This is a genomic window from Paenibacillus sp. S150 (genome assembly GCF_019352175.1).
Taxonomy (GTDB): Bacteria; Bacillota; Bacilli; order Paenibacillales; family Paenibacillaceae; genus Paenibacillus_AQ.
Genome location: NZ_JACBYI010000038.1, coordinates 1 through 57,671, shown reverse-complemented (window position 1 = coordinate 57,671; position 57,671 = coordinate 1). Strand labels below are relative to the sequence as shown.

Annotated in this window: 42 protein-coding genes and 2 pseudogenes (1 of these 44 running past the window's edge); 7 read left to right on the top strand and 37 right to left on the bottom strand. The window is 48.8% G+C overall.

Annotated features, from left to right (window positions below; translation table 11 throughout):
- The 10 genes and pseudogenes from HYD27_RS24890 to HYD27_RS24850 all read right to left on the bottom strand — a co-directional run.
- A protein-coding gene (locus HYD27_RS24890) for a cache domain-containing sensor histidine kinase (protein ID WP_309242125.1) crosses the window boundary here: on the bottom strand, positions 1-529 show its 5' portion. Its footprint begins 1,349 nt before the window's first position; the window shows 529 of its 1,878 coding nt (coding positions 1-529); it begins with the start codon at positions 527-529; its stop codon lies off the left edge, out of view.
- On the bottom strand, positions 504-2,141 hold the full coding sequence (locus HYD27_RS24885) for a response regulator transcription factor (protein ID WP_219219670.1): 1,638 nt from the start codon (positions 2,139-2,141) through the stop codon (positions 504-506). The genes HYD27_RS24890 and HYD27_RS24885 overlap by 26 nt, the downstream gene beginning before the upstream one ends.
- 25 nt (positions 2,142-2,166) lie before the next feature.
- Entirely contained in the window at positions 2,167-3,417 is a 1,251-nt protein-coding gene (locus tag HYD27_RS24880; RefSeq protein ID WP_228745311.1) for an FAD-dependent oxidoreductase, read from the bottom strand.
- Between the two features lie 66 nt (positions 3,418-3,483).
- Positions 3,484-5,019: an extracellular solute-binding protein gene (locus HYD27_RS24875; RefSeq protein ID WP_219219666.1), complete on the bottom strand. Its 1,536-nt coding sequence runs from the start codon at positions 5,017-5,019 to the stop codon at positions 3,484-3,486.
- A 93-nt stretch (positions 5,020-5,112) separates the two neighbouring features.
- The gene (locus HYD27_RS24870; RefSeq protein ID WP_219219664.1) at positions 5,113-5,985 is read right to left on the bottom strand and encodes a carbohydrate ABC transporter permease; all 873 of its coding nucleotides are present in this window, start codon (positions 5,983-5,985) and stop codon (positions 5,113-5,115) included.
- A 16-nt stretch (positions 5,986-6,001) separates the two neighbouring features.
- Positions 6,002-6,868, bottom strand: a complete 867-nt coding sequence (locus HYD27_RS24865; RefSeq protein ID WP_219219690.1) for an ABC transporter permease — start codon at positions 6,866-6,868, stop codon at positions 6,002-6,004.
- Between the two features lie 179 nt (positions 6,869-7,047).
- Positions 7,048-7,245 carry a hypothetical protein gene (locus HYD27_RS24860; RefSeq protein ID WP_219219662.1) on the bottom strand — a complete coding sequence of 66 codons (198 nt, stop codon included), beginning with the start codon at positions 7,243-7,245 and terminating at the stop codon, positions 7,048-7,050.
- A gap of 73 nt (positions 7,246-7,318) precedes the next feature.
- Positions 7,319-8,332, bottom strand: coding sequence for a glycoside hydrolase family 130 protein (locus HYD27_RS24855; RefSeq protein ID WP_219219660.1), 1,014 nt, complete (start codon positions 8,330-8,332; stop codon positions 7,319-7,321).
- Positions 8,333-8,487: 155 nt separating this feature from the next.
- Positions 8,488-8,776: pseudogene (locus HYD27_RS32185) on the bottom strand (early set domain-containing protein); the annotation flags it as partial.
- A gap of 63 nt (positions 8,777-8,839) precedes the next feature.
- A pseudogene (locus HYD27_RS24850) lies at positions 8,840-13,705 on the bottom strand (carbohydrate binding domain-containing protein); the annotation flags it as partial.
- A gap of 1,729 nt (positions 13,706-15,434) precedes the next feature.
- On the opposite strand from HYD27_RS24850, the gene HYD27_RS24845 reads away from it, so the two are divergent.
- On the top strand, positions 15,435-16,478 hold the full coding sequence (locus HYD27_RS24845) for a substrate-binding domain-containing protein (RefSeq protein WP_219219656.1): 1,044 nt from the start codon (positions 15,435-15,437) through the stop codon (positions 16,476-16,478).
- A 92-nt stretch (positions 16,479-16,570) separates the two neighbouring features.
- Here HYD27_RS24845 and HYD27_RS24840 read toward each other — a convergent pair whose 3' ends face one another.
- From HYD27_RS24840 to HYD27_RS24825, 4 genes are all read right to left on the bottom strand, one after another.
- A complete protein-coding gene (locus tag HYD27_RS24840; RefSeq protein WP_219219654.1) occupies positions 16,571-16,963 on the bottom strand; it encodes a hypothetical protein in 393 nt (130 codons plus the stop codon).
- A 976-nt stretch (positions 16,964-17,939) separates the two neighbouring features.
- A complete protein-coding gene (locus HYD27_RS24835) occupies positions 17,940-19,121 on the bottom strand; it encodes a WD40/YVTN/BNR-like repeat-containing protein (protein ID WP_219219652.1) in 1,182 nt (393 codons plus the stop codon).
- Between the two features lie 417 nt (positions 19,122-19,538).
- Entirely contained in the window at positions 19,539-20,327 is a 789-nt protein-coding gene (locus HYD27_RS24830; RefSeq protein WP_219219650.1) for a class I SAM-dependent methyltransferase, read from the bottom strand.
- 923 nt (positions 20,328-21,250) lie between these two features.
- Positions 21,251-22,354, bottom strand: coding sequence for a hypothetical protein (locus HYD27_RS24825; protein WP_219219648.1), 1,104 nt, complete (start codon positions 22,352-22,354; stop codon positions 21,251-21,253).
- A gap of 287 nt (positions 22,355-22,641) precedes the next feature.
- Here HYD27_RS24825 and HYD27_RS24820 point away from each other — a divergent pair, with 287 nt between their 5' ends.
- Positions 22,642-23,763: an acyltransferase family protein gene (locus HYD27_RS24820; RefSeq protein WP_219219646.1), complete on the top strand. Its 1,122-nt coding sequence runs from the start codon at positions 22,642-22,644 to the stop codon at positions 23,761-23,763.
- 73 nt (positions 23,764-23,836) lie between these two features.
- Positions 23,837-25,051: a flagellin lysine-N-methylase gene (gene fliB / locus HYD27_RS24815; protein ID WP_219219643.1), complete on the top strand. Its 1,215-nt coding sequence runs from the start codon at positions 23,837-23,839 to the stop codon at positions 25,049-25,051.
- A 27-nt stretch (positions 25,052-25,078) separates the two neighbouring features.
- Here the strand turns inward: fliB and HYD27_RS24810 are convergent, their stop codons facing one another.
- From HYD27_RS24810 to lonB, 23 genes are all read right to left on the bottom strand, one after another.
- Positions 25,079-25,735 carry a YdcF family protein gene (locus tag HYD27_RS24810; RefSeq protein ID WP_219219641.1) on the bottom strand — a complete coding sequence of 219 codons (657 nt, stop codon included), beginning with the start codon at positions 25,733-25,735 and terminating at the stop codon, positions 25,079-25,081.
- Positions 25,736-25,738: 3 nt separating this feature from the next.
- Positions 25,739-26,734, bottom strand: coding sequence for a dTDP-glucose 4,6-dehydratase (gene rfbB / locus HYD27_RS24805; RefSeq protein ID WP_219219639.1), 996 nt, complete (start codon positions 26,732-26,734; stop codon positions 25,739-25,741).
- An 88-nt stretch (positions 26,735-26,822) separates the two neighbouring features.
- The gene (gene rfbA, locus HYD27_RS24800) at positions 26,823-27,701 is read right to left on the bottom strand and encodes a glucose-1-phosphate thymidylyltransferase RfbA (RefSeq protein ID WP_219219637.1); all 879 of its coding nucleotides are present in this window, start codon (positions 27,699-27,701) and stop codon (positions 26,823-26,825) included.
- Positions 27,702-27,738: 37 nt separating this feature from the next.
- The gene (locus tag HYD27_RS24795) at positions 27,739-28,767 is read right to left on the bottom strand and encodes a glycosyltransferase family protein (RefSeq protein WP_219219635.1); all 1,029 of its coding nucleotides are present in this window, start codon (positions 28,765-28,767) and stop codon (positions 27,739-27,741) included.
- A gap of 25 nt (positions 28,768-28,792) precedes the next feature.
- Positions 28,793-29,791 carry a glycosyltransferase gene (locus HYD27_RS24790; protein ID WP_219219633.1) on the bottom strand — a complete coding sequence of 333 codons (999 nt, stop codon included), beginning with the start codon at positions 29,789-29,791 and terminating at the stop codon, positions 28,793-28,795.
- Positions 29,788-31,224 (bottom strand): lipopolysaccharide biosynthesis protein, encoded by a 1,437-nt coding sequence (locus tag HYD27_RS24785; RefSeq protein ID WP_219219631.1) that lies wholly within the window; start codon positions 31,222-31,224, stop codon positions 29,788-29,790. Before HYD27_RS24785 ends, HYD27_RS24790 begins: the two co-directional genes overlap by 4 nt.
- Positions 31,225-31,332: 108 nt before the next feature.
- Positions 31,333-32,601, bottom strand: a complete 1,269-nt coding sequence (locus HYD27_RS24780; RefSeq protein WP_219219630.1) for a DUF6337 family protein — start codon at positions 32,599-32,601, stop codon at positions 31,333-31,335.
- 411 nt (positions 32,602-33,012) lie between these two features.
- The gene (locus HYD27_RS24775) at positions 33,013-34,113 is read right to left on the bottom strand and encodes a glycosyltransferase (RefSeq protein ID WP_219219628.1); all 1,101 of its coding nucleotides are present in this window, start codon (positions 34,111-34,113) and stop codon (positions 33,013-33,015) included.
- 38 nt (positions 34,114-34,151) lie between these two features.
- A complete protein-coding gene (locus HYD27_RS24770) occupies positions 34,152-35,318 on the bottom strand; it encodes a nucleotide sugar dehydrogenase (protein WP_219219625.1) in 1,167 nt (388 codons plus the stop codon).
- A gap of 49 nt (positions 35,319-35,367) precedes the next feature.
- Entirely contained in the window at positions 35,368-36,294 is a 927-nt protein-coding gene (locus tag HYD27_RS24765) for a glycosyltransferase family 2 protein (RefSeq protein WP_219219623.1), read from the bottom strand.
- A gap of 11 nt (positions 36,295-36,305) precedes the next feature.
- Positions 36,306-37,112: an NAD-dependent epimerase/dehydratase family protein gene (locus HYD27_RS24760; protein ID WP_219219621.1), complete on the bottom strand. Its 807-nt coding sequence runs from the start codon at positions 37,110-37,112 to the stop codon at positions 36,306-36,308.
- The gene (locus tag HYD27_RS24755) at positions 37,109-37,750 is read right to left on the bottom strand and encodes a sugar transferase (protein WP_219219688.1); all 642 of its coding nucleotides are present in this window, start codon (positions 37,748-37,750) and stop codon (positions 37,109-37,111) included. The genes HYD27_RS24760 and HYD27_RS24755 overlap by 4 nt, the downstream gene beginning before the upstream one ends.
- A 106-nt stretch (positions 37,751-37,856) precedes the next feature.
- Complete coding sequence (locus HYD27_RS24750; RefSeq protein WP_219219618.1) at positions 37,857-38,846, bottom strand: copper amine oxidase N-terminal domain-containing protein; 990 nt, start codon at positions 38,844-38,846, stop codon at positions 37,857-37,859.
- A 2-nt stretch (positions 38,847-38,848) separates the two neighbouring features.
- The gene (locus HYD27_RS24745) at positions 38,849-39,574 is read right to left on the bottom strand and encodes a hypothetical protein (RefSeq protein ID WP_219219616.1); all 726 of its coding nucleotides are present in this window, start codon (positions 39,572-39,574) and stop codon (positions 38,849-38,851) included.
- A 23-nt stretch (positions 39,575-39,597) separates the two neighbouring features.
- Positions 39,598-41,430: a polysaccharide biosynthesis protein gene (locus tag HYD27_RS24740; RefSeq protein ID WP_219219614.1), complete on the bottom strand. Its 1,833-nt coding sequence runs from the start codon at positions 41,428-41,430 to the stop codon at positions 39,598-39,600.
- Positions 41,431-41,469: 39 nt separating this feature from the next.
- Positions 41,470-42,156 (bottom strand): CpsD/CapB family tyrosine-protein kinase, encoded by a 687-nt coding sequence (locus HYD27_RS24735; protein ID WP_219219612.1) that lies wholly within the window; start codon positions 42,154-42,156, stop codon positions 41,470-41,472.
- Positions 42,137-42,913 (bottom strand): YveK family protein, encoded by a 777-nt coding sequence (locus HYD27_RS24730; protein ID WP_219219610.1) that lies wholly within the window; start codon positions 42,911-42,913, stop codon positions 42,137-42,139. The genes HYD27_RS24735 and HYD27_RS24730 overlap by 20 nt, the downstream gene beginning before the upstream one ends.
- 275 nt (positions 42,914-43,188) lie before the next feature.
- On the bottom strand, positions 43,189-45,168 hold the full coding sequence (locus tag HYD27_RS24725) for an S-layer homology domain-containing protein (RefSeq protein WP_219219608.1): 1,980 nt from the start codon (positions 45,166-45,168) through the stop codon (positions 43,189-43,191).
- Between the two features lie 140 nt (positions 45,169-45,308).
- Positions 45,309-46,091: a tyrosine-protein phosphatase gene (locus tag HYD27_RS24720; RefSeq protein WP_219219606.1), complete on the bottom strand. Its 783-nt coding sequence runs from the start codon at positions 46,089-46,091 to the stop codon at positions 45,309-45,311.
- Between the two features lie 104 nt (positions 46,092-46,195).
- Positions 46,196-46,783: a non-ribosomal peptide synthetase module gene (locus tag HYD27_RS24715; protein WP_219219604.1), complete on the bottom strand. Its 588-nt coding sequence runs from the start codon at positions 46,781-46,783 to the stop codon at positions 46,196-46,198.
- A 152-nt stretch (positions 46,784-46,935) separates the two neighbouring features.
- Positions 46,936-47,577 carry a ribosome biogenesis GTP-binding protein YihA/YsxC gene (gene yihA / locus HYD27_RS24710; RefSeq protein WP_219219602.1) on the bottom strand — a complete coding sequence of 214 codons (642 nt, stop codon included), beginning with the start codon at positions 47,575-47,577 and terminating at the stop codon, positions 46,936-46,938.
- A gap of 12 nt (positions 47,578-47,589) precedes the next feature.
- Positions 47,590-49,953 carry an endopeptidase La gene (gene lon, locus HYD27_RS24705; protein WP_219219600.1) on the bottom strand — a complete coding sequence of 788 codons (2,364 nt, stop codon included), beginning with the start codon at positions 49,951-49,953 and terminating at the stop codon, positions 47,590-47,592.
- 1,240 nt (positions 49,954-51,193) lie between these two features.
- Entirely contained in the window at positions 51,194-52,903 is a 1,710-nt protein-coding gene (gene lonB / locus HYD27_RS24700) for an ATP-dependent protease LonB (RefSeq protein ID WP_219219598.1), read from the bottom strand.
- Between the two features lie 168 nt (positions 52,904-53,071).
- On the opposite strand from lonB, the gene HYD27_RS24695 reads away from it, so the two are divergent.
- From HYD27_RS24695 to HYD27_RS24680, 4 genes are read left to right on the top strand one after another with little or no spacing between them, the layout of a single operon-like run.
- On the top strand, positions 53,072-54,535 hold the full coding sequence (locus tag HYD27_RS24695; protein ID WP_375373940.1) for a spore germination protein: 1,464 nt from the start codon (positions 53,072-53,074) through the stop codon (positions 54,533-54,535).
- Between the two features lie 47 nt (positions 54,536-54,582).
- Positions 54,583-55,794: a Ger(x)C family spore germination protein gene (locus HYD27_RS24690; protein WP_219219594.1), complete on the top strand. Its 1,212-nt coding sequence runs from the start codon at positions 54,583-54,585 to the stop codon at positions 55,792-55,794.
- On the top strand, positions 55,791-56,009 hold the full coding sequence (locus tag HYD27_RS24685; protein WP_219219592.1) for a hypothetical protein: 219 nt from the start codon (positions 55,791-55,793) through the stop codon (positions 56,007-56,009). Before HYD27_RS24690 ends, HYD27_RS24685 begins: the two co-directional genes overlap by 4 nt.
- 22 nt (positions 56,010-56,031) lie before the next feature.
- Positions 56,032-57,132, top strand: a complete 1,101-nt coding sequence (locus HYD27_RS24680) for a GerAB/ArcD/ProY family transporter (protein ID WP_219219591.1) — start codon at positions 56,032-56,034, stop codon at positions 57,130-57,132.
- Positions 57,133-57,671: the final 539 nt, after the last annotated feature.

Here is a 57,671-nt window from a genome sequence, read left to right as displayed (position 1 = left end):
CAATGATCCGGGCGTACCAGGGTCTGTCCTTCAGGCTGTCCAGCGGAAAAAAATTGATTTTCTCTCCCGCATACAGCTTGGATTTGTCGACATACAGCCGGACATGGAACACATCGGAATTGGACTGCACGGTATCAACCATAAACCTCAGGTCCTTAATAACCTGCAGCTGTATGGCCACCGACTGGTCATCGGCTCCAACGGAGAGGTAAGAATGGAGATTCTGATTCATAAAAGCCGCGTTGCTGATATCGTAGATATGCTCCAGCCGGTAAGAAAGATTGCTGCCCGTCTGCTTCAGCGCCTGCTGCATGGTACGGAGGACTTCGCTTTTCAGAATGTCAGCCGAACGCTCATAATAGCCGTACAGAAAAATCGCCGCAGGAACGACGATGAGCAGCAGATAGGCGATCAGCCATTGCCGGGGAATCCGCAGCCTGCGGGAAACTCCCCGGACCGGGCCGGATAAGAATGCCAACAGGGACAGAAGGCTTTTGGCCGCTCTACGCATGGCTGTCCCGGTACACACTCGGCGTGACTCCCGTAGCTTTTTTGAACAGCTTGGTGAAGTAGCTCGGATCGGTGTATCCGATGGCATAACAGATATCATAGAATTTGTACTGCGGATTGCGCAGCAGCTCCTTCGCCTTGTCCACCCGGATCTGGGTCAAAAATTCATTGATGGTCTGCCCCGTCTCCTGTTTGAACAGCAGGCTGACATATGTTGGCGTAAGAAACACTTCTTTGCCGATGTCAGCCACGGTCAAGCCCCCGTCTGCATATCTCTGCCTGATGATCCCGCGTACCCGCTCAATCAGATTGGCTACCTTGCCGCTTCTCTTCTCGCGGATACGCCCGCATACCGCAAGCAGATGGTCTTCAATCAGCGTCCGCATCTCGCCGAGCGTCTCTTTCTCGAACAGCGTTTCCCACAGCCGGGATTCGGCCGCTTCCAGCTCGGGGGATTGCGTATTCAGCTCCAGCAGAAGCTGGCCTACCGCGAGGACAATCTGCAGGCACACGTTCCGTCCATATTTCAATCCGTCCCGGCGGCCGCGGTTCAGATCCGCAAACAACCGGTCAAGCACCTCGCGCAATTGCTCCGAATCTGCCGCCTTCAGGACCGAGACAAGTTTTTCATTATAGACGGGATCATACCGGCTGAAGCTGCCGGCCTCCGTATCGGGGCTTTCCAGGCTGTCCATGGTGATGATGCGGTTTTTGCCCAAATACCATTTGTGATCGGCGGCTTCACGGGCTTGCCTGTAGGAATGAAGCAGATCCATAAGGCCGGCCACCCGCTCGCTGATTCCAATCGTGACACTGATCTTAAGCCATTTCTCCACATTAGCCAGGATATCGCCTGCCAGCTCAAGCAGCGCTTCCGCATGGTCCTCCGTGATGCCGCCTTCCGTATTTTCCCGTAAAATGCCCACGAACTCTCCGGTCCGGTGTTCAATGGCATAGCCGGAGAGATGCCGGTCGATAAGCTCCTGGCATATATTGAGCACGGAGTACCACAGCAGCTGCAGATCCGGCTCCGAGCGGCTTCCGGTGACCTCAGCCAGATCATCGACCGAGATGACAAGCACCCAGTACACCCCGTCGGCAGGCAAGCTCAACCCGAGGAACCGGAGCCGTTCACTTAGTCCTTTTTTCGGCGCACCGGTGCTGATCAGGGACAGCAGGAATTTCTCCCGCAGCAGCGGCATGCCTTCCTTCAGCTTGCTCTGCATGTCCACTCTGAACCTTTGCTCGGCCCGCTCCGCGTCCAGACGGCTGACCACCCGCTGGATGACCGTGCTCAGCTCCTCCAGGTTCACCGGCTTGAAAATGTAGTCCACCGCGCTGACTTTAAGCGCCGACTTCAAATAATCGGCATCGTCATGGCCGCTGACAAAAATAATTTTGGCCTGAGGATAAGCGGCATGGATATGCCGCGACAACGAAATGCCGTCCATTCCCGGCATGCGGACATCCGTCAGGATCAGATCCGGCGGGTCCTTCTCGATGATACGGAGGGCCACATCCCCGTCGTCCGCTTCACCCATAATTTCTATACCGTAAGAGGACCAGTTGAAATAGGAGCGCAAGCCGAAGCGTACCGTCGGCTCATCATCCACAATTAGCAGTTTGTACAAAGGCCCGTCCTCCTTCTGTGTCCAGCTAGCGCTTGAACCGCACCCCCTGGCGCTCAAGCTCACCGTGCAGCTTGCCGATGGGAATATCCCGCAGCGTTGCGGCTTCATCGAGTGATATGGCAGCCGCGGCGCCGGCCGCCTGTCCCAGTGCATAGCAGGTCGCCTGCATGCGCATGGAGGACATGGCCACATGGGTAGCGGATACCGGCCGGCCCGCCACCAGCAAATTATCGGGCTTCTCCGGAAGCATGCACCGGTAAGGAATATCATACCCGCTGATTTTGCGCTCATCCGTAGTACGCGCTCCATCGGGACTGTGAATATCGATTTCATAGTTGGTCTGCGCCACCAAATCCGGGAATCGGGTTCCGCTGATCACATCCTGCTCGGTCAAGGTGTATATACCCTCGATCTGATTCGTCTCCCGCGCACCGGTCTGCGGGGCGACATGCGACAAGGCGTAGGTTTCAAACCCTGTCTTCTGCAGATAATAAGCGATGGAGAATACTTGCCGGAGCGCCTCCGTCTCCGCGTAATTCACATCTTCTATTTTAGCCCCGTTCGCCTTGACGCGCGACATATTTACAAGCAGGGTACCGTCGTCATTCTGCTCCCAATAGAGTCTCCGCCCCTGTGGCAGATCGGCAACATCTTTGTACTCGCAGCAGCCTTCCGGCAGGATAGGCGTAACGGGCCTGCCTGTATTCTGCATCGTGAACATCAGGGTCATGGGCTGCGTCAGACCGTCTTCCTCTCTCCCCGAGTGATACGGGACGCCTGCCTCAATCGCAACCCTCGCATCGCCCGTGCAATCAATAAACCGCTCGCCTTCAAACGCCTTCAGCCCTTCCCGCGTCGATACAATGACCGCCCTGATCCGGTCTCCCTCCCGGACCGTTCCGACAAATTCGGAATGGTAGAACACCTGCACCTGCTCTTTTTTCATTTTCTCATTCATATATTGCCGCATCAGGAAAGGGGAATACTGCGGGGCAATGGACTGGTCATGGTCCGGCGGCAGATACTCCGCCAGCATCTCGGCAATGATCTCCCGGTAGATCCCGGTAACATTGCCTATGGGCATAAACACGCTGACATTCGCAAGCGTTCCCATCCCGCCCAGCTGTGCGGATTTTTCCAGCACAACCACCTGTTTGCCGCATCTTGCCGCGCTGATGGCCGCCGCCGTGCCTGCGGGTCCGCCGCCAATGACCACAACCTCCGCATGCAGATAAGTCTGTACCTCGCGCTGAAATGAATAGCTCTGTTTGTTCAAGCCTCTCTCTCCCTCCATGGAAAGGAAGCGGCAAGCTCTCCAAAGGCAAGCTGCCGCTTCTGTAGTTTATTTTTCTAAGGCTGCGTACCAATCATTAATCTCTTTCGCAGTTGCTTCTTCGCCGGCCGCCTTGTATTTGGCCTGGAAGGCCTCCAGCCCGTCCAGCGTTTCCGCTCCGGCCAACAGCTTAATCGTATAATCGCCGACCATGGATTCGAGCGGAAGATTATTTTTCGCATATTCCGGCATGAACGGAGCCAGTCCAAGCACATTCGTGATCATAACATCGTCCGGCTGCTTGTTGTTCAAGGCGTCGAATGCTTCGAACTGAACCGGATTCTTGTGGACCCGGGCTTGCCAGTACAGCGGATAGTTGGCTTCATCGGTAGCGGAAATATAATTGTTCGCCAGGTTGCGCTCATCATTGAAGGCCGGCAGAATCGGAACGTATCCGCCATCCTCCATATTGTAGTGCCTGCCTTCTTCGCCGATGGCCAGATTCTTGAAGGTTTCCGGCTCCAGCGTGGCGTTGATCCATTTCACGGCGTCTTCCGGATGCTTGGAGGCTTTCGGAACAAAGGTCAGACGGTCAAATCCGGCATTTCCGGAGAAGCCGGATTCACCGGACGGTCCTGTCAGGGCCGGGATGAACGCAAACTTTGCATCCGGGGCGTTCTTCGTCAAGGCCTCGGCGATGGAGCCGACATCCGCCCAGTGGACAATGATCGCGCCGGCTTTGCCGCTGGTAAACTTCTCTTTGGCGGTCGCGTCTTTATTGACGACAAATTCCTTGTCCAGCAGACCCTGCTTGTAAAGATCCGATACATAGCCAACATAATCCCTGTAGGCCGGATCAAGCAGGCGGGGAACCAGCTGTCCATCGACATCGTTCCACGTATTCGGCATTCCGAAAGCGCCTACAATATTATCCAGCATCGGAAGGTCGCCCCGGATCGTCAGCGGCACATTCTGATCGCCGTTGCCGCCCGGATCTTTTTCCTGGAACGCCTTGAGTACGGCTGTCAGCTCATCTGTGGTTGCCGGCATCTTGAGGCCCAGCTTATCCAGCCAGTCTGTCCGGATCAGAATGCTGCTGTTGACCTTATAGGTTACCACCACCGGAAGCGCATACAGCTTGCCGCCGATTTTGAGCGCATCCATGGATTGCTGCGAGACCGCTTTTTTGATATTCGGACCGTACTCATCAATGAGCGGGGTCAGGTCAACCAGCGCGCCCTTTTGGGCATAATCGGAATAAAGCGCCATATCGTTGTACGTGGTGACCAGGTCATACGGCTCGCCCGAGGACATAATCAGGTTGAGCTTCTCGGCCCATTTGTCCTGCGGCATCATGTCGTAGGTCACTTTATAACCCGTTTTCTCCTGCAGCATCGAAGCTACCGGATAGGTATTATAATCCTTGTCCTGCCAGACGCTGAGTCTTTTAAGATCCGGCTTGGATTCTGCCGCTGCCGTGCTGCCTGGCGAATCCGGAGCTGTTGCGGCATTGTTGCCGCCGTTGCCGGACGAGCAGGCTGCCAGGGATGATGCGAGCAGCACGGCTGCTCCGGCCAGCGCAAACGATTTGCTGAATTTTCTCATGTTGAGACCCTCCTGAATGGTTTATCTATCATTAATTTTCCAGTAAATCCCATCTACGGGAGATGCCTGAAAGAGTTAATGCCCGGACCCTGATCAGCCCTTGACCGAGCCGATCAGCACACCTTTGATAAAGTATTTTTGCAGAAAAGGATACACCAGCAGAATCGGGACTGTCGAAGCAATGACCGTAGCCGCCCGGATCCCTTCTGCCGTCACGTTCATCATATCATCGGCGCTGCGGTTCACCGATGAGGTATCCGCGTTCATTACAATGTCCTGCAAATACAGCTGCAGCGGTTTTAGGGAAGTGCTGTTGATATACAGCATTGGATTGAAGTAGTCATTCCAGAACGAAACGGCATAGAACAATCCGATCGTCGCCAGCACGGGAGCGCTGAGCGGAAGAATAATCCGGAACAGGATGGTATAATTCCGCGCCCCTTCGAGCTTGGCGGATTCCTCCAGGCTTTCCGGCAGGCTCTCGAAATAGCTTTTGATCACCAGCATGTTGAACACATTGATCAGCGCCGGCAGCACCAGCGAGCCCAGATGATTGATCAGGCCGAGCTGGCGGATCAGCAGGTAGTTCGGAATAATCCCGCCGCTGAACATCATCGTGAAAATAAACATGACGATCAGGGCACTGGAGCCGGGAAGCTCCCTTTTGGACAAAGGGTAAGCCGTCATGGCTGTTACCAGCAGCGACAGCAGCGTTCCGACTAGCGTGACCAGCACCGAAACCAGCAGGGCATGCAGGAATTGGCTGGAGGTAACGACGAATTTCAAGGTATCAAGCTGGAAGCCCACCGGAATAATGCCCACCCTGCCGGATGTGATCGCCCATTCCTCGCTCACCGACTTGGACAGGACGTTGGCGAACGGGAGCAGGGTAATCAATCCCATAGCGATCAGGAAGAGATAAATTCCGGCATCCATGAGAATGTCGCTGATTTTTTTGCTTCGCATATCTATGCTTCACCCCCTACCATATGCTTCGGTTCAGAAATTTCCGGCTGAGCATGTTGCCTGACAGGATCAGCAGGAAGCCGACCAGGGAATTGAACAGGCCTACCGCCGTACTGAAGCTGTAATCCTGCTGTCCCAGCCCCAGACGGTACACATAGGTTCCGATAACATCCCCCGTCTGATAGACGAGAGGATTATACATCGTCAGAATCTGCTCCGTTCCCGCTTCCAGCAGGCTGCCGATGCGCAGGATGAACATAAGCACAACGGTGGGCAGAATGCCCGGGAGCGTAATGGAAATCATCTGTCTGACCCGTCCCGCGCCATCGATCGCCGCCGCCTCATACTGCTCCTGCTCAATGCCCGCGATGGCGGCGATAAAGACGATGGCGTTCCATCCGGTTTCCTTCCAGCCTGCCGTAAAGACAACGACACTGCGGAAAAACTGGTTGTCGGTCAGGAAGGAGACCGGATCTCCGCCAAAGCTGCGGATGACCTCATTGACCAGACCGCCCGATGGCGAGAGGATCGTGACAAACAATCCGGAGATGATTACCCACGAGAGAAAATGCGGCAGATAAATCACGGTCTGGATCGTGCGTTTGAAGAACATCCTCTTGACTTCATTCAGCAGCAGGGCGATGACTACCGGAATCGGAAATAAAATGACGATTTTGTACAAGCTGATAAGCAGCGTGTTAACCAGCACGTTCAAAAAATCATCAGAATGAACCAGCTTTTGGAATTGCGCCAGCCCCACCCAGTCACTGCCTCCAATACCGCTGAAAATGTTGAAATCCTGAAAGGCGATCAGGATGCCATACATGGGCGTGTATTTGAAGAGCAATAAAAAGGCAAGTCCGGGCAGCAGCAGCGCATACATATCGAGATTAACGCGGATCAGCCGCCATCTGCGCCCTCCGGCCCCTGTTCCGGCCAGCCGCTGCGGAGTCAGCGAAATTTCGCTTTTGCTCAAAACTATCACCTTCTTCTGTCTGTTGTACCTTTATTGTAAAGAAAAGATACCGTTTTCAGTAGAAGGCAATCCTTCAATTTCTGGTGCTATTTTATAGATTTGCCGTCCATGGCCGGGGCCTGCATCTCCACTTCTACAGTATGCGATAATCCGTCTCCAAAAATAGGAAAGCTGTCCCCGGATATTTCCGCGCCGTCAACGATAAGCCGCTCCGCGCCGCATTGCTTCCTGTTCTTATTGCGGATCGTAAGGAGATAGGTATCCCCCCGGTACACCCGTTTCATGGAGCATTCTTCCCAGTCCGCCGGGATACAGGGGCGAAGCTTAATGGTGCTGTAGCCATGCTCTAACCTCTCTTTACCGGTACTCGGCCGCATCTCCCGGAGCGAGTGCCGAATTTGCCTTGATATAGGGGATCAATTCATCAAGGGTCGTGTAGGCAACGCCGACATAGGTATCCGCGGCACCGTAATAGATGGCAATCCGGCCGCTGGCCGCATCCTGCACGGTGGCGCAGGGAAACACCACATTGGGCACGAACCCGGCGGTCTCATAGTTTTTCTCCGGTGTGAGCAGATAATCCCTTGTCCGGTACAGCACCTTGGAGGGGTTGTCCAGATCCAGCAGGGCTGCGCCCATGCTGTACACCATCCCGTTGCAGGTTCCCACGACCCCATGGTAAAAGATCAGCCAGCCCTCTGTCGTTTCAATCGGCGCCGGTCCTCCCCCGATCTTCACATCCTGCCACCAGCCCGCCGCCGCTTTGGACATTACCTTGCGGTGGCGCCCCCAATGGATCAGATCCGGGCTTTCGCTCAGGAAAATATCCCCGAACGGCGTATGCCCGCTGTCGCTGGGACGGCTGAGCAGCATATACTTTCCATTGATCTTTCTGGGAAACAGCACCCCGTTGCGGTTAAAGGGGATAAACGGATTTTCCAGCCGCACAAATTCCCTGAAGTCACGGGTCACGCCCAGGCCCAGAGCCGCTCCGCCAAAATCCGTACACCAGACGATATAATACCTGTCCCCGATTTGCACAAGGCGGGGATCATAGGCGTAATTGGGCGGATAGGGCTCGCCTTGTTCATCCTTCCAGGCGATTGTCTCATCGTCGATGTTCCAGTTCAGCCCGTCCGTGGAACGCCCCAAGTGCAGATTCGGCATGCCATGCTTATGCTCCGCGCGGAAAACCCCGATAAATCCCCCCTCATACGGAATAACCGCACTATTAAAAATCCGCGAAGCGCTTGGAATCGGATTCCAATCCGTGACCGGATTAAGATCATGCCTCCAGACTGCCCCTATATATCCTTCCGGCTTGGCCTGCCAGGGAATATTCGGCACAGCACCGCCAATGATTTCTGCCATCTTCAACTTCCTCCCTTGAGATCTGAATCCAGCATGCCCGTGTTCAGCGTTCAAACCCGCCATGCTCCCAATCATTCTAGCAAGGTTGTCCGGAATTACCCATGGAATATCCTTTAATTTCTTGGCTTATCCTATAGTCTTCGAGCCTGGAGCCGTCATTCCGCAACCCGGCCAGTGATCGTACTGCTCTCTGCGGCACCCGCACTGTTGATCAGTTCGCAGCGGTATTCATAAATGCCCGGTGCTTTACCGCGAATGGGTAACGGCTGACTGCGCAGTTGGCGTTTGTTCGGCAAGCGCCTTCGTGTCAATAAGCACACCATTCTCATACAGCTTGTAGGCCGGGCCGTTCGTCCCCCACCACATGTTCATGGTTACCTGGTAATTGCCGTCCAGAATCCCTGTATCGTACCCGTTATCGTCGGACAGCACCGGCGTTCCCGGTACTCCTGCCGGCGAATCCGTCTCCGGTGCCGGGCCGCCATTGCCGGCCGGGACGATCTTGCCCCACTTCTCCCGGTTGGCGGAGTTTCCGTCTACCCCGTTCCAGTAGAACTGGCGTTCACGGCCGCCGGCACCGCCTTCATCAAAGCCCATATCAAAGCGGATTACCGTTCCGTCTTCAACCACAGGAAGCCCGATGTCCGCAAAAGCAATTCTCGCCTCGATGGTATAGCCTTTGCCGTCCTCATCCAGCTTCGCCGCCATAATGATTTCCGGCTGCTCCTGCTCCCTGTATCCGGCCCAATAATAAGCGGTCCGGACCGTCCCGCTTGCGTCGGGTGCCGCTGCCAGCAGGATCTGATTGTCATTGAACTGCATCGAGCCGCCTTCATTGACATTGCCCGGCCCAAAGAACAGCTCAATGGCATCCCCGGCCCACAGGTAGGCCTTGGCGGCCGGAACGGTAAGCCCTTTGATCACGTTGGGACTTTCCATTGGGGTAGGATCATCGATATGGGCCCGGAAATAGAGATAATCATCATCCCAGGTCAGACCCATTTGCCCGCCGACTCCCGTCTTCATCACGCCCATCACCAGATCGACATCGGTAATCCCGGCAGTTGCGGCTTCCTCCCAGCCTGCGCCGGAACCGCCGATGGCCGGAGCGCAGGCCGCCTTCGTTACAGACAGCACTTTATCCGAGGTTCTTTCCGTCTGTCCCGGCTTGAACACATGGTCATACGGCTGAGTATGGCCAAGCACAATGTCGTAAATCCTGGCGTTGGTCCCCGACACCGACTGGAGGAAGTCCTGATACGGGCGGGCGGCCACGTTAATCAGTCCAATTGCTCCGGCTTCGCCGTTCAGCCCCTGGAACCATCTTCCGGTCGGTGCCTGGTCCAGATAGGTGAACCAATTGGCGCCCACAATGATTCCCGACGCTGCCGCCTGCTCTACGTAATTGCTGTACATGAGTCCCTTCTCCCGCTCATCCTCCGCCATTCTGGCCGCGAATGTAAGTCCGGTGGACGGATCGCCGTAGTGGAATTCCGTCATGATGAAGGGGGTCTCCCCCGCAAGCTCATACAGCTGCTTAAGCATCTCCATGTTGGGATCATAGGTGTAATAATTGTAAGTCAGCACATCCATATATTTGCCTGCGTACAGGCACAGGGCTTCCCGGAGCTTGCTGTCGTTCATTACTCCGGCAAGCCAGCGGTCGCCCATCACCAGATGGCCCGGATCATGCTTTTTCGCGTAAAAGGCAATCTGTTTATACAGCTCATCCAGGTACAGGCCGGTAAAACAGTCCATATCCCGCGTGGCCAGCTCTGTTTTGGCGGCAAAGGCCATATTCTTCAGCGCCTCGAAGCTTGCGGCATTCAGGTCCCAGGCGGTATTGAAGCTATCAATGGAGCCGTACTGCCCCGCAAGCATGTCAACCAGCCTTGCCTTGCTGCCGGATGATGCATTTGCCGCCGGAACCACAGTCTTCAGCCTGTTGTAGGGAAGCTCGTTGGCGAACATGTAGCCGATTAATTGCCGGTCATTGACATTCTTCGCAAGTGCGCTGAATCTTGCATCCATCTGGGCCGTCATATCCGGGTGGAAGATATCGAACAATTCGCTGTCCCCGATCTTCAGGCCCGGCATGGGCAGCCAGTTCACATAGGGCATACCGCTCGCCTTGGACCAGGCGCCCAGTCCTGTGAAGCCGAGCGACTTCACGAAATCAACGCTGCCTTCCGAATAGGCGGCCTGATCAAAGGGCCGGCCGCTCTGGCGGATCAGGTTGGCCACATAGAAGGAGAAGTTTCCATTTCCGTCGTAAGCGGTTTTGAATTCACCGGTTGTGGACGGAAGCCATTCATATACATTCTCGCGCCCGCCCACAACCGTGAATGTTTCATCGACATAGCCCGTACCGTTGACAGCCAGATTGAAATACAGATTGCCGAGCGGGTCGACCATCACGGATTTGCCGTTCAGCTTTTCAATATGAAAAAATCCCGTCTCGGTAAAGTTATAGGCCTCACGGCTGCCGGCAAGCCCGCCGTAGGCATCTCTGTCCGCCGGTGCGCTCAGACTGTCCAGATAGGCATGATCCTCTATGGCGGCTTGGGCAAATTCCGCTTCATTGTGTATTTTCCCCGGGAATCCGGCGGTGCGGATTTGGCCGTAAGAGTCCACAATAACCTCTTCCGTGTTCACATAAGAGAAGGTCCGCTTAATGCTGCTCCGCTTGCCCTCTGTTTCCGTCCAGGCGGTGATGGAAGCGGAATGCCCAAGCGTGACCGGGGCGGTATACAAGGTCTTTGCCGCGCTTCCAGTAACGGTGTAGTAAATCTTCCCGCCGCTTTCGCTTGTGGTGAGCGTGACCGGCTGTCCCGGAGCCAATTCCCCCGGTTCCGGCGACGCTGTAACCGGAGCGGCATTGGCATTGACGGCGACCTCGGAAATTTGCACAGCATCGGGTCTGCTGTTCTCAGGTATGGTGATTCTGAGCAGCTGCGAGCCTGCCGGAACCGCATAGCTCTCGTAAACGGTGAGCGGCAAATTGCCCTTCATCTCATTCGCATACCTGTCGGCGGTCATCCCCAAGGCCTGAAAATCCCCTCCATTAGAGACAGACACCAATACGCCCGGAGGCGTATTGGTGTCATCTTCATAGGCAGAAATGGAAATGGCGGAAGCGGCGGCAGGCAATTCATAGAGAAGATAGCCTTCGCCCGCTCCGGCTCTGGCGGCCCTTGCCCCGTCGCCGCCGTACCAGGCTGTGTTCATGCCGTCTATGCGCATGTTAACAGCTTCCTTAACCGCATTCAGGCTGTCAAGCCCGTCGATGAACCCGTCGGACAGGACCAGCTCGTTGGCATTTATAATTGAAAACGCGCCGCCCAGGGACCAGTCCGCATCGCCCAGCTCAAAATCGCAATTGGGCAGCAGATTGTTCCGGCCTTCCGCATTCAGCAGCAGATCATCGATGTACAGAACGCCTTCACTGCTTCTGTTGATGATTTTAAGCGTGTGCCCGGCTGTTGCCCCCGCCTGAACGGTAAAGGTTTTTTCCTCCCAGTCTCCCGGGCTTGCGGAGAAGCTGACATCGGCCACATTTTGCCCGCTCACCTTGTTCTGCAATTGTATGGCGAAACCGGCATCTCCTTTTACCCAGAGCTTGAAGGTATAGGTTTGACCAGCCTTTAGAGGAATCCCGGAGGAAAGGGCGGCTGCTTCTCCCGCTGTTCCCTCCGGGGAGGTCAGCTTCATCGACCAGCTCCCGCTATGGGCATCCCCGCTGCCCGCAGCCCCGGAATAATCAGTCATTGCGAAATGGTTCGCCGGATTCCACCAATGCAGTCCGCCGTCTTCGAAGTCCTCGTTCAATACGGCGACTCCGTCCTCCGTTCCCGCCAGCCTCACATCATCAATATAGATCTTGCCGGGAGTCCCGCTGGAATCCCTGTCCCCAAGCTTGATATTGTAAGCTCCCGTGGCCGCAGGCGTGTAGGTGGCAGAGACATACTGCCAGTCTCCGCCGGCCTGAAAAGGCTTCGCGAGCACCTCCGCCCAGGTCGTCGTATTCTGAATTACCAGCGCCATCCGCCCTGTGCCCTTAATCCAGGCACCGAAGGTATAGCTTTTGCCTGCGGTAAGCACAGGCTGCGTGGAGTAGCTTGATCCGTTGGTATCGCCGGTCCCCTTCACATTCGCCGTAAGCGCCCATACTCCGCTGTGGGTGAAGGAGGTCCGGGAAGGCGTGCTTACCAGGTCAAGCTCATTTTCGATATCTGCCGGATCGCCGGGGACATAAGTCCCCGTGGCGCCCAGCAGCAGAATATAGTCCACCTTGAAATTATCATAGTTATCCAGCTCATCGCTTGGATTGATCTGCAGCTTGACGGTTGCCCCCTGCGGAATCTGCACATCGCCAATGACGACAGAGCCGTAGCTGTGCGACCAGGAACGGCCATGCTGCGGGAATAGAATATTGGCTTTGACCAATACGCCGTTCACATACAGCGAGGCCTTCTGGTCGGACTGCCAGCCTTGATAGACGACAGCCAGGCCATCATCGGCCTGATTCGCATTGGTGAAGGTCAGCGCATTGACCGACTTGTACATGACGGCAAACTCTCCGCCGGAAGCCCAAGGGTCGCCGTGAAGCTTATGGACGCTGCCCGTCAGGATGCCGTCCTCGCCTTCAATTTGGACATAAGGCCCGCTGATGCCCGGAATATCCGCAGGCTCGATGGCCGGAGAGGTGGACGGCGCACCGGCCGGATTCCACAGCTCGCTGAATTTCGCAGAGGCCTGCGGGAACGCTACCGTATCATACAGATCATGGTCGCCGTCGCTGGCCGAGACGTTGAAGTACACATGCCAGGCCACGTTGTTATTTTCAATCCACTCGTGCATTTTCCGGATAAAATACGGATTGTCCGCTCCGCCATAGCCGTCCGATCTGGCAGCCAGCCCCCATTCGCAGAGGGCCAGCGGTACACCCTGGTCTTCCGCAAATGCGGCAATCATATTCAGCCCCCAGTTGCCGTCGTTCACCTCGGCAGTCCAGGCCAGCTCCTGTCTGCGCAGCCGTTCGGCGGCATCCGCGTTCTGGTAAGCGCTGCCGTAGATAGCGCTGCCGCCGCTCTGCGTCCAGGTCTGGTCATAATGGTCGATGCCTATGAAGTCAACATAATCCCTGCCCGGAAAAGCCGCTTCCAGGTCTACGCCCCAAATGGCGGTAGCCGGATTCCAGACGAACTTGAACTGCTGCCCCGGAAGGCTCCGCAGTGTGGTGACAAACTGGCGGAAGGCTTCCGCAAAGTCCTCGGTTTTCTGCAGATGGTCCGGGTCATTGGCATTGCCGACCGACCAGACATACCAGCCGCCGTTGAATTCATGTCCGAAGCGGATCGTCGCATTCCCCATGCCGGAGGCAATCAGATTCTCCCCGAGCGTCCGGTAATGGTCGTTGTAGGCTCCGCTTGCCGCCTCCGCAAGACTTCCGCCTGACTTGGGGAACGGATATGCCGCCCACAGCATGCTGGCCGCAAACGGCGTCCCCTCCCAGGCGGCAAGACGGTTGCCGCCTTCCAGATCGGACCAGGTATTCTGCTCCAGAAAGTCCTCCGCGAGATACGGGGCCCGTCCGATCCACTCTCCGAAATCCGCTACCCCTTCCGGGTTGCGGTCCCAGGCATAGACGCCAAGATTATTGATGCCCTCGTATTGCTCGGCCGGAGGATTATCCGATTGGTCGGGATAACGTGTAAAGACCGTCCCCTTGTCGCCCCCCCAATATTTGAGCTGCTGCTCAAAGCCGCTGTTGTTCAGCAGGTTGGCACCGCCCGTTGTCCCGAAAAAAACGTCATCCAGATACATTGTTCCCGCCGCCTCCGCTTCGGGCAAGGCGCTTCCCGCACTGTCCGAGATGGAGAAGACTACAGTGCCGGCATACGTTCCGGAATTAAAGCTTGTCGACACATACGTCCATGTGCCGGTCGCTTTCGGCCTGATGTAATGAAGATTCTCCCCGCTCCCCCTGGCGGTCTTCACCGTGACGGCTCCGCTGCCCTTCATCCACAAGCCGAAGGTATAATCGGTATTGGCCGTTATGCCGCTCACCTGCTGCGTAACCGTCTTCCAGCCGGATGTCTTGCCCTTGGTCACCGCCTGCATGGAGCGGTTCCCGGTGTGGACATTCGGCGCGCTCCCCGGATCGGTTGGAGCCGGGGTGCCGGTTGCACTTGGTGCAGCGGTGGGTACCGGCGTAGAGGCTGGACTTGCCGAAGCCGTCGGAACCGGGGCGCCGGTTGGGGCTGGAGTGCCAGTGCCGCCCGGTGTAGGGGTGGGCTGTCCCGGATTGCCGTTCTCCGCTTCCCCCGCCGCAACCGAGAACACGGCCGGCGAGCTGTTATTGCCCACAATCCATCCCGTGAATCCGCCTGCTTCAAAGCCTGGATTCTGCAGCAGATTGGACGCCGTGCCTTTTACTCCAAAAAACAGATCATCCGCATACAGCGTGCCTGCCGCTTCAGCCTGTGTGATCCCCGAACCGGCAGCCGCTGCGCTGTCATAGATGGAGAGATACAGATCCTCACCCGAGGCCGCCGTATAATCGGCTGTCCAATAGGCCCAGCTGCCGGTTGCTTTTTGCCGCACATATTTTAGAGCGCTTCCGGAACTTGAACCCTTCGATATCTTCAGGGTGGCCGCTCCGCTGCCCTTCACCCACATTCCCATCTCGTACACGGCGCCCGGGGTTATCCCCGTAATCTTTTGCGTGGCATACGCCCAGCCGCTTGCATTGCCCAGCAGGTCCGATTTCAGCGAATATCCCCCTGTGTATACCGTTGTCTCTCCCGCCGGAACGGCGGCTTCGGGCGGAGCGGCAATAACTGCAGGCTCCTCCTCCGCTGCGGCCAAATTTCCCGGAAGCAGTGAAACCAGCAGGAGCCCGGTACAAATGATGGCAGCCCACCGTCTCATTCTCTTTAAATAACCCATACAATCCCTACCCTTCTTGTGAGGTATGCTGAAAAAACTGATACGATGAAGCGCTTACCGACATAATTCGACTTAATTTTAAAAAAGAAAGCGCTTAACGTATAGCTTCATTTTTGTTACAATAATGACTGCGAAGAAGAGGGGGGCCGCGATGGCCAGGAAAAAGCAGGTAACCTTACAAACCATTGCCGATGATTTAAGCCTGACGATTCACACGGTATCCAAAGCACTGCGCGGGCTGCCCGGCATGTCCGAGACCACGCGCAAGCTGGTTGCCGACCGGGCGCGCGAGCTTGGTTACCGCACGAAGGATCAGGAGGAGGGAATGTCGGCGGAGCGGATTCCGTGGGCGTACGCCAGACCCCGGCGGTTTGCCATGCTGATTATCGGGGATACCCGATTCCACCGGCTGCAGCTTGAAGGTGTGCGGCTGCGCCTGAATGAGCTGGGGCATTCCCTGTTTCCGCTGGTTGTGCCCTCCACCCTCAGGGAAGGTCCGGAGTTCGGGGAGTGGCTGAACCAGAACGAGCTTTTTTTCTCGGACGGGCTGTTCCTGACTGCGGCGATACCGGAATGGATGGAGAATGCGCTGCTGAAGCTGCCGCTGCCCAAGGTGCTGCTGAACTATCCGCCGGAGCTGGCCGAGGTGGACAGTGTAATCTGGGATGTGGAATACGCGGTTCACCGGTCCATGGAGGAATTGTACCGCCAGGGCCACCGCCGCATTCTGTATGTGGTGGATATCGAACCGTTGCGGGGCTTTCAATTAAGATGGAAGGCCTTTGCCGCCGCTGCGCAGCGGCTCGGATTGGACGGGCTAAGCGATCCCTCGGGGCATGTCACAGGCCAGGCCGCCGACAGGGCGGTCTGGATGAACACCCTCTGCCGCAAGCTTGACTCCGGTCATTATACCGCCGTCATCAGCGCGGTCCCCAGCATGGCCGAATGGGTGGCCGTCGCCGCCAGCCTGCTGAAGCTCAATATCCCGGACGACCTTTCGCTGGTTGGGATGGAGAACGAGGAAAATCCTTTTTTTCCGGAGATGTCGCGGCCTCTTCTGCTTGTGCGTGAAGCCGGGGAACGGGCGGCCGAGCTTATGCTGCGGAGAATCGCCAATCCGCTGCTGCCTTACGAGCATGTAAGGCTCAGAGGCTCTTTTTATACAGGGAACACCATCCGCACGCTAATCCCATGAGAACAGAAACAAGTCTTACCCGGGTTGCGGCAAGACTTGTGTACGGTGCATTTATGAAATTGAAATCCTGACTGCCGACAGCGTGCCGCAGCTCACTCCATATGCTCAGAAATAAACAGCTGCTGCAAGTCCAGCTCTGTCTTGATATCGTCAATGACATTCTTGATTCCCGGCAGCCATAATAAAGTGTCCTGCAGGATATAGTTGATAACCAGAGCCGAGCTGTGTTCAAACTTGGCGATATTGGGACTCTCTTCATCTGTCAGAATTGCACGGACCTTGACCGCCAATTCCGTATACTCCGAATGAATAAACGTTTGCTTGTTCAAATCCGCCGGCTTCAACCGGGACCAGGAAAAAGCCCCGCCTTCCACAACCTGTGCCGATCCTTCTATATACTCAATTGACGAATCATCGTTGATAAACGCATTAATCCGCTCTTCTAATTCTTGAAAAACCTTAACAAGGTCCATTGCACTCTCCATAAAACGCGCCTCCGAAACTATCCAACCAAGCTCTGGATAATTCCAGTATATCTTGTTTTGAAACATAAAGATAATTATATATGATCAGAAGCATAAACTGCCCGCATACTCCAAACATCCGGTTGGATTTCATTCACCATTCTGCACAAAAAAAGCGCTAAACTTAGTAAAGTGGTGATTTCGCCCGGGCCTACGGCCGGGTAGGGGTTTCCACTCGCTGTTGTAGCGTCTCGCCGAGATCTGCCGGGAAGCCCAAGTGGAAAAAGTAAACTTACTTCTCCCCCAATCCCTTTTTCGCAAGCGTTAGCGGGAAAAAGGATACCTAATCCATCCGTTTCGTCGCCTTTCAAGGGAATATGCTTCAAATATGTTTACTTTTTCCCACTATTCCTTTTACCGCAAGCTTTTCAGTCCATTTAGGTTTACTAATTCCCGCTAATCCCACTTCACGCTACTTCACTGCACTTTACTGCTATCCCCCCGGTAACGAGCCCCGGTTAGCCCTCATGTTTCCCCAGCAAAAAGTGGAAACGGCTTCGCCGCCCTTATAAGGACGGTATCCGTTTCTGCGAGAAAGATAAGGCTAATTTATTGCGTGAAACATATAAATTATCTTTTAAGAAAGACGCCTATCGGCGTCCTATATTAAGAATGCTGCCATTTTAGTGGGAAGGAGAAGAACCATTTCGCGCTGTTTCCCTCGTCCAGCCGGCTCCGGGCGAAATCAAAGGTACTTCTGCCTTTGTTTCCCTCTATCTGCCCGCTGCGGCCAACGCAATAGCGCAGTTTGCTTGGCCGAAGTCCCGATCCATTCTTTCATATACAGCGCAGCCATGAAATAACGGATAAGCTTCGCTTCCCCCAAAACATATAAATTCTGATTTTTCAAACAGAAACGGCTTCGCCGTCCATTTAAAGGACGGCGTGTTTCAGCGACAAATAGAAGGATAATTTGGTGTGCCGAGCATATAAATTCTTATCTTTTAAAAGTAAACTTAGCGCTCCAATTCGCCCCGCCGTCCTTGGTGAAGTACAGCGTCGAGCTGTTCAGATCGCGAGCCGCAAGCCAGCCCTGGTTGTGATCGGCGAAGGAGATTTCCCCTTCAAAGCCGGGAACCGTCTTAAGATTACTCCACTCCTGGCCGTTGTTCTTCGTAACGCCGATGCCAACCGCCTCAGCCGCAGGCTGATAGCCGACCAGGAACGCTGTCGTCTTGCCGATCAGCTGCATATTTCCGGGGCTGCCTGAAGCCGGCCCCTTCTTCACCTTGGCCGCTCCGCTCCCCGGGGCAGGACCGCCGCCGGCAGTATCCTGGGCGATCACCCGGGTCCAGCTTCCGCCCGAATCCGGGCTGCCATAGAGCGAGTAGGAAGTCTGGGACATCCCGGAGCCGCCGTAGAGCAACGCATAGACCTGGGGGCCTTCAGCATACACCTGCCCATAGACCGGCTCGGGGTACGCCGACTTCAGTGACAGCTTCCAGCTTGCCCCGCCGTCGGTTGTTCTCATCACCTGGTAGCCGCTGCCCGGAACGACAACTACCGCCCAGCCATTATTGCGGCTGCTGAAATAAGATCCACGGGTATTGGCCGGTGTCGGTACCTTGCTCCAGACAGTCCCGCCATCCTTCGTATAATAGGTAGAAGCGCGGTTATAGCCGAACCCGGCCTGGCTGTCCATGAAATCTATACGTTCAAAGGTTACCGCATTATTCGTCAGTCTTGTCCAGGTCGAGCCGCCGTCTGCCGTACGGATCAGATATTTGGCTTGTCCATCCTGAACCGTTGCCAGAGCCCAGCCGTGCACATTGTCGGGAAAATCGATCTGCTGAAAGCCCCATTGCCCTTCATAAATCTCCTGAAAGCGGCAGCCGCCATCCGAAGTCCCAATCAGGAAGCCGTTGCCGGCTGCCCGTCCCGTATCCGCATTCAGAAAATCCACAGCCGAAAAAGCAAGCGGGTCCCTCCCCTCGCCTGTATGCTTACTTTGCAGCTCCTGCAGAATTCCGTGATCCCCGGTGCTGCAGGACGGTGTCCGGGTTGCAGGCGCCGCAGCCTGTGCCGGAGGCGCTGCCGCCGCCCCCCAGCCGCTCAAGGTTAGCAGGCCCGCAGAGAGAAGTGTTAAGGATGTTTGCCGCAGTCGTTGTGTAAAGTTCATAGTGACACCTCCTAGGGTATATTTACCCTATTCCACAATCACTAAGCGGTCTCCTGCCGGGTCAGCCGTCTTGCCGGACTTCGCTTTGGCTAAAAACCTATCCCAAAATAAGTTATCGGGAATGAACGGAGGGTACGCTTCTCCAAACGATCTGAGCGCAGGCGAAATGAAGTAAGGCTTCATAGTTCCGTGTCTTCTTTCAAGCGAACAACTGCAGAAGAAAATAAAGTATTAGACGGGTTTTCTGAATTCTACACGGACTTTCGAGTTGCCGTACCATCAGTCTCCATAAAATTAGTTTTAGACTGACCCTTGAAATTGGAACAGACTGCCATGGACAAGAAAATAATGTCTAGACTGTCGCTGTCTTCATTGGACTAACGTTTCCCGTTAGCTTAATGATGGGGACTTCCAAAGTCAGGGATGTAGTGAGGATAATTCAATATCAATTTTATCGGAAATTAGAGTATAAAACTCTGGAAACCTCGGATCTGTAGAGCTTGGTATCTCTTCAAATGTCCGTATAAATAACCCTTCCGTACCAATTGCAGTTATAATCTCACCAACTGTCCAACCTCGCCCTAAAATTTTACCCAATTCAGAGCGTTCTTCCTCGGGCAGCAACTTAGCAAAAGCTACTTCCCCTTCCTTAATACTGTCATCAAAGTAATCTCCAGATGGCTGTTTTAGATTGTATGTGTTCATCCATGCACGTGCGAACGGATGGAAGTCAGTCAAGATAAAACGACCATTTTTCCCTAGCCTACGACGAACCACAGAGAAAATAGAGCTGAGGTCCGTAAAGTAATGCAAAATACCAAACTCCATCAACACAATGTCAAATTCGCCTAGTGTCTCTTCGTTCTGGATATTCAAGACGTCAGAACAGATATAGTCGAGTTCAACACCTGTGGCAGCGGCAGTCTGCATAGCATATAACCGATTTTCTTCAGATATGTCCACCACGGTAACATCAGCACCCAGCAATGCTAAAGAAATCGCCTTTCGACCGTGCGAGCCCAGGAGGTTAATGACTCTTTTACCTGCTGGATCACCGATGTACTTTAACCAATAACGCAAATGATGCTTATGTTTCAGTTTCAGTTGTACTGCAAGCTCATCTGGTGTTCCATACTTTTCAACCCAAGCCTGGTAAGCTTTCGTTTCCCACGCTACCTTGTTGATAAATGCCAGTTTTTCCTGCATACAAGCACCTCTAAAATCCATATTTTTTCTTCAAGAGATACATCTTACCATTTATAATTTAATAGTCAATTTTTTTGAACTCTACTGCCCGTTAGCTTAATGAAGCGCCACCAGTCTAAAACTTTATTTTCTCAGTCTACAGCTTTATTTGCCGAGTCTAATACTTTACTTTTCAGTCTATTACTTTATTTTCTTCTGACAAACAGCCCGCATCCCTTTTTTCTAAGGGTCCAGTCTATAGGCACCCGTGTAGTGTGCTTTTTTTGCTTTTTGGGCTTATCCCCTTGTGCAGGTGCGGAGTGGGCAAGCTGAGCGTCCGGCAGCTCCCTTCCCAACGCTTACTTCATTCGCTTACTCTTTCTCGCTCGCTGGTGTGAGATTATTCGCAAGAGTACTGCAGCGCGTCCCGAAATAACGGCAGAATTGCCGTTGTTGAGGCGGGGTTGGCCCGCGCTACCCGAAATAACGGCAGAATTGCCGTTGTTGGGGCAGGGTTGCCCCGCGCTACCCGAAATAACGGCAGAATTGCCGTTGTTGAGGCAGGGTTGGCCCGCGCTACCCGAAATAACGGCAGAATTGCCGTTGTTGGGGCAGGGGTGGCCCGCTCACCCCGAAATAACGGCAGAATTGCCGTTGTTGGGGCAGGGGTGCCCCGCTCACCCCCCGAAATAACGGCAGAATTGCCGTTGTTGAGGCGGGGTTGCCCCGCGCTACCCGAAATAACGGCAGAATTGACGTTGTTGAGGCGGGGTTGGCCCGCTCACCCCCCGAAATAACGGCAGAATTGACGTTGTTGGGGCAGGGTTGGTCCGCGCTACCCGAAATAACGGCAGAATTGCCGTTGTTGAGGCGAAGCTGGCCAACTCTCACCTCATACTTTTTTTCTTACCCATAGTTGTTACTTATTTATTCTGGGATAGGCACTAAGCCCGGTCAGGGGCAGCAGCCTCCTGCCGGGCCGGCTGCGGACGGAAGGATTGGCTTACAGGCATTAGGCCGGAGAGTGTTTTGTAATTCAGCGAGAAGAGAATGCCGAGCGCAGCTTCCGACAGAATGATCAGCTCCCGGTTCGGAATGACCAGGGGAATGGCAGCAACTCCAAGAACAATAAGAACCCAGGGCCACGGGTGTTCCAGATAATGAGCTATGCAGCGGTTAAGCCGCTGCAGGCTTCTCATCGCCGCATAAGTGCAGACCAGGGCCAGCCCCCACATCCACACAATATACAGGCGGCCCAGCCCAAGCCGGTCAAAGGCCAGGATCAGCAGCAGATGGGTAAAGAGGAATAAGAACGAATGCTTGCCGAAATACAGCAGCAGGCTGGAGGAAGCGTAGCTTTTTTTCCTTCTGAAGAGATAGAAGGCTCCGAACAACACGGCCAGAGACAGCAGCAGGTAGCTCACAGACATATTGTATTTGCTGAAATCCGATTCACGAACGCCTCCGATACTGAGTATGGACAGCAGCAGTCCGGCAGCCAGAGCCAGAATGAGATTGGCCTGATTGCTGCATCGGTAGGCAAAGATCCCCGCCGCAAACGCAAGCATCCAAGGAAAATAGGTGAAGCCTATTGTCTCCGTAAACAACACGGATCGAAGAGGGAAGTCCGGCAGGCGGTGGCCGATGAAATAATGTACGGAGAAGATAAGCAGCGGCAAAAGGAGATATGCATAGAGCGGGGGCTTGAGATATTTCTCCAGGAGGTATATACTGAGCACTCCGAGTGCGATGATCTGGGGAACATCCATTATTTTAAAAGCCTGAACCTCCGGTCTCCACATGAGATTATATGAGAAGCCAATGACTGCGAACAGCGCATAAAAGCTGAGAATCGACCGGAAGCTGCGCCTGCGCACCTGAAAGGTGGTCGTCACCCCCGACACGGCAAAAAAAAGTACAGGGGCCAAACCGGCAGCAATCTGAAACACCCGCTCATTGCCGTTAAAATAAACCGGAATATGCGCTATGATCATCAAAATACAGCTAATTCCCTTGATCGCATCCAATGAATTGTCATATTCCTTCATTCCCCTCACTTTCCTTCCCTTTATTGTAGAATTTACATAAGTATAAAATGGATTCCATTATTCTCCATCCCTCAAAAGTGTACTATTTCCTGAAAATTCACGTTATGTGCATTCGGGTCGTGCAATTCCACTCTCCCCCGGCCATTCTGAATAGCTGCATAAACCTGATCCAAGGTTAGCAACCAGCTAAAGTAGTATATTGAAATAACTAGTTTGTACCATTGCCCCTGCCTATTATTTCCTATAACCTATGATTAACTTATATGGAAGGGGGCTGCGGCCAACCCATGCAAGCTTCGGATGCTTCTTCAGCCACAACTGCAGCGGAATTGACTTCCGCCACCACCGTTAAGACCCCGCGGCTTAAAGTCATCGACATGGTCAGAGGCATTACCATTCTGCTGGTCGTTGTGGGACATGCCGGTCTCACCCCGGTCGTTCTGAACGATATGTTCAGGGATTTCCGGCTTCCGTTATTCTTTATCGTCTCCGGGTATCTGTTCAGCGCCTCCAAATATTTTGACAATTTCACCTCTCTGCTGCGTACCCGCTTCCTCACCCTCGTCATTCCCTATCTGTCCGCCGGCCTTCTGTCCTATCTGCTCTGGTTAATCCTCCGGACCCTCGAAACCGCCCACAGCCCGGACATCGCCTGGTATGAGCCTCTGCTGGCAATCGCTTACGGAACCTATTCCGGCGGCCTGCTCCTGAACATTCCCATCTGGTTTCTGACCTGCCTGTTCGTGACCCAGATTATATTCTGCCTCAGCATGCGCTATCTAAGCAAAAGCCCGCTGCCTGTGCAGCTTGCCGCCATGCTCGCCCTGAGCCTGTCCGGTTATGCCCTGGGCACCGTGCTATTCCTGCCCTGGAACATCGACGTCGCGCTTGTCGCCCAGCTCTTCGTGTTCATCGGCTACCAGCTCAAGCAGCACCAGCTGCTCGGCAAGATCCGTGTCTTCAACCTGGGCACCCTGATCCTGATGGCCATCTTTCTCACCGCCGCCTACTTCAACAGCTATGTGGACATGAACAACAGAGAATACGGCAACCTGCTGCTCTTCTACACCGCCGGGATCGCCGGAAGCCTGCTCGCCATCAAAATGACCCAGCTGCTCTCCAAATCCGGCTTCTTCGCCGCCATCCTCACCTACATCGGCAAAGAATCGCTGGCAATCCTCATCTTCCACTACGGCATCTTCATCCTGCTGCTGAACTTCGTGGAACGGTATGTTTACGGCAGCTACCTGGGCTGGTTCCCGACCACAGTAATTGCCGTCGCGGGGTCGCTGTTGCTGAGTATGGTGATCAAGCACGTGCCGGGACTGGGATTCTTGCTTGGGGGAAAGGGGAAGAAATCAGCGGCGCACAGAACTTATGTGGAGAGGGCGGTTTCCCAATCCCGGTAAAGATTCACCTCCTGCTTCCCGATATAGTAAGAGATGCACTTACTTATAACAGCGGCACAAGGGGGATGTATACATGCAGTATATGCAGAAGGAGTATCTGACTCCTAAATATATGCGTGAATTCCAATGCACGGGGGCTGACTGCGAAGATACCTGCTGTTCCTGGTGGGAAATAACAATAGATCAATCCACCTATGATAAATATAAGCGGATTCCTGACAAGACCCTCCGTGAAGAGATTAACAAGAATCTCGTCCGCAATCCAAAGCACAGCCAGTCCTATGCTTCCTTCAAAATGAACCAGCAAACCGGCAGCTGTTCCATGCTCAAGGGCGGACTCTGCTCGATTCAAGCCAAGGCCGGCGAGACGTACCTGTCACAGACCTGTTCAACCTATCCGCGGCTTCTGAATGATGGCGATGAGATCGAAGTGTCCGCTCTCCTGTCCTGTCCGGAAATCGCCCGCCTGGTGCTTCTCTCGGAGGACGCCATGAGCTTCACCCGAATCCCTGAGCTGCCTACACCGAATCTTCGGATCAACAAGCCGGGCAGCTCCGGCAGCAAGAAGAAACAATGCATTCTGGGCTTACGGGAGTTAACGCTTGAGATCTTGAGAGACCGCCAATTCCCGCTTCAGCACCGGTTAATTATGGTAGGCGTCCTTTTTGACAATACCGCGGAGCCGCTTCGTTCGGGTGCGTATGCACACGTTATGTCCTTCATGGAGGAATTCAGAGGGGAGTTAACCACTAACGGGGAGCTGCGGAACTATGACAGCTTTGCCTCGGATGATCAGCTCCAATTCCAGGTTCTGAACAATACCTTAATGGCCCATCTGAGTGAGTTCCTATGGAATGCCCGCTACAACGAATGCATGAATGAATACCTCCAAGGCATACAGAGGAACGGGAGCAGCCTGAGTGAATCTTTGCATACATACCGCAGTGTACGCGAAGAAATCTATGAACCCTACATCCGGGGAAAAGACTACCTTTTCGAGAACTATATCATTAACCACGTATACCAGAATTTCGTGACCGATATCCTGGCGGGCGCCGGCCTCTTCGATTTCTTCGTGAAGCTCGCTGCCGATTATGCCTTCATCCGCCTGCACCTGGCCGGAATGGCCGCACACCGGCAAGAGCTGAATGACGGGATGGTGGTCAAGCTGATCCAGTCCTATACCAAAAACTATAAGTTCTCCAACAAATTCCTCAACGCCATCCTGACGGATATACAAGAACAGGGATACTACTCCCTCGGGGGAATGTCGTTATTGATCAAGTAACGGGGATGCATGCTTGAGAGATTACTGTCAGAATTGCGAGCGGAACCAGCGCTTGATCTGCTCCAGCGAACTTTTAGCCTCGGGTCCGTTATAACCGGAGAGGTTGCCTATCATTTTCGTATATTCGTTGAAGATAGTTTCCCGGCTATAGCGGTCACTCCACCAACGCTTGGCGTTGTACCCGGAGTCCGAACCGGCATAAGTCAGTTCAATTCCGGAATCCTTGTAGACATGATCGAAAAGAAACTTTACCCGCCGCATATGAAAGTCAGAGGAAATGACAATGGCTGATGTGAACCCATGCTGCTTCATCACCGGAAGAGTCAACTCGGCGTTCTGGTAGGTGCTTAAGGCTGCATTTTCAGTCAGAATAGCATCTGGAGGAATGCCTAGGGCAAGAGCGGTCCGGAGCATATCGCCGGATGTACTTGCATATTCTTTGGCGTTGGATAAGAGAAGATATGGAGCATAACCTTCCTTGCCATACAGCTCCGCCCCTTTCTCAACCCTTCCCGCTCCACCGCTGAGCACGATAATAACATCCGCCTGCTGCGGGACCTGATTGTAGAGAAGAAAGCGCCCTGCGCCGAAGAAGAACAAGACAATTAACAGAACAGGCAAGGACAGAAAGAGGATTTTCTTTCTACGCTTGCCTGTTTTTTTACTCCCGATTAAGTTTCTCATAAGCTACTTCCGGTACTCGCTGCTAAGAATGTGTCCCCACCATTGCGCATTATCGGTATACCACTGTATGGTTTGGGCGATCCCTGTCTCAAAGGTGTAGGCTGGCTTCCAGCCCAAGGTCTCCAGCTTCGTAGGATCGATAGCGTAACGTTTATCATGACCGAGACGGTCCGCAACAAATTCAATCAAATCCTCAGATTTCCCCAGCGCCTGGATGATGGTCTTCACCACTTCCAGATTCGTACGTTCATTATGGCCGCCTACGTTATACACTTCACCGCTTATACCTTCGTGCAGCACAAGGTCAATGGCAGCACAGTGATCCCGGACATGCAGCCAATCCCGGATGTTTTTGCCATCGCCGTAGACCGGAACCTTCTGTTCATTTATAACTTTAGAGAGGGTCAGCGGAATCAGCTTCTCCGGGAAATGGTAAGGACCGTAATTGTTAGAGCATCGGGTAATATTCACCGGTAAACCATACGTTTCATAATACGCCCGAACCAGCAAATCCGAAGCAGCTTTACTCGCACTGTACGGGCTGTTGGGCTGCAAGGGAGTTTCCTCCGTAAAGAATACAGTTGGGTCAAAATCAAGCTCCCCGTACACCTCGTCCGTAGAGACATGAACGAATTTCGTTAGCCCTATCTTTCTGGAAGCATCCAGCAGCACTTGTGTCCCCATCACATTCGTCCGAACGAATACGGCAGGCTCTGCAATCGAACGGTCCACATGGCTTTCTGCGGCAAAATGCACCGCAAAATCAAATTTCTCTTCCTCAAAAAGACTCATAACCGCCTCACGGTCAGCAATATCTGCTTGTACAAACCGGTAGTTCTCTTTGTTCTCAATTGCTGTGTGCTTCGTCAAATCACCGGCATAGGTCAACAAATCCAGGTTAACAACATCGTAATCCGTGTATTTATCTATCATATATTGGACAAAGTTGCCCCCGATAAAACCGGCACCGCCAGTAATCAGCAATTTTTTCTTGCCCATTCCCTGCACCTCAAATTCATCTATTGGAATACCGCCTACGCCAGACAGCGCCGTTTCCCTAATTTCTTGTCTTCCGCACCTTAACTGCTTAATATTGAATCTTCCCGGTAGCTACCTTTATCAAATATTGTCCATACCCTGTTTTGCCAAGCTTCTGCCCGCAGTTCAACAAGTGTTCTTTGGTAATCCAGCCATTAATATAGGCTATTTCCTCAAGCGCAGCGATCTTAATCCCCTGATGGTCTTCAATCGTTCGGACAAAATTAGTCGCATCGACAAGACTCTGATGAGTTCCCGTATCTAACCAGGTGAATCCCCGCCCCAGCAGTTCAACGTCCAGCTCCCCCAGCTTAAGATAGGCCTCATTAATTGAAGTGATTTCAAGCTCGCCCCGTGAAGAAGGCTGCACATTCTTGGCCATCTCTACAACCCGATTGTCATAGAAATATAATCCAGTGACAGCATAATTGGATTTAGGCTGTGCAGGTTTTTCCTCCACGCTGAGCACTTTACCCTCATCATTAAACTCTACCACACCAAAACGCTCCGGATCTTGCACATGATAACCAAACACAGTCGCACCCTGCTCTTTATCCGAAGCACGCTTCAACATTTTCCGGATACCATTCCCATAGTAAATGTTATCGCCAAGAATCATAGCCACAGAATCATCGCCAATGAACGACTCTCCCAAAATAAAAGCCTGGGCTAATCCGTCAGGACTGGGCTGCACGATGTATTGTAAGGAAATGCCGAACTGAGATCCGTCCCCTAACAGGCTTTCGAACCTTGGCGTATCCTCCGGTGTGGAAATAATTAAGATGTCATTAATTCCAGCCAGCATTAAAGTGGATAAGGGATAGTAGATCATGGGCTTGTCATACACGGGTAACAGTTGTTTACTGGTCACCATGGTTAATGGGTAGAGGCGCGTTCCGCTGCCTCCGGCTAGGATAATGCCTTTCAAGTAGTACCATCTCCTGATTAATATATTTCTTACATATTTAAACTTTGAATTCTGATACAATATCCAGATATGTCGCTTTATCCATATTTCCTCTTTTGTAGACATACTTATTTATTACTTTCATTATTTTAAAGTTCCTCTTTATTCCTAATCTACGTCGAAAAATTATATTTGCTGACATGAGAAGCTTGAAAGAAAAAAACCATATATTCCATCTCAAGGGGTTATAAACAAATTTCAGCATAATCGCTCTCCCCACCATCGAGGAAGTATATGCTACATCAACGTAATTTTCAGACAAAGTTTTTTGAGACTGCCCACCTTTGTGCAACACGATTGCATCAATAACTGATGCAATTTTTATATTGTTTCTTTTGTATCTTATACTAAGTTCTACATCTTCTTCTCCAAAAAAAATCCTCTCAGATAACAGGCCGTGGCTCTTTAACAAATCACTTCTAAGCATTAATACACATCCTGAAGCAAAAGTTACCTTAATTGTGTTATCAGTCAACTTCTCAGCCTTCTCAATGTCACTTTCATTGTATCTCCTAAAATGCCCATACCATGTTAATCTTCCACCTATCTGTTGCAGTTTTTCAGGAGTCGAATAATGATTTATCCGACATGTTGCAGCCCCAATTGTAGGCTCAACTTCTAATCGCCCTCTCATTATTTCAATTGCATTATTAACACAAATAGCATCATTATTAAATAATAGGAAGTAATCAAATTCATCAACTAGCTTTTTGATGATATAATTATTGCCCTTCGCAAAACCAATATTATCAGTTTTCTCAATGAAAATTAGCCCCATATTTGTATATTCATGAAAATCAATCATTTCCTCAAACATATTTCCGGAAATTTTTAGTTGAGAAGGAATTATAGAAGTTGATTTATCAAGCCATTTTCTAATCTCACTACTAGATTCATTTGGTGAACCATTATCCAACAAAAAAACGGAACTATTAGGAATAGAATTAACATATATAGATTTCAAGCATTCTATCGTATCATAATAATTCTTATAATTAAGTATAATAATTGCAATTCTATCCGACACTACCTTTCACTCCTTGGAATACAACTTAAATGTTTGCTTCACGAATCTCTTTAAATACATTTGCACCAATAGACTCATACAAAGAGTATTTTTGTATTTGACCTATAATTTTTTTAGACTCAGAGAAGCTAAATCTTGAAGTAACTAGCTTCACAAATATTAAAGCTAAATAAAATAATCTCCACATTAACCAATATTTCTTTGTATAAAACTCTCTATTATCAACAATTCGATTCGAGAAATGAATAATAAATTTATGTTTATTTGTAGACATTTTATTAATTGAACTACTCACTTTATGATAAATTACTGAATCTAGAACAACACCAATTTTTCGCTTATCTCGTTTCATTCTTCTACAAAAATTAAAATCCTCTTCACCGAAAAAAAATCTTTCCGTAAAAATATTCGAAACACTTATCAAATTCACTCTTATAAGGAGGGCACATCCAGTTATAAAGGTAGCATCAATATATTTTTCCTTATTTTTTATCCTGCGATCTATTGCTTTTTGTGTATAATACTTTCTATCTCCGTACCATTTTAGTCTTCCACCTGCATTCCATAATTTTTCACGATCGTCATAAAATCGAATATCACATGTAACAGCGCTTATATTAATGTTTTCATCCATGAAATCCAACATATTATCTATAGCATTTTCTGTAACTACAGTATCATTATTCAATAAAAGAATATATTCAAAATCTTTTTTTATTTTGTTAACAACAAAGTTATTTCCTATAGCAAATCCAAAATTAACATCACTTTCAATAAGCATTATTTTAGGTTTATCATTGGTGATATCCATTTCATTCACATTAAAGTTTTCATTATTGAAATAGTACGTACTTAAATTCTGTTCGCTCATAAATTCTCTTATCTTCATTTTGGAATCATCTGAAGATCCATTATCTAAAATAAATATATTTTTTTGAAAAGAATTAGTTTCCAAAAGCGATTTTACACATTCAAGAGTATCCTTCCAGCCATTCCAATTCAATATAACCACAGCTAACTTCATAATTCCTCCTCAATCCTCTCTTCTTTATTTGTAACAAATTTATAAATTTGCAAAAAAGAATTTAACAATTCACTTTTTCGATAGAGAAAATATAGACTGACTATTAGAACATATAAAATAAATGCAATCATATGACTTTCTATAAAATTGACCAAGAAAATGAAAATCAGTGTAATACATACCTTTGGTAAAATATCTTCATATTTCATTTTCAAGTAATTTCTTAACCATAGATCAGTAGCAATATTCCAAATTGCGTAGCTAATTGTTGTGGCAATCGCTATACTTTGTAGTGAATTATCAATATAAAGAAAAATAAAACTTAATAATATTGTAGAGGTTACACCTATTATATTTAACCAAAACAGTACTTTTTCTTTTCGGACAGCTTTAATTAATGGATGTAATACAATTGTTATATGCATCTGATAAATGAAGAAAGGGAACAGGTATTGAAGGAACTTCAAAACTTCTATATAGTCATTGAAGAATATCTCAATTATCCAAGTTGCTGGAAAGTAAAACATTAAGAACAAAAATGAAGAGTATGTTATTAATCTAGAAAGTTTTTCAAAGTATATCTTTAATTTAAATTTTTCAAAATTACAAATCATCGGATATAAAATTGTAGACAATGAAGTGTTAAAGATCTGCACAAAAGAAAGAATGTTTATAGCAAAAGAATACAGACCTAATTCTTTCACACTAGAAAAATAAGTGAAAATAAAACGTCCAGAACTTGCTATTAATACAGCGACCGAATTCGCGATAAATAAGCTAAATCCAGCTTTATAAACAAGTATCGCATCATTTTGCAAGTTTTTTAACGATGGATACTTCCCTAATATTATATTTTTATTTGTAAATAAATAATAAGAAAGGACTACAACTTTAGTAACAGTGAAATAAATGACAAACAATTTATAGGATTCACTTTTCCATAGAAGCATTAACAACAAAAACACAATAATTCCGAATTTTTCAATGAATATACTCAATGCATAATTTTTATATTTTTGAGTTATTTGATTAATATACAGAAAAAACAAATTCAAATTCGATACAATCATATTTATGGTTGCAAACCCCAGGACAAACATATATTCTTCCTTTAGGTTAAATAAAACACACGCATATATTGTTCCAATTACAAATTGTAAAAGAACAAGAAAGATGAAATATCCGCGAAACCTCTTCAAATCAAGATTTTCATATCTTTTCCCACCATACATCAAGTAAACACCATCATTAAAACCAAAATGCATGAATCCACTGTAACCAAAATACAACAAAAAAAGGCTCCAGTATCCGTATTGAGTTACGCCTAGTTGATAAGGAAGTATTATACTCATCAATATGCCACTTATCATAGAAAAAAAATTCGCACCAAATACATAGATAAAATGCTTGATTTTCTTCAATAACTTTAACATCAAATTCACCTTTTTCTTATATAAGCAAAACAATAGAATTAATTTAATTAATTTCTAGGAAAAAAATTATAATTAATCTGTTTTCTATTGTAGATTAATCTAATTTCCTCAGTGAGATCTATATTTCTTAAACTTGAATTTAAATTGTATTAAATCACGGTCCAAAACAAAGAACTCAATCATTAGTATATATATATATACTTCAAATATGGAGAACAACGAGAAGAAATTACTAAAAAACGAAAAGCTTATAAGTGATAACAAATATGCAGTACTAGCGACATTTTTTCTATAATTATAAAAAATGAAATATGAAAAATAAATAAATATCCCTAATAAGTATATATATATACCTGCTAATAAATAGCCAATATTTAAAACAGCTTCAGAAAAGATTCCTCCTATATTAGCTGTTGCTCCATCTACTGCAACCTCTGGCCATAGAGCAATAATTGGTGCAAAAAAGTCCTTATTACCACTTAATTGCTGATACAAAGTGTCAAATGGGTTAAGAATAGCTTTTATTCCCTGTTGCATACCACCAATGGTAGGATTGAAAAAAAAAGTATTTGCAGTTATAAAAGGAGAAAAAAGATAATGAAAGAAATGTCGTATTGAAAATTGAATACTTGATTCCATTGCTGAAAAGTTATAATTCCCTATAATCATATTAGGTATGACTGCGTAGATAAGAATGAACGCAAATATTGCCAAAAAAAACAATCCAATTATAAGATAAATAATCTTTAAATAATTTATCTTAATCTTTAACATTAGAGAAAACATTATAAAACTTAACAAAGTAATAAGTATATTATATTTCCCTTGAAAAATTATAAGTATACAAAAAAATATAATTATACTCACTAAATATTTCTTTTTTTTTGTTTTGGTATAGAAGAAGAATATGAAAGGAATCATCGCTTTTGCTAAGAACCCAATGTGTGCAAAAATACCAAAAGAGTGTGCTTTTGTATCATTTATTCCGTAAACAGAAATAACTTGAAACAAAGAGACAGCATATGATAGAACCCCAAAAATAAAAATGATGAAAATTAGATTCTCTTTCCCTAAAATTTTTTCTGAATATATTTCATTTAAGTCTTTAATTCTTTCTTGTTCTTTTCTATGGAATATCCTCTGAATAGTTCTAAACAGAAATCCAGAAAAAAATAGAATTGTCAAGTAAATAAGAAATAATATAATTGTACGATTACTGATGAGGTGATTTCCAAATCTAATTCCAATCAAATTATTAATGGGTACAAAAGCTAAATAGACACCACCAATTACACAAAACGGTGTTATGAAGGTTTTATATATTCTATATTCAATGTATACTAAACCATATAAGACTATCATAAAAATTAATAACATGTTGTATTCCTTTCAGTTGCCTTTTGTTGGCTCAAAACCAAAAATCAGCGGTTGACGATGTGAATGAAGTTCGCTGCGGGTTCAGAGGGTTCTTCCGATCGCTGTTAAAGCCCAGTTTTCTGATTGGAATAATATTATAGGTTAAAATTGATCTTTAAAGACGAACACTATCGTTTCTCCAGAATCCCTCTGCCCCTCCGCTTTGTTCGCACTTAGAGTCAACCCCTAATTTTAGATTGAGCCATTTTAATCGCATTATTTTTTGTACTAATTTATTACCTAAAATCAAATAAATGCTCCTAAGAAATATTCGCTGATTTCCAGTGTAAAATCCATGTCAGAGATATTAGCTAATTTAAATGTACATAGTCTCAATAAAAATCGCGAGCACTAAATATAATTTCTAATTATTTATTTCTTACCACTTAAACTTTGATAAACCCTCTCCATTTCCTTTACATTATCAATCCAATTAAACTTTTCAATTACTCGTTTTCTTTCAGCCTTCCCCATTTTATGGCATAATTCAGGGTTCTTAAATAGATTATAAATCTCTTTTGCCATAGCTTTATAATCTTTTCTTGGTACCAGTATACCCGCTTCACCATAATCTACGACTTCTTTGAAACCATCTACATCCGATACAATAACAGGAACTTCACAAGCCATTGCTTCAACAATAGCAACTCCAAAACTCTCACTATCTAACACACTTGTGCCTAAGAAAATATCAAGTTCATTTAGTGCATCTGGAACTATATCATTAGGTACTCTTCCTTTGAACTCTACTATATCTTGAAGATTACACTCATTTACTAGTTTTTCAAGTGAACTCTTCTCCTCGCCTTCTCCATAGATATAGTATTTAATCTTTAGGTCTTGTTGATTTCCAAGGAAATTATTAATAAGATAATAGATTGCAAGAATACCATACTTAATACCATATTTCGGAGATAATTTCTTTATGCTCCCAATAATTATTGTATTAATATTTTTCTTCGTGCTTTTTTTATAAAATTTTTCAACCTCCACTCCAAAGGGAGTAATATAAATGTCGGATGCAAGGCAGCCTATCAATTTGGATGTTTGATTAGCCATAGCGTAGCTTGTAGAAGCTAATGCAGAAGCTGCGTTCAAATTTTTTTTTATTAATTTCATATTTCTTTTTGATGAGTAAGGAAAATCGTACACATCACTGCCATAAACAGAAATAAGATATGGGGAAAAGTTTACGAGTCTCCCAAGAGTACCGTATCCACTTGAATAGTGCGCATTTAATACATCAGGTCTAACGGAACTAATTATAGTTTTTAGTTGAAGAACATTCATATAATATCCATACGGAGCAGGTACAAGTAATTCATGTAGGTAAACATCTTTGCTGAATTTATCTACTGAAGGTTTATGATTAGATGAATAACATAAGTGTACTTCATTCCCATTTTCACTCAATTGATTAGCCCATCTAACACTATGAATATCGTTCCCTGAAGCCAATAACAATATTCTCATTATATTAACTCCCTACTGAACCTAAGAGTTCCAAATTATTAATCTCGACTATAAATGTCTCTTGTATATACCTTTGCTGCTACATCTTGAATATCATCTGACAATCGGTTAGCAATAATTACATCTGTTATTTTCTTGAAAGTTTCCAAGTCATTAATAACTCTAGAATTATAAATATTATCCTCGTTAATCGTTGGTTCATAAATAACAACCTCGATACCTTTAGCTATAATACGTTTCATGACCCCTTGAATAGCTGACTGTCTAAAATTATCTGAATCCATCTTCATCGTCAGCCGATAAATTCCAACAATCCTAGGGTTAGTTTGAATAATCATCTCAGCAATATGATCTTTTCTGGTTCTATTAGCATCTACAATAGCAGTCATTATATTATTCGGAACTTCTTCATAGTTTGCTAAAAGCTGTTTTGTATCCTTTGGAAGACAATAACCACCGTAGCCGAAAGAAGGATTATTATAATGGTTACCTATCCTCGGATCTAAGCCAATCCCTTCAATAATTTGCTTTGTGTTTAGCTTTCTTACTTCCGCATAAGAGTCAAGCTCATTAAAAAACGCTACTCTCATAGCAAGATATGTATTAGCAAAGAGTTTAATAGCTTCTGCTTCCGTTGCGTTAGTAAATAATACAGGAATATTAGTTTTCGATGCCCCCTGCACTAATAAATCAGCAAATGCTTTAGCCCTTTTAGATTGCTCTCCCACAATGATGCGCGAAGGATACAAATTATCATGTAAAGCCTTTCCCTCTCTTAAAAATTCCGGAGAAAAGATTATATTATTAGTTTTAAATTTTTCACTTATTTGTTTAGTATACCCGACAGGTACGGTAGATTTAATAACCATTACTGCATTTGGATTTATGGATATAACGGTAGAAATAACCATTTCGACTGTACTTGTATCAAAAAAATTTTTGTCAGGATCATAATCTGTTGGAGTAGATATTATTATATACTCTGAATCTTTGAAGGCTTGTACGCTGTCAGTAGTTGCCGTTAAGTTTAAATTTTTCGTAGCTAAGAACTCTTCGATTTCTTTATCAATAATTGGAGATATTCTATTATTAATACTATCAACCTTTTCTTGCAGAATATCTAAAGCAATTACTTCATTGTTTTGAGCCAGCAAAATAGCATTTGATAAGCCTACATAGCCTGTTCCAGCCACTCCTATCTTCATTACATTACTCCTTCAATAAATTATACGTACTTCTTAATTTTAAGAAAATTCATTTCCTTAACGCAATTTCTTTCTTAACTTTTGTATTGATGCGCCACTTTTGAACTAATTCAGTTATAAAAAATTTAGGGGAAGTAAAAAATGCCAACCATAAATTATTAAAAAACAAAATATATTTACCACTTCTCAATCCAACTATAGCAAGAACAGAAAAGTGTCTAAACTTAACATATTTTATTTGTTTATTATTCAAAACATTAAAATATTTTTTTTTAAATTCATATAATTCAATTTCAGCAATAATCTTATTGTCTCCAATCGATATTCTTTCTTCATCATGAACATATTGGATTACATCAGCACGTGATAAATATCCTATATGCAAATCCTTTTCAATTGCCTTAAGCATAAGTCTAAATTCTTGTCCCATACTTACATTATCAAAGCCATTTAAATCTTGCAGTACTTCTCTTTTAAACATATAAGTATCTGTAGGTGTTAAATGATGTAGTATATGTTGTTTTAATAATTCACCATTCGATAAATCATTTACATATTTATGTTCACGGTAATCCACTAAGTCACCTGAAATATTACATATTTTCACATTGGTAAATGAAACATCTAAATTGTTAGTATGCATGTACATAATTTGCGTTTCAATTTTCTGTTCTTCATATACATCATCATCATCAAGAAATGTAATATAATCTCCTGAGGCTATATGTATACCCTCATTTCTTGCCAATGCTCCACCCATATTCGTACTATTTTTGTGGTAAATTATTAAATTCCCATCTATATATCTCGAAATTTTATTTTCAGTTTGTTTCCTGTAATCTGATTCAGGATGATTATCGTCAACAACAATTATCTCAATATGCTTATATGTTTGATTCAGTATTGAGTCAATCGCTCTCGTTAAAAACTCGCTGCGCTTATACGTTGGTATAATTACACTTACTTTCAAATTCATATTTACCATCCTTAAAAATCCTCAGATTTCTCATAAACCAAATTTCCAAATATCTTTTGTATTATCTTCACTCTTCCAAAAAAAAATCCCACAAATATTCCAATCGCTGTAGATAAGTAAACTTTTTTCCCATTATTTTTAGCCATCTCCTTAACAAGGTAACTAGTATTTACATATTCTTCATCTTGAGGAAAAAATATCCCCGCAGCACCCCTATCTATATAGCACTTAACATATTGACACAACCTTTTGATATTTATCATACTTCTTTTATTATTAATATTAGGAAAAAGAGGAACTAATAGTGCTAACTTTTCAAGTTTTGCGTAATTCCCCGGACACTTCAAACCATACACCATTGGTGGCCTAACTATTACAACACTCAAGGCTGTATCATTCACTTTATTAAGTTCATTCTCCGCTTCCAACTTGCTCCATCCATATAAAGTATTAGGAGCAGGAATAGTGTCTTTAGTTATAACCGTTTCTTTACCGAGTTCTCCATCTTTACCATATACAGCCATTGTACTCAGGAAAATAAACTGTTTAACGCCTGCCTCTTTTGCTCGCATGGCTACTTCTAAAGGCAAATTTTTATTTATTTCAATATACATAGATTTCATATCAAATTTTTCTTTTTTATGAACTATTGCAGCAACATGAAACACAACATCATACTTCGAGAAATCCGTTTCACGCCATATATCATTTCTCAAACTAATTTTATCCACTGTGTAATTCTCAGAATATTCACGCAAATACTCAGCAAAGTTTGTTCCAATATAGCTATTTGCTCCAGTTATTAGTATTCTCTTCATACTGAAGCAGTCTCCTTATTGTTCACTAGATCATTGTCTCTTGATGCTTCAGTTGCCCCTTCACTAATTCCTTCAGATTTAACAACCCTTATAATAGTTTTCAAAAAGCACTTAGTATCTAACCACAAACTCAAATGCATCAAATAGTATCCATCTAATTCAGCCTTAGTTACAATAGGGAGCTCATCTCTTCCATTAATCTGTGCCCATCCCGTCAACCCAGGCTTAATATCATTCGCTTTGTACTTTTCACGTTCAGCAATAAGATCATATTGATTCCATAAAGCCGGACGCGGACCAATAATGCTCATTTCGCCTTTAAGTATATTTATAATCTGAGGAAGCTCATCCAGACTGGTTTTCCTAAGGAATTTGCCGAGTTTAGTAATGAAGAACTCAGGGTCCTGAAGCAAATGGGTTGGCATATCACTAGGTGTATCTGTACGCATCGTTCTGAATTTAAGAATGTAGAATTCTGTCTTGCCCTTCCCTAATCTCTTTTGCCGAAACAAGATAGGGCCTTTGGAGGTTAACTTGATCAACATAGCGATAATCAAGAAAAAAGGCCATAACAGGAGAATTCCGATTAGAGCCAATAGAAAGTCAATGATTGGTTTTATAATGGTATAAGGCTTCATAAGCTCACCTGATCCTTTAAGTGCTAAAAGTTCAAATGTATATGACACAGCCTCTTCTCAATAAAATGAGTGAGGCTGCACCGTTATACAAGCTGTCACAACAAGATTAATCTCCCATACCTTCAGCCAATTCCCTGCCCGCTTGCAACTGCGCCTCAAAGGCGGCTCTATACTGAGCAATGATGTCTGTGCTATATCCATTGGCGTTTAGTTTTTGTTCAGCCTCGGCAATTATACTGTTGAAGCTGGCTGTAAATGAAGCTAGCTGTTGTTTCCCCTTAGCCATAAGGCTTGCTTTGGTTGCCTCATCCGTTGCAGCAATATATTCAAATCCAATGCTCATCAAGGTTGAAGTGCTCTGGGATTGAAGCGCGCTAAGTTTAGCTTCCGTATCACTGGTTATCTGCTCATAAGTCAATGTACCGCTCCCGGCACCTCCCCCTGCTGCCGCGCTACTTGAGGGAGTTGGTGTTGCTGTGGCAGAACTACCAGAGGTATTCCCTGATGCATCAGGTGTTGGTTGAGCTTGATAGGCTGCCGATTCAGCAGTAATCGTCTTGGTCTTCTGATCCCAGCTAATGGAATTCCCTACAGATTCCGATAAAAAACGAAGAGGCACATAGAGCGAGCCATTCAGGATATAGCTGCCTTGACCGGTTGGAACAGCCTTAGCTGAACCATTAAAGACATAACTGGCTTTTACTTTACTTAGAACAATATTTTTATTGGCAGCTGCTGCACTATTTCCGTTTACAGCATTCATTAAGTATTCTTTGATAACAACCAGTTCTGAAGTGCTTGGTTCAGCCACTGTAACCTTCACATTCTTGGCATCCCAGCTCACACTTTTCTGTAATGCGTAGGATACAAAACGAAGGGGTACATACGTTGCATTGTTGTAAATAAAAACATATTGACCCGTTGGCGGCTGCATGTTCACACCGTCAAAAATCATCTTCACATCCATACTTTTGACTTTGATCGACTCTGTAACTGTGGCTGCTGATGCCGACAGTGGAGCAGAAGCTGTTAATGGCGCAATACCTATCAGCATTAGCAGCAATAATGCCGCCGCCGGAAATTTCACTTTAGTCATTATTATTCACTTCCTTCTTTAATTGCTTCTTCAGTTTCTTTTTTACTTCCAGTTACCTGATCGTAGGTTTTCCCTTGGCTAACACCATATTTTTTCCCTATTTGCGATAACTCATTGTATTGTTCCTCTGAAACTTTACCAAGAATTATGCTACGAGCTTCCTTCTTCTCTTCATTAGTCAGCCCACCTTTAGCCAACTCTTGAAGTCTTTTGATATCCGATACGCTTAATTGTTGTGCCACTATTGATGCCACATTGGCTTTGTCTTTTATTGAAACATCTTCTTGAACTTCTTTAGCTTTATCAGGAGAAATATGAGCGATCCCATCCACACCCTCTGGTGTTGGAACTGGAGTACTCTCAGGCTTACTCGTAGCGGCCGCTTGTCCTCCACCATTCCCGGCCTTAGCCGTACCCTCAGCAGCAGCAGGAGCATCTGTAGCCCCGGTAGTTGCAGTAGCTTCAGTTGTCGCCGCAGGCTCAACACTTGCTGAAGGTTCTGTGCTGGCTGCTGGCTCAGAAGTCGCATCACCCGCTGCTACCGCAGGTTCAACTATCTCACCCTGAGCTATATCAGCAGTATCCTCTGCTTCTACATCGAAACCATCTGCCATTGAACTCATTAGCTTATCTACTGCATAGTTGGCTGCGAATAACCCGGCAACTCCGAGTACGACAATGACCGACAGCGTCCAGAACAATACCTTTTTCCATCTCTTGTTGAACACTTCAGGTACCTCCAATGAATGTTTTAGCTAATCGCAGCTTGGGCTACCGGCTGCATCGGCACAATCTGGTTGATTACTTCACGAATGGCTTCTCCATCTTCAGACAACACACGTTCCAGGCGTTTGAATTCCAGTTCGAGCTGGTTCTGGCTGAGCACATTGGGCTTGCCGATGAAGATCCGGTCATGCTGGGTGGAGCCCAGATTCTCCTCGGCTGTCAGCAGCTCCTCATACAGCTTCTCGCCTTCGCGTATTCCGGAGAAGGTAATCTCTATATCCTTATAAGGCTCGTAGCCGGACAAGGTAATCAGATCCTCCGCCAAGGTCAGAATCTTCACCGGTTGGCCCATATCGAGTACAAAAACTTCCCCGCCATTCGCAAAAGAGCCAGACTGAATGACCAGTTGTACCGCTTCGGGAATGGTCATGAAGTAACGCACCATCTCAGGATGGGTAACCGTAACGGGGCCACCCGCAGCGATCTGCTGCTTGAAGGCCGGAATTACGCTGCCTCTGCTGCCAAGCACATTCCCAAAACGCACAGCCGAGAATTTGGTTGGACTTGTCGTATTGAGACTCTGGATATACATTTCTGCAATCCGTTTGGTTGCTCCCATTACGCTGGTTGGGTTAACCGCCTTATCTGAGGAGATCAGCACGAAGCGTTCCGCTCCATATTTATCTGCACAATCCGCTACATTGCGTGTGCCGAATACATTGTTCTTGATCGCCTCGGAAGGATTGCGCTCCATCAGAGGGACGTGCTTATGTGCCGCCGCATGAAAGACCACCTCCGGACCGTGGCTCTGAAATACTTCCATTATCCGGGTGCGATCCTGCACATCCGCAATAACGGTAACAATATTCAGCTCGGGGAAGCTCTTGCGCAGCTCCATCTCTATTGTGTATATGCTATTCTCGCCGTGTCCGAGAATTAACAGCTTGCTCGGGGCAAACGGGGAAATCTGACGGCATAGCTCCGATCCAATCGAACCGCCGGCACCTGTAACCAATACCGTTTTGTTATGTACATAGCCGAGAATACTGTTCAGGTCCGCCACAATTGGTTCACGCCCGAGTAAATCTTCTACACTGACATCACGGAGCTTCTTCACTGAAATTTTGCCGGCGATCAGGTCATTAAGTGCAGGAATAATCTTCAGCTTCGCTCCAGTGGCCTTCGCCAGGTTAATAATCTCCGATATTTCCGTTCTGGATACCGAAGGCATTGCAATAATGATCTCGTGAATCTGACGCTCCTTCACAAGCCGGGGGATATCATAACGGTTGCCGAGAACCGGCACACCCAAAATGGAAAGATGATATTTATCTGCACTGTCATCAATGAACCCGACGATTCGTGTATGTGCGAACGATGGTCCCATCATCTCACGGGCAATCAGTATTCCGCAGTCACCGGCGCCGACAATGATCGTGTGAGTCGCAGTATCCTTGCTGTTGATCCGATCATTACGGAATACTCTCCAGAAGAGCCGTACTCCGCCTACCAGCAGCAGGATGGTCTCCATCGCCCGCACTTCAATGCTCAGAGGCACCCGCTCCGGTAAAATGATAAAAGCTGCCAGATAAGAGAGTACAGACCCTACCACAATAGCTTTGAAGACTGATATGATCTCACCAATACTGGCATATTGCCACATTCTGCGGTAAAGGCCGAAATAAATCAGGCTGCCTCCAAAGGCAATAGTGGAGATGAGACCGAATAGCAGCATCTGAATCAGATATTTTTCAGGAATGCCGCCATAGAACCGGAACATATAAGAAGTCACAATACTGAACCAGATAATGGCAAGGTCAATGAGAAATAACAAATACACTCTAGTTTTCGCTGTCATTTTCAGTGCCTCCAAAAATAACAAATTTCACTACAGGAGTTAATTCCCATAGTAGTAGTAATAATAACCTTCACTGGCTTTGCGCTTCACATTATTTAATACTACTCCCAGCATCTTCGCACCAACACGGTCAAGATTCGCCTTGGCTTTGGCGGCAATCTCACGTTTCACCTTGCCATAGCTGACAACCATAATGACTCCGTCACTCTTGGAAGCGACAATCTGCGCATCCGTCACGGCCAGGAGTGGCGGAGTATCAAATAGAATCACGTCATAACGTTGACGCAGCTCCTGCAGCACTGTGCTCATCCGGTTGGAGGCCATCATTTCCGCAGGATTGGGAGGAATCGGACCGGACGTCATAATCGAGAGATTGGCTACCCCGGATTCTTGAACCACTTCGTCCAGCTTGGCCTGCTGGGACAACAGCGAGGACAGGCCATAGCGGTTGCTTAATGAAAAGGTCTTATGCGCAGTAGGCTTGCGTAAATCCCCATCAATCAGCAGTACTTTCTTGTCTGCTTGGGCATAGGCCGCCGCAAGATTGGCTGTAACCGTTGATTTCCCTTCTTCAGGCCCGGAGGAAGTCACCATAATAATCTGGATCTGCTCGTCCACAGACGAAAAGTCAATATTCGTGCGCAATGCCCGGAAGGCTTCCGATACCGGCGAACGCGGATTAGTCACGGTGATCAGATGGCGTTGTTTATTTGGCTGCTGTGACATGTTCGAGTTCCCCCGCCTTTCTGGACAGCGTCTGTGCTTGCGATTCGGTAGCTTTCGTCTCTTCTTGTCCAAGTCTCGTAATCATGGCGATCGTTGGCAGGCCCAAATATTTCTCGATATCTTCTTCCGTCTTCAGGGTATCGTCCATATATTCCAGCAGGAAGGCAATTCCCAGGCCAATCATCAGGGAGACGATAAATGCAATCGCCAGGTTCATTGCCACATTAGGCTCCACCGGTCCTGGCAGAACAGGCGGGTTAACCTTGGCTTCGTTCAGAATGGATACGTTCTGAACATTGAAGAGGGAAGGAATCTCTTGCTTGAACACTAGTGAAATGGCATTCACGATTTCCGCAGCTCTCTGGTATGAATTATCTTGAACGACAAGTGTCATCACCTGCGTATTATTTACAGAACTCACATTAACCTTCTTGAGCAGTTCTTCCGCAGTAATATTGAATTGCGGATAGTTCCTGGCTACGACATCCAATATAGCCGGTGTCTTGATAATTTCCTTGTACGTATTAATCAATTGAATGTTGGTATTAATCTGGTTAAGATCCAACTGCCCCGCTGTAGACTGCGTAGGCGTCTGATTGACAATAATCTTCGTCGAAGCTTCATATACCGGATTCTTGATATACAGGCTGTATACTCCGGCAAGAATACACACCACAATCACAATGCTTACAATCATCCACAGTCTCTTCCGGACGATCTGGAAATAATCGCGAAGATCCAATTCTTGTGCTGACAAGTGAACTTCCCTCCAAGCTGATTCTGTAATATTTCATCCTATACACAGTGAACTTGTGAATCCGGTACGAGTTCAACACTACAGTGCATTATTCGCAAGTTCAGTTTATATAAGCCAAGCAGAAACGGCTTCGCCGTCCTTTGTAAGGACGGCACCGTTACAGCAAGAAATATAAGGATAATTTAATGCGCAAAGCGTATAAATCCTTATATTTTAAAAAAGCGCCTCCTCTCACACAGACGAGAGGAGGCTCTCCACTTGCTTATTGATTGCTCTTACTTGAAGTTGATTGTACGGTAGATGATTACAGCTGCTTCAGCACGGGTAGCCGTGTCGTTCGGAGCGAACTTGCCGGCGTTGCCGATAACCAGGTTATGGCTGGCTGCGAAGGCAACCCCGTCTTTCAGGGACGCTGCGATCTTCGCTGCATCCGAGAATTTGGTCAACGATGAAGCATCTCCAGCAGCGGCATCAGGGTTAACAACCTTGACTGCACGGGCAATCATCGTTGCCATTTCAGCACGGGTAATCGTAGCGTTCGGATCGAACTGGGAAGCGCTGCGGCCGTTAACAATGCCCTTCTCGGCAGCAACGGCTACGTAAGGAGCATACCAGGCTGTGGAGGCTACATCGCTGAAGCTTTCAGTAGCTGTGCTGTTCTCCAGGTTCAGAGCACGGATCAGCATCTTGGAGAATTCAGCGCGGGTAACATTGCTCTTCGGAGCAAACTTGCCGGCGCCGATGCCTTCAATCGCGCCTTTGGCGGCAACGACTTGAATCTGTCTTCCAGCCCATGCTTGTACACTCGCAACGTCGCTGAAGTTCACTTTGTTCTCCAGTACTGCATAAGAAGAGAAGGTGTCGCGCGGTTCAACGATAAAGTCTCCGTCAAGCACGCCGCCTTCGAACTGCAGCTCGTTGTAGACAATCTTCGTTACGGACAGCAGTTCCTTGTCAAGATCAGCCACATCAACCAGCGGAAGCTTAAGCGTCAACGGCTGTTTGAAGATTGTTGTAGCTACACCGCCAACTGTCAGATCGAAAGAGTATACTTTCGAAGCCAATTTCAGGCTGGTAACTGAAGTTACAGTTGAATCAGGTTCTGTAGTAACAGTCAGAGTTACTGCATCGCTGAATTGGGCTACAGGGATGGTGACTGTCAAGCCGTTGAAAGTGATTGCGATGTTCGCAATGCCTTTAGCGTTGGCAGCTTCAATGATGGCTTTGGACAGCGGCACTTCTACAATGCTGGCGTTGACAGTACCCAGGTCCAAAGTGAGTGTCAGGCCGGTCTTTCCGGGGTTCGCAGCAATCAGTGCATCGAATGCCTTGATCACATCAGCGTCAACCAGATTCAGGGTTGCCTTGTCGCCAACCACGCTAACCAGTGCGGATACATTATAGATTCCATCGGCAGTTACAGTTCCCGGAGCAGTGACAGTTCCACCGCCGCCACCGCTGCCGGTGCCTGGGTTAGTAGGGAACGGATTAGCTCGAAGATAAGCCGCTGCGAGCGAAAGAACCGCAGGCTTAACAGTAGGCAACGTATTTTTAAAATTAATTAGCGAAGTCTGAATATCATCAGTAGTGATACCCAAATTGTAAACCACATCACTAACTGTCAGTACAGTTGCACTGCCGGTTCTGTGAGCGAGCACAGCGTTAATCGCTTGTTTCACCAGTGCTTCATTATTCAACAGTTGATCAATAGTCACACCATTCAACAATGTGCGCAGTTCTGCTTCAATACCGTTAGCTCCAAACACAAATTCTGCAAAGTCATCAAATGTCAGATCCTCTACTCCAGCTGCTGCAGCAATCTTGTTCAGAAGTGCTACATTTGTGTCAGTGTATAGCACTTCACCAACACCGTCAAAGCCTTCAGCATACACGTCATAAACAACGCTGGATACTGTTTGGAAGACATCGTATGAAGCTGCGACATCGGTACTATCCAAAACTTCATTTGTAGTCAACTTAGTAAGAATAGGTGCAAAGATTTCTTCGAACGTTGCCTGATCAATAGTTGCAGCCTGAATCTTATAGTCATAAAGAGCGCTGCCGGAAGTCAATTGAGCATATACGTCCTTAATTTTTTGCAATGCCGCGGCTTGGCTTGCTGTTGCTGCGGAAGCGGTTCCTACGATACCCAGATGCTGGGCCAGGCCTGTGCTGCTGAAAGGGAAGCCTGCAAAAGATGCTGCTGCCATGCTTACTGCTAGTGATGATACTGCCAGTTTCTTCTTCAAAGTCACTTTTCATCCACCTCTTTGTATGTAATATACTCTCTACTACTGCTAGCATAGATAGAGTAGCTAGCTCTAAGTCTACACTATTCTGATAAAAAATAACAATAAACCAGTAATACCCATTCTACCATCAATAGAGCACGAGGTCACCCCTTACGGGAAAAAAATCCGAACAATCTATGAAACTTGTTGTGAGATTGAGTAGAATTCACACGAATAATCTCCTCATTGCCGATAATTAAGCGCGAATTTTGACGAAAAAAGTCGGATGCTGTTTTCCCCAGCTCCCGGGTCAAAACCTCGTAGGCTTCGCTCAGGCCGAACGGGCGGTGCCGGTTGTCGTGAGCATCGGAGGCTATCACATGTACAGCATTCTTGCGGCACAGGTCCAGCGACAGCTTCTGCAGCTTGCTTCCAAGAGCTCCGGTGACGCTCTGGGCAGTCAGCTGGCCGAGCGCACCCAGCTCTACTAATCTGGTTAATTTGGATGGGTCGGCAGCAACCTCGGCATTGCGCTCCGGATGGGCGATAACAGGCACGAAGCCTTGAATAAGCAGCTCGTGGCAGGTCTCCTCCATCGTGCGCGGCACCCGCGATGACGGCATTTCCAGCAAAATATATCTGGAGCCCGCAAGCGTCAACAGCTGGCCTTGCTCCAGATCATTCAGCAGATCGCTGTAAATGCGGATCTCCTGGCCCGGAAGCACCAGCAGCGGATCACCGGCTTCCCGGAGCCGCTGATTCAGCTGTTCAACAGCCTGTCCTATGTTCGGCGCGGGGTTCAAGTATGCACCGTTGGCATGATGCGGGGTGGCAACAACAGTGGAAATCCCGTCCTTCCGGGCGGCCTGCGCCATAGTGAGGGCAGCTTCCCAATCGGCGGCCCCGTCGTCCATGAAGGGTAGAATGTGGCTATGGATATCTATCATACGCTCTTTATCGGTCCCTCTCTAACGTATATTTATAGATTTCTTAAAAAAATACAACCATTTCACTAGGAAATGATTGTTAAATTTTGAAATATTATTAACGATTAGGCTTCCAGCTCAAACAGCTTACGGGTGTAGAGCGCAAGCCTGCTGTCAATCTCTTGAATCTCTTCATTCTCGCAGACTGTATTACGCTGATCGAGCAAGCTGTTGACCTTGGCGCGCAAGCTCTCAATCTCCTGCTCAACGGAATCGGACTTGTACAGGCGCATCATCTCCGCAAGCGAGTGCTTGTGCTGGTAGACCAGCTTGCTGCCCAGCGGCGTGACTTCAGAAATTCTGCGGACCGAGCCGTTCTCGTAGACGTACACCATGGTGAAGCCTTCATATATTCGATTCACCGTTCCTGTACCTTTATAGGTGACGAACAGCTTGCGGATTGCGTTGTTCAGATGCGGGTTCACAATCCGGCAGGACAGGGCGCATACGTAGATGCTGCCTCTTTGCTGGAAGGATAAATGAACCTCCTCGCCCCCTGCTTCCTCCAGAACGATCTCCTGTTCTCCGCCGCCCAGAATCTTGACCCGGTGACTGATGAAGCAGGTATCGGCGGTAAGCAGAAACTGTTTCATCTGAAATTCCGTCATTTGCAAAGTCGCCTTCACATATTCTGTAGCCAATCTTTGAGCCATGACCATCCCTCAATTCTTTGTAACAGCCTTTAGCATGATTATACAATGAAGAGCAGCGGGTTATCTCATCAGGAGGAACAGGATATACACCGATAATTCAGCTTATAACGGGAGAATGGGATAATAGCCTTCAATTACATATGTATTCCTCACTATTCTGTGGGGAATACGCCTTCAATCTCCGGCTCAGCCGGCTCTTCTTCTTCGGAGGCCTGATTATACCGCTCGATCAGCTCCCATAATTCATCCTTGCCGAGACCGGTCTCCGAGGAAAAAGAAATGAAATTATCCCCCGGCAGCACCCCCAGCTCCTGCTTCATGATCTTGATATGCTTCGGCCAGCGCGTCTTGGGAATTTTGTCCGCCTTCGTCGCCACCACACAGAGGGGCAGGTCATAATGCTTCAGCCAGTCGAACATCATTTTGTCATTGCCGGTAGGCGGATGACGGAGGTCCACAATAAGCAGGACAAGCCTCAGCGTGTCGCGCTCGGACAGATACTTCTCGACCATTTGGCCCCAGGAAGCCCGCTGGGTCTTGGATACTTTGGCATAGCCGTATCCCGGGAAGTCGACAAAATACATGCTCTCATTAATCCGGTAATAGTTCATATGCTGCGTCTTGCCCGGCGTGGAGCTGGTGCGGGCCAGATTCTTGCGGTTAATCATACGGTTGATCAGGGAGGACTTCCCGACGTTGGAGCGCCCTGCCAGAGCAATCTCCGGCAAGGCGTCAACAGGGTATTGGTCAGGGCCTACGGCGCTGATGATAAATTCGGCATTGTTAACTTTCATAGGACTTCCTTTCTAATGCACGCTGCTCGGCGCTTCACTGCTGATTTCGTTATGATGCTCGACAAGCGCATGCTTCAGCACCTGATCCATGTGGGAGACCGGCACGAATTCCACATCGCTGCGGACGCTCTCCGGAATATCCTTCAGGTCGCGCTCGTTATCCTTCGGCAGAAGGATTTTTTTGTAACCGGCCCGGTGGGCGGCAAGCGACTTCTCCTTCAAGCCGCCGATGGGCAGCACCCGCCCGCGCAGCGTGATCTCGCCTGTCATTGCCACATCCTTCGAGACATAACGTTTCGTGAGTGCGGAGATCAGTGCGGTAGCGATTGTAATCCCTGCAGACGGACCGTCTTTGGGAATTGCGCCTTCGGGAATGTGAATGTGAATGTCGTTCTTTTCATGGAAGTCCGGCGCCAGCCCCAGCTCCTCAGCCTTCGAACGGGTATAGCTGAAGGCCGCCTGCGCCGATTCCTTCATCACATCGCCCAGCTGTCCGGTCAGGGTCAGCTTGCCCGTTCCCTGAACCACCGTCACTTCGATCAGCAGCGTATCGCCGCCGACCTCCGTCCAGGCCAGCCCGGTAACCGTGCCGATCTGATCCTCCAGCTCCGCCATTCCGTAGCGGAACTTCGAGGCGCCGAGGTAATCCTTGACCTCTGCGGGAAGGATGATTACCTGCTCCTTTTCACCCGATACGATCAGCTTCGCGGCCTTGCGGCACAGCGCGGCAATCTGCTGCTCCAGATTGCGGACTCCGGATTCCCGGGTATACTCGCGGACAATCTTCAGCAGCGTATCGTCTTCAATGGACAGCTGCGCATCCTCCAGGCCATGGTTACTGCGCTGCTTCGGCAGCAAATAGCGGCTGGCAATCTGCAGCTTCTCCAGCTCCGTATAACCGGGAATGAACAGCATTTCCATCCGGTCAAGCAGCGGACGCGGAATGTTGTGCACGGTATTGGCGGTCGTCACGAACATGACGTTCGACAGATCAAACGGCAGCTCGACAAAATGGTCGCTGAACGTGTTGTTCTGTTCAGGGTCCAGCACTTCCAGCAGCGCCGCCGACGGGTCGCCGCGGAAATCCGCCGCCATCTTGTCGATCTCGTCCAGCAGGAACACCGGATTGATGCTGCCTGCGGTCTTCATTCCCTGAATGATCCTACCCGGCATGGCGCCGACATAGGTGCGGCGGTGGCCGCGGATCTCAGCCTCGTCACGCACGCCGCCCAGCGAGATGCGCACGAACTTGCGGTTCAGCGACCTTGCGATGGAGCGCGCGAGCGAGGTTTTACCGACGCCCGGAGGACCCACCAGACAGAGAATCGGACCCTTCAGCTTCTTGACCAGCTTCTGGACGGCGAGATATTCCAGCACGCGCTCCTTCGGCTTCTCCAGACCATAATGATCCGCATCCAGCACCTGCTCCGCCTTCAGGATATCCAGGTCATCCTCCGTCGACTCGCTCCACGGCAGACTCAGCAGCATGTCGACATAGTTGCGGATGACGCCGCCTTCGGCCGAGCTTGCCGGCATTTTTTCCAGACGGTCGATTTCCTTCTCAATCTTCTCCTGCACACGTTCGGGCAGCTGCTTCTCTTCCATCAGACTGCGCAGCTCATCGGCTTCGCCCGCCCGGCCTTCCTTCTCGCCAAGCTCCTTCTGGATCGCTTTCATTTGCTCGCGGAGATAATATTCCTTCTGGGTCTTCTCCATCTGCTTCTTCACCCGCTGGTTGATCTTGCGCTCCAGCTCCAGCACCTCACGCTCATTGTTGAGGATATCCAGCAGCTTCTCCAGGCGTTTGCTGACATCGATCGTCTCCAGAATCTCCTGCTTATCCTTGATCTTCAGCGCCAGATGGCTGGTGATGACGTCGGCAAGCCGGCCCGGCTCTTCAATATCGGAGACTGCGGCGAGTGTCTCGGGAGTGACCTTCTTCGAGAGGGTGATGTAATGCTCGAACTGGTTCAGCACGGTGCGCATCAGGGCATCGCTCTGCTGGTCCACATCCTCTTCCTCAGGCAGCACGCGCGCCATTACCTCGTAATACTCCTCATTATCCGTATAATGAATAATTTCGGCCCGTTCCACTCCCTCCACAAGCACACGAATCGTGCCGTTCGGAAGCTTCAGCATCTGCCGCACATTGGCGACCGTGCCGACCCGAAAAATATCTTCTTGTCCCGGCTCCTCAATATTCACTTCCGACTGGGAGCAGAGGAGAATCAGGTTATCTTCAACCATAGCTTTTTCCAGCGCCTTAACCGACTTCTCGCGTCCCACATCCAGGTGAAGAACCATGCTGGGATACACAAGAAGACCTCTAAGCGGCAATAAAGGAAAACGACGACCTTTGGATTTGCTTTGTATCATCGCTTTCGCACCTCCCATGGTTCTCAAGTAGTGTCATATGCTTCATTCTAACAAAAGCGGCATCAAAACACCAACAGATCGCACATCGCTGCAGCTTCCGTTCTTTTCCTCCGCTCCGTCAGACCCGGTTTATTATTCGCTGCTTATTCCCGGAATATGTTCAACAAGCGGAAACGGCTTCGCGCCCTCAATAATAGGCGGCTTCCGCTTCAGCGGGAAATATAAGGATGCCTTATAGCTTAGTGGAAAAAAGGATACCTAATCGATCCGTTTCGCCCCCATACAGAGGAATATGCCTACATTAAGATGAACTTGAACCATTCATCCAAAGGGCAGCCATTTTAGTGGTAAAAAGGATAACTAAGGTAGCGCATTAGGATCCTGGATCATCCCTAGTGGGAAAAAGTACAACTAATCCGGCTGAAATCAGCCATTTGGAGGGAGCAGGCCTCCATGAAGTGTACAAAATCCCGCTAGAGCCCGTTCAATCCAGAATTCCAGCCCATTAGTGTTACTTTTTACACTTCGCTTCCGTTCCTTATGAAACTCCTTGCGTTTCATCCAGCTTCTTCAGGTTCTCCGGTTCCATTCCTATACATTCAATTACCTTTTTGGCTCAACACCAAAATCAGCGGCTGACGATGTGAATGAAGTCCGCTGCGGGTTCAGAGGGTTCTTCCGATCCCGCTGCTAAAGTCCGGTTTCCTGATTGGTATACGATTACTGGTTGAATTCAGATGGAGCCAGCTTTTTCCCACGTTTCCTTTACCGAAGACTTTTCCGTCCATTTTAAGTGCACTAATTCTTACGAATTCCACTTCATTCACTCCATTCCACTTCACGTCCCTGCGCCGGTAGCGGTCTCGGCTGGACCGCTCTATTCCCGCTTCCTCCTGCAAAACATAGAACCCGCAGACTCCGCACGACCCAGCACGGCTCAGCAGACTCAACACAATTCAACAAACTCAGAACGACCCAGCAATTCAGCAAACTCAGCACGGCTAAGCCGCATTACAATTTTCCCTCTAACTTCATAAATTTCATAACATAACTTATCCACAATTGGCGAGAAGCATAATTTCCTAAACGGCAAGTGAAAACGGATACCGTCTTTATAAGGACGGTATCCGTTTCAGCGGGAAAGATAAGGCTAATGTATAGCGTGAAACATAAAAGTCTTATCTTTTAAAAAAAGAACGGCAGTCTCCCGCCGTTCTAACATATGGGTTATAAGGGTGAATCAGCCCTTTGCACTGTCCCCGCTGGCATCCGCTTTAAACAGCGAAGGCGTTGCCGAGAAGGTCTCGCCGGAGACGGCAGGCAGGCGCACATCCGCAGTTCCGGTTCCGAACAGATGGCGGAAGACCTCCTCCACCGTCTCCATCGGAATGACCCGCAGCGGTGCCAGGTCGGCGAACAGCGACTGCCAGTTCTCCTTGGGAATCAGCACTGTGGTAGCCCCCGCCTGAAATGCGGCTTCGACCTTGGCAATCACTCCGCCCACCGGCTTCACCCGGCCATGAATGCCGATCTCTCCGGTAATGGCAACAGTGTTGTCCACCGGCAGGCGCCGGATGGCGGAGACAATGGCCACGGCCATCGCCACCCCGGCAGACGGGCCGTCAATCGGTGTGCCTCCGGGGAAGTTCACATGCAGATCGTAGCTGTCAGGCTCCAGATTCATCGTCCGCAGAACCGTCAGCACATTCTCCACCGAGCCCTTGGCCATGCTCTTGCGCCGGATAGTCCGCGAGCCGCCGCGGGTCTCTTCTTCATCCACCACTCCGGTAATGTTAAGCCTTCCCTGCCCGTTCTTGGCCGGCGCTGCCGAGACCTCAATCTCCAGCAGCGTGCCCATGCCCGGACCGTACACCGCCAGGCCATTGACCAGACCGATCTGCGGCGAGGACGGAATCTTGCGTTCGGTCCGCATGGGCAGCTGGCTGCTGCTGGCTACCCACTCGATCTCCGCCGCACTGAGGGTATCCCGGCCTTCGGTTAACGCAAGTCCTGCGGCGAGCTGGATCATGTTGACCGCCTCGCGCCCGTTGGTGGCGTATTGCTGCACCACTTCAACGGCTTCGGGACTCGGCTTCAGCCCGATCTTCTGGATCGCATCGCGCCCGATGACGGCAATCTCCTCCGGCAGCAGCGGCCGGAAGTAGATCTCCATGCAGCGGGAACGCAGCGCGGGTGAAATTTCATCCGGCGAACGCGTGGTGGCGCCCACCAGCCGGAAATCGGCCGGCAGGCCATTTTGAAAAATATCATGGATATACGCCGGCGTGTTGCTGTCCTCGGAGTTATAGTACGCGCTCTCCAGCAGCACCTTCCGGTCCTCCAGCACCTTCAGCAGCTTGTTCATCTGAATCGGATGGAGCTCCCCGATCTCGTCAAGGAACAGAATCCCGCCATGCGCCTTCGTTACGGCACCCGGCTTCGGCTGCGGCACACCGGCCACCCCCATTGCCCCCGCCCCCTGATAGATCGGGTCATGCACCGAGCCGATCAGCGGATCGGCAATGCCGCGTTCGTCAAATCGGGCGGTGGTGGCATCAATCTCCGTAAATTTTGCATCGCTTTTGAAGGGGGAGAGCGCATTTTTCTTCGCTTCCTCCATAACCACGCGCGCAGCTGCAGTCTTGCCGACTCCAGGCGGCCCGTAAATAATGACATGCTGCGGATTCGCACTGCACAGTGCAGCCTTCAGTGCGCGCAGCCCGTCCTTCTGCCCGACGATATCTCCAATGGAGGCCGGACGCGTCTTCTCCGAGAGCGGCTTGGTCAGTGAGATCATCCGCATTTTGCGGAGCTTGTCCAGCTCCTTGCGCGACTCCCGGTCCACCGCCGTTTTATTGGTCTTCTGTCCCCGCAGCAGATTCCAAAAATAAACGCCGATGACCAGCGCAAAAAAGAGCTGCACGATCATCAGCAATATACTTAATTCCATAGGTCATCCTCCTGTTCGCTTCAGTCTACCTGTCCTGTATTTGGCTACTACTAGGTAGTATAGCCTTTTCGGTCATTCATAAACGCCGGAGACCGTGATATGCGCGCACTATTTTTGCATACTACCCTATTTAAGCGGAGATACTGAGCACACAGGAGGTGAATGGACATGGCCGATTTGAGCAACGCGGATGCCGTTCAGGAGAAGCTGCCTGACTCGCTGCCGCTTTTTATCGAAGAAATGAATTGCCGCTTTGGAAAAAGCACCGATCTGGTCTTCAGGTTTCTGGAAATCGGCCCCTTCTCCGCCGCCATTATCTTCATCGAGGGGTTTGGAAATCCGCGATTTTTGATTGAAGCCATTCATAGAGATCTCTTTCTGTTCGATCAGCTCCGCTCCGATCAGCCGGAGGAGAGCCTGCGGCTGCTGCAGGAGCGGACCATTACGCTTGGCAAGGTGGGGGAAGCCCGGACCTTCTCCCAGGTTGAAGCGGAGATCTTGTCCGGGAACAGCATCATTTATATCCAGGGAGCCTCGGCGGCTCTCTCCGCCGGCACAGAGACACTCAAGCAGCGGGGAGTGGAGGAAGCCAGCTCACAATCCGTAGTCAGAGGCCCGCGGGAAGGCTTCAATGAATCCTTGCGGGAGAATACCGCCCTGGTCCGGCGGAGAATCCAGAATTCCAGGCTGCGTGTGGAGCAGCGGAAGCTGGGAGAGCAGACCCAAACCCCTGTGGCAATTATGTATATTGAAGGAAACGCCGATACCCAGGTGCTGGAGGAGCTTCGGCGCAGGCTGGACGCGGCCAAGCTGGACAGTGTGCTGGAGAGCAATTACATCGAGGAGATGATCCAGAGTCCCCGCTACAGCCCTTTTCCAACCGTGTACAATACGGAACGGCCGGATGTGATTGCCTCCGCCCTTCTGGAAGGCCGGATAGCCATTTTTGTGGAAGGCACTCCGTTTGTGCTCGTCGTCCCGGCGCTGCTTGTCCAATTTTTCCAATCCAGCGAGGATTATTACCAGCGCAGCGATTTTGCCAGCCTGGTCCGCCTGCTCAGATACTTCTGCTTTGCACTGGCTTTGCTTACTCCTTCTTTCTATATCGCTATCACCACATTCCAGCAGGAGATGATCCCCACTACCCTGCTGATCAGCCTGATCGGCCAGCGTGAGGGCATTCCGTTCCCGGCTTTTCTCGAAGCGTTCATTATGGAAGTCACCTTTGAAATTCTGCGCGAGGCCGGGATCAGGCTCCCTAAATCCATAGGGCAATCCGTTTCTATTGTAGGGACGCTGGTCATTGGGCAGGCTGCCGTCGAGGCTGGACTGGTGTCGGCCGCAATGGTAATCGTCGTCTCCATCACAGCCATTGCCAACTTTGCCCTGCCGGCGTTCAATGTGGGCATCTCCGTTCGGATGCTGCGGTTTGTGCTGATGGCAATTGCCGCCTCCTTCGGCATGTACGGGATGGTCATCGCTATGATTATTCTCGGCCTGCATCTGTGCAGCCTGGAATCCATGGGCGTCCCTTATATGACCTCCTTCGCCCCCATGCGGTGGTCGAGCCAGAAGGATACCTTCTTAAGATTGTCGCGGCGCAGCATGAAGAAGTACTTCGGACGCAACTAAAGTTCTGCCGCGGTCCAAGTTCCCAAGAATAGAGAGGAGAGCCGGCAATGCGGGGAAGAAACATTCTATTGTTGCTCCTGATGATAAGCCTGGTGACGCTTACGGGATGCTGGAGCAGAAAAGAGCTGAACGAGCTTGCTGTCGTTATGGCAATGGGAATTGACCTGGACCCGGAAGGGTATGCGGTAACCGTACAGGTCCTGAATTCCGGCGAGACCGGCAGTCCTCTTCTGTCAGGCTCAGGCGGAAGCCTGCCGGTCATCAGCTACAAAGCGACAGGCAAAACCGTTCCCGATGCGCTCCAGCGTATGCTCAGCACTACCCCGCGTATCCTCTATTTGTCCCATGTGCGGGTGCTTGTATTCGGGGAAGATCTTGCGAGGGCGGGAATTAGCGATGCGCTTGATTATTTAAACCGCAATCATCAGCTGCGCACCGATTTCTATATGCTGGTGGCCAAAAATTCCGAAGCCTCGAAAATTCTCGATGTCATTACACCCTTTGAGCATATTCCTGCCAATTCCCTTTTTTCTTCCATTCTTGTCTCTCATAAAAATTGGGCGGCTACCGGAAAAGTCACCCTTCAGGAATTCGTTGTCGAGCTTGAGCGCGGCGGCTCCAATCCGGTCATGTCCGGCGTGCAGCTGAAAGGCGTTCCCTCCCAAAGCGAGTCCGCCAAGAACGTCCAGAGCATTACGCCGAAAGCCTTGATTCAGCATGCGGGAATCGCTGTTTTCAAAAAGGACAAGCTCGTGGGATGGCTGGGGGAATCCTCAAGTAAAACCCTCAACTATGTGCTGAATAAGGTGGATTCTACTGTCGGCAATGTCAGTTGTCCGGAAGGCGGCACCGCCGGATTTACAATCACCCGGGCAGACAGCAGCATTGACGTCAATCTGAATGGCGAAAACGAGCCTGAATTCACAGTGAACTTGAATCTGGAGGCTAATCTCACGTCAGTGGAAAGCAAAATTGATCTCCGCAAGCCTGCCAGTATTGAGATCCTCCGAAGCCTGATCAAAAGCAAGACAGATCTAGGCATGACCAATAACATCAAGAAGGTGCAGGAAAAGTATGGCTCGGACATCTACGGCTTCGGGGAAGAGCTGCACCGCAAATATCCCAAGCTTTGGAAGGGCTATCGGAAGCATTGGGATGAAACCTTCCAAACGGTCAAGGTCAGCGTGAACTCCAGTGTCGCCATCCAGCAGATTGGCTCCGTCATTCAATCGCAGCGGAAAGAGGTGGAACTGAAATGAGCTGGAGCATTTTATTGCTTATGATTCTGCTGCTGGTGGCCGTAATCGAGACGCGGCAGCTGGCCAGGCTCCATTCTCCCCGGGATATGGCCGTATTTTATGGTTTCTGGGGAATTGCTGCAGCCGCAACGGTTGCCGATATGGCCGGCCTTACCCAGATTAGACCGCTGGATTGGATCCGCGGCTTCATGCAGCTCACCGGACTGGCAGCTTAATAAGACAGGGGGGAAGATTCTCATGATGAAGCAGCCGCAGCTATCAGCCTTGCAATTTTTTATACTGACCTTCGGCCTGAACGTCGGAACCTCCATTCTCGTCACACCGAGCGGAATGGCGCATGGTGCCAGAGAAGATGCCTGGCTTGCTTCCCTGTGCAGTGTGCTGCTCAACCTCATCATGGTCCTGCTGTACATTGCCCTGTCCCGGCTGTATCCGGGCAAGTCGCTGTTTGAGATTCTGGAGGCCGTCCTGGGCAGGTGGCTGGGCAAAGCATTTACCCTGTTCTATCTCTTTTACTTTCTAATCCTCACCGGGACGCTGCTGGGCAACCTCGGCTTTTTTATATCCAGTGAATTTATGCCGGAGACACCGATCGAAGCGGTACAGATTGTTTTTTTGATCAGCGCCATCTTCAGCGCCCGCATGGGAATTGTGGTTCTGGGAAGAGTCGGCGAGCTAATGTTTCCCTGGGTGATCTTTCTGCTCTCGATACTTGTTCTGGCCCTGTTTCCCCAAATCGATTGGAACCATATCAAGCCTATGCTGGAGGACGGGTGGGCCCCGGTGATGAGTGCCGGATTCCAGTCGGCCATGTTTCAGGAAATGATAGTACTGATGGCATTTTTACCGCTGGTCAAGCTGAAAAAGAGCGCTGAAAAGGCTTATCTCTGGGGGACCTTTACGGGGGGAATGACGTTAAGCATTATTGTATTGCTAAGCCTGCTGGTCCTGGGCATTGAACAGACCGAGAACAGCACCTTCCCTGCATTTGCATTGGCCAAAACGATCAACATCGGCAACTTTCTCCAGCGCGTGGAGGGCATGATGATTACGATCTGGGTACTGACCTTTTTCATCAAAATTTCACTGCTGTTCCTCTCAATGCTGCAAGGTCTGCGCAGCGTATTTGCCCTGAAAGCGCAAAACCACCTGATATATCCCTTGGCCGTGCTGTTCATCATCATTGCTTGGAATACATACATCAATACTGTATATATCAACCAGATCATTCAACAAGTATGGGGGAATTTCTCCTCTCTCTATTTGCTGCTGTTTCCCTTCCTCCTGTATCTGATCGCCCTGCTCCGGACCAGGCTGCTCCGGGCCAAAAAGCCTTAATCCGGTATAAAAAAGAGCAGGCAGAGACTTGCGATGGAGCATGTAGCTCCTGTACAAGCAGAAACGGCTGCGCCGTCCTTGACCGGGCAGCGCAGCTGTTTGCATTTCAGGTGTAAGGCTGGCTGCTGAAGCCAGGCGGGGAGCCAAGTGGAAAAGGTCACTTCATATTCCCCCGGCCGCTTTTTCGCAAGGGTTAGCGGGAAAAAGATACCTAATCGTTCCGGTTCTCTCCCTTGCAGAGGAATACGCCTGCATTACGATGTACTTGAACCTTTCTCATCCAAAGGGGCAGCCATTTTAGTGGTAAAAAGGATAACTAATTCACCGCATTCGGATACTGGGCCCATAGCTACAAGGCCTACCTGAAACTACCTCTCACGAAAGATAACATAAAAAGGAAGACTATCCATAGGAAATATGGACGAAGTGGAGAAAAAGACACACTTCCCCCTACCCCAGGAGGACCGGGCTTCGGATTTCCATGTTAAATTCCAGGGGGCTCATTCTAACTGGGCCACACGAGATTCCATCCGTTTCCA

What these genes read in the sequence shown, in the direction of transcription:
- HYD27_RS24875 (WP_219219666.1), bottom strand. Translation starts at nt 5,019, where the DNA reads ATGAGAAAATTCAGCAAATCGTTTGCGCTGGCCGGAGCAGCCGTGCTG.
- HYD27_RS24870 (WP_219219664.1), bottom strand. Translation starts at nt 5,985, where the DNA reads ATGCGAAGCAAAAAAATCAGCGACATTCTCATGGATGCCGGAATTTAT.
- HYD27_RS24865 (WP_219219690.1), bottom strand. Translation starts at nt 6,868, where the DNA reads ATGTATGCGCTGCTGCTGCCCGGACTTGCCTTTTTATTGCTCTTCAAA.
- HYD27_RS24860 (WP_219219662.1), bottom strand. Translation starts at nt 7,245, where the DNA reads ATGAAACGGGTGTACCGGGGGGATACCTATCTCCTTACGATCCGCAAT.
- HYD27_RS24855 (WP_219219660.1), bottom strand. Translation starts at nt 8,332, where the DNA reads ATGGCAGAAATCATTGGCGGTGCTGTGCCGAATATTCCCTGGCAGGCC.
- HYD27_RS24845 (WP_219219656.1), top strand. Translation starts at nt 15,435, where the DNA reads ATGGCCAGGAAAAAGCAGGTAACCTTACAAACCATTGCCGATGATTTA.
- HYD27_RS24840 (WP_219219654.1), bottom strand. Translation starts at nt 16,963, where the DNA reads ATGGAGAGTGCAATGGACCTTGTTAAGGTTTTTCAAGAATTAGAAGAG.
- HYD27_RS24835 (WP_219219652.1), bottom strand. Translation starts at nt 19,121, where the DNA reads ATGAACTTTACACAACGACTGCGGCAAACATCCTTAACACTTCTCTCT.
- HYD27_RS24830 (WP_219219650.1), bottom strand. Translation starts at nt 20,327, where the DNA reads ATGCAGGAAAAACTGGCATTTATCAACAAGGTAGCGTGGGAAACGAAA.
- HYD27_RS24825 (WP_219219648.1), bottom strand. Translation starts at nt 22,354, where the DNA reads ATGAAGGAATATGACAATTCATTGGATGCGATCAAGGGAATTAGCTGT.
- HYD27_RS24820 (WP_219219646.1), top strand. Translation starts at nt 22,642, where the DNA reads ATGCAAGCTTCGGATGCTTCTTCAGCCACAACTGCAGCGGAATTGACT.
- fliB (WP_219219643.1), top strand. Translation starts at nt 23,837, where the DNA reads ATGCAGTATATGCAGAAGGAGTATCTGACTCCTAAATATATGCGTGAA.
- HYD27_RS24810 (WP_219219641.1), bottom strand. Translation starts at nt 25,735, where the DNA reads ATGAGAAACTTAATCGGGAGTAAAAAAACAGGCAAGCGTAGAAAGAAA.
- rfbB (WP_219219639.1), bottom strand. Translation starts at nt 26,734, where the DNA reads ATGGGCAAGAAAAAATTGCTGATTACTGGCGGTGCCGGTTTTATCGGG.
- HYD27_RS24790 (WP_219219633.1), bottom strand. Translation starts at nt 29,791, where the DNA reads ATGAAGTTAGCTGTGGTTATATTGAATTGGAATGGCTGGAAGGATACT.
- HYD27_RS24785 (WP_219219631.1), bottom strand. Translation starts at nt 31,224, where the DNA reads ATGTTAAAGTTATTGAAGAAAATCAAGCATTTTATCTATGTATTTGGT.
- HYD27_RS24780 (WP_219219630.1), bottom strand. Translation starts at nt 32,601, where the DNA reads ATGTTATTAATTTTTATGATAGTCTTATATGGTTTAGTATACATTGAA.
- HYD27_RS24775 (WP_219219628.1), bottom strand. Translation starts at nt 34,113, where the DNA reads ATGAGAATATTGTTATTGGCTTCAGGGAACGATATTCATAGTGTTAGA.
- HYD27_RS24770 (WP_219219625.1), bottom strand. Translation starts at nt 35,318, where the DNA reads ATGAAGATAGGAGTGGCTGGAACAGGCTATGTAGGCTTATCAAATGCT.
- HYD27_RS24765 (WP_219219623.1), bottom strand. Translation starts at nt 36,294, where the DNA reads ATGAATTTGAAAGTAAGTGTAATTATACCAACGTATAAGCGCAGCGAG.
- HYD27_RS24760 (WP_219219621.1), bottom strand. Translation starts at nt 37,112, where the DNA reads ATGAAGAGAATACTAATAACTGGAGCAAATAGCTATATTGGAACAAAC.
- HYD27_RS24755 (WP_219219688.1), bottom strand. Translation starts at nt 37,750, where the DNA reads ATGAAGCCTTATACCATTATAAAACCAATCATTGACTTTCTATTGGCT.
- HYD27_RS24750 (WP_219219618.1), bottom strand. Translation starts at nt 38,846, where the DNA reads ATGACTAAAGTGAAATTTCCGGCGGCGGCATTATTGCTGCTAATGCTG.
- HYD27_RS24740 (WP_219219614.1), bottom strand. Translation starts at nt 41,430, where the DNA reads ATGACAGCGAAAACTAGAGTGTATTTGTTATTTCTCATTGACCTTGCC.
- HYD27_RS24735 (WP_219219612.1), bottom strand. Translation starts at nt 42,156, where the DNA reads ATGTCACAGCAGCCAAATAAACAACGCCATCTGATCACCGTGACTAAT.
- HYD27_RS24720 (WP_219219606.1), bottom strand. Translation starts at nt 46,091, where the DNA reads ATGATAGATATCCATAGCCACATTCTACCCTTCATGGACGACGGGGCC.
- HYD27_RS24715 (WP_219219604.1), bottom strand. Translation starts at nt 46,783, where the DNA reads ATGGCTCAAAGATTGGCTACAGAATATGTGAAGGCGACTTTGCAAATG.
- yihA (WP_219219602.1), bottom strand. Translation starts at nt 47,577, where the DNA reads ATGAAAGTTAACAATGCCGAATTTATCATCAGCGCCGTAGGCCCTGAC.
- lon (WP_219219600.1), bottom strand. Translation starts at nt 49,953, where the DNA reads ATGATACAAAGCAAATCCAAAGGTCGTCGTTTTCCTTTATTGCCGCTT.
- lonB (WP_219219598.1), bottom strand. Translation starts at nt 52,903, where the DNA reads ATGGAATTAAGTATATTGCTGATGATCGTGCAGCTCTTTTTTGCGCTG.
- HYD27_RS24695 (WP_375373940.1), top strand. Translation starts at nt 53,072, where the DNA reads ATGGCCGATTTGAGCAACGCGGATGCCGTTCAGGAGAAGCTGCCTGAC.
- HYD27_RS24690 (WP_219219594.1), top strand. Translation starts at nt 54,583, where the DNA reads ATGCGGGGAAGAAACATTCTATTGTTGCTCCTGATGATAAGCCTGGTG.
- HYD27_RS24685 (WP_219219592.1), top strand. Translation starts at nt 55,791, where the DNA reads ATGAGCTGGAGCATTTTATTGCTTATGATTCTGCTGCTGGTGGCCGTA.
- HYD27_RS24680 (WP_219219591.1), top strand. Translation starts at nt 56,032, where the DNA reads ATGATGAAGCAGCCGCAGCTATCAGCCTTGCAATTTTTTATACTGACC.